We start from the raw sequence: 57,671 nt of genomic DNA, 5'->3' as shown, positions 1-57,671 counted from the left end.
GGCGACCGAGCGGGATTCACCACGGCTTTGGGCTCCCACAGGGAGAAGATGAGCCGCCACAGACCCCGGTCCTCCCAAATGTCCTGCTCCCAGCTGCCGACCGCGACCCCGTCCTGCAACCGGCGAAGCCGTGACACCAGGTCCCGGGGCAGCCGCCCTTCGAGCTCCTTCAGGACCGACGCGTCGCCGTCGGCCACCCGCTCCAAAAGGTCGTAGACATCACCGGTGGAGGGCAGTGGCTCGGCCCCGGCGAGGAACGCGTCCCGTCGCCGCTTCTCTGGCCAGTCCAAGGCTCTGGCCTGCTCGTCCGTCACCTGGTCGGGCACCAGACGGGCCATCAGGTACCTGCGTTCCGCTTCCTCCGTCCGGTACTGCCACGGCTGGTGCTCGGGGCCGACCGTCTCGGCGTCGATGAGGTCGTCGACGACACTCAGCGGCGCCCAGGGGAGAACACGCGGAAGTATTCGAGGGGGGGAAGGCGGCCGACTCCTGCGCCGTGCAGGCCGCGAGAAGTGCGAAGGCACCCGAGGGATCCTCGCTCGCGGAGATCGTCGGTCCGCCGGAGGGCACGTGCGCATCGCTGTCTGCCGACAGGACTGCGAGCCGCTGCCCCGCAACCTCGGACAGCCACAGGAAGCCACCCGCGTGCACCGCCGTCAGCGTCGTGGTGATCACCTGCGGATCGGCCTGTGCGAGGACAGCCCGCACAGCGGGCAGCAGCCGGTCGTCCGGCTCGTCGCGCAGTGCGCTACGCACGGCGTCGAGCGCCCAGTCCGGCGCGGCGGCCTGCGCCTGGGTCGTCAGTTCCTGGAGCGCCGCCCTAAGCGGATGACCTGAAGTTCTGCGCGGAATCTGGAGCGGCAGCGGCGGCCTGGCGCGATGGCCTCGATGACGAGAAGACCTCGCCGGGTGTTGTATCGAGGTTGACCAAACTACGACAAAACCGGCGAGGTCAAGGCCAGTATGCGTCCGGCATCCGTGTTCGCCAACCGCCCCGGTCCGGCGTACCAGCACCTGTATCACCTGCTGCATCACCGGTGGCGAGAGGCCTCCCGCGCGGTGATCGTGCTGCTGTCCGCGGCCGGCATGACCGCAGGAGAGATCGGCGAGCTGCTCGGCTACCACCCGGCCACGGTGCGCCGCTGGATCCATCGCTACAACACCGCCGGCCTGGCGGGCCTGGCCGATCGCCCCCGCGCGGGGCGGCCCCGGCTCGGCGGGCCGAGGCTGGGCGAGCGCATCCGCCGCCTGCTGACCCGCCCCGGGCCGTGGACCATCCGCCGGATCTGGCGCCGCCTGGGCCGGCCGAAGATGAGCCTGCGCACCGTGTACCGGCACACTCGCGAACAGGCGGCCTGGCGGCGGCCCCGCCTGGTGGCCAGGGGTGACCCCGAGCGCAGGCGCACCCTCGCCGCCCTGCGCCGCCAACTCGCCGCCCTGCCCCACGGGTCGGTGGTCTGGGCCGAGGACGAGACCCACCTGCACCTACTGCCGCACGTGCGGGCGAGCTGGATCCTGCGCGGGACGCGGCAGCAGGTGGCCACCCCAGGCAAGAACCGGCAGGCCACCGTCTTCGGGGCCCTGGAAGTGGCCACCGGCGCCTGGGTCTACACCCTGGGCCGCCGCAATGCCGCCGCCTTCGTCGCCTTCCTCCAGCTACTGCTGGCCGCCTACCCCGCCGCCCCGGTCGTCGCGGTGGTCTGCGACAACGACAGCATTCATCACGCGAAGGCGGTGACCGCCTACCTGGCCGACCAGCCCCGCCTGCGCCTGCTGTTCGGCGCCCGCTACAGCCCGCACGACAACCCGGTCGAGCGCATCTGGGCCGCGCTGAAGGCCCACATTGCCAACACCGCCGTCACCTGGCCGGGCCGCCTGCGCCAGGTCCACGCCTTCTTCCGGCAGCGCTCACCCACCCAGATGCTGACCACCGCCGCACCCTGGGCCTCGCCCTGGCTGCCGAAGAGTTACGCGCAGAACTTCAGGCAAGCCGCTTAGCCTGGACTACCGCCTGCGCCCCGAAGACGCCCACCTTCCGCCATTTACGCACCGTGAAACCATCGACGGCCCCGTCCGTACCCTGCTCCTCACGGCGCGCCCGCAGCGCCCGCAGCCGTTCCCGTTCTCGGGCGATAGCCTCGGCCCGCGATCCTGAAACCGGCTGCCTCGGACCAGCCGGTGGCGGACTCGTCGTCACCTGCGGTCTCCTGTTAGTGCGTAATTCTCTGCCTCAATACCGGACTGGTGCGTCAGCCCTTCCGGACGGCACCTCTGCACGTGCACGGCAACGCAAGTCCAGGCTACGGCGGCAACGCGCATTGCTGCGACACTGCCGGAGCCAAGGCTGGTTGACCGGAAGCCGCGTGCCGTCACTCTCTGATGCCTTCGTGACGGGGGCCGTGGCCCGGGGGCGGGGTGAGGGTAGAGGTGTAGTTCTCCCCATCCACCAATGGGTTGTCCAGGCTCACGCCGGCTGCCGCCATGCGGTCGTACTCGGTGAGGACCAGTTCTTTGGTGCGGTAGGTGCCGTACGCCTTCATGTCGTTGTCGCGCGTGACGTTGAAGGTGTCGAGCACATACGACGTGTCGTCGCGGGACACGCCGTATAGGTGGAAGAAGAAGGCGTCCAACTCTGCTCGGATCGTCGCTCGGCGGTCCGGGTCCCAACGGAAGGGTGCGCCGGTGTCGCTGATGTCGCGGGCGAACTGACGCAAACTCTCTGATGTGAAGACCAGTTCAAGCACTCGAGGAGCGATGAAGTGGGCATGGTTGCGGAGCTGAGCGGGTGAGGCGACGGGGAGTTGACTTATGGTGAAGAATTTGAGGTGTGTGCCGCCGACCTTCTGCCGAGCGGCAAAGTCCAGCACGAATGAAGACAGGCACGCCACCAGTCCTACGATGGGATCCGCTGACGGAAGCATGAGCAAGGTGCCATCCGGGGCTGCCACACGCGGAAACGTGAAGTTGATCATGGTGCGCTCGTTGCTCTTGTTGGTGATGTCCCGCCACCCCAAGAGCCAGCCCCGGTCCCAGCTCTTGGCGGCAAGGCGCGCGCGGACGCCCGCGAGCTTGATCTCCCGGCCGTTCTTATCGAATTCACCCGTGGGAACGTCCTGCTCAGGGACCCAATACCGCGGCATCGGGACGGCGGCAGCATCCTGATGCTGTTCCACAGTGAGTCGCGGCAACGTGCCCTTATTGAGCTGCTTCTCGGTGGCGCCCTCATATGTCGAGAAGCGGTGGTCGTAATGGTGGAGCATCTTGGCCTCGTACAGAGGCAGCAGGCGTTCGTCCCCTCGTACTAGTACGTTGCCCTTCAGGTTCCAGCCGTCCTTCAGGAGGTCTTCGAAGGTCTCGCCTCGCTGTGCGTCGGGACGGAACAGGTGGGAGTCGTTCGCCATGTGGAACATGGCCATGAAGGACACGCCCCACGGGTTGCCGTCCGTGCGTGACTCATCGATGAACACCGGAAGCCGACGGTAGATGCCCAGCGTAATCTCGGCGTCTCGGCGGGTGCTGAAGACCGGACACGTGCCTGTGTTGGGGTTCAACCGGAGGATGTCCTCCGCCGTCAGGTGATAGCGCCGCTCGGCGATCTGGTCCGCCTGACGCACCTTGAACACCATTTGGGCCGGCTCGCTCATGTTCCCAGTTCCCCGTAGGGTGAGCAGGCAAAAACGCATCTGATTGTGGACGCCAGGGAAAACTTTGTCCTCGTTCTCAAAGTCGTACAGCGCCGCCAACTGACCGTTGGTAACGAGGTCCTTGAAGAAGAACTGCGTCGTTGCGTCCGTGGCGATGCCCGTCGGCACGATGATGCCCATGCGGCCGCGGGGGCCCGTCATCATGCGATCGGTCTCGGCGAAGATGGCATACGTGTTGATGTCACCCCGCCCGGTGAGCGGGTAGCGCAGCGACAAGCGCAGGAATTGGCTCTCGCTCTCAGCCTGGCGCTTGGCTGCGGTGAACTCTGCGAAAAGGTCGGGGTTCGTGTTTGGCAGTTCCGTGATAAGGTGCTTACGGGCGGCCGCATTGGAGGCGTTGGCGATAGTCGCGTCTCGCTGGGCGAAGAACTCCTGTTCCTGGAGCTTGATGCGCTCCCACGGCGGATTCCCCAGCACGCAAGAGAAGCCGCCTGTCCAACCGCTAGAGGTATCGACGTCGCCGTCCACAGTCTCTGAGACGGTGAAAACCTCTGGAAACTCCAGATGCCAATGAAAGAACTTGTACTGCTGGGCGAGGCGGATGATCTCCTCGTTCGTGCTCACCGGAATGCCTGCACCCGCGCTCTGGAGGTCCCGAAAGACGCCTTCGGTGACTGGGGTCGGCGCACCCTGAACCTTGGGCCAGACGAAGGCGGCGCACCAGGCGTCGCTGATGTGCAGGGCCCGGAGGTAGTCCGCCGACTGTTCCAACTCGCGGAAGCGGCTGGACTGGAGCCGGACATCGCGCAAGGTGTTGGTCTGAGCCGCAGTAATGTCACGGAGGCTCGCCGCGAAGGCGGTGTTGGAGACCCAAATGCGTTCTTCGGTGTGGAAGCTGAGTTGGCCGCCGCGCTCGGCGGCGTTCCGCTTCTTTAGAGCCGCCGCAATCTTCTTGTCATCGCCCTCGATCGGCTTGAAGGCGTCGTCCGGGATGCACGGCCCCGGCGTAGTTGATCTTTGATGGGTTTTGGGTTGTTTGTCCGTGGGGTGAGGTGGCAAGTTGCAAGGCGAGCGCGGCCTCTGATGATCTTTCAGGTTCCTACGCCAGAAGATCGTCTCAGGAGCCGCGCTCGTGTCCGCATCCTCTCTGATCAGCCCTGCCCTTGGCCAGCTCACCGACCTCGCGCTGTGGGAGGCCGAGCTCGCCGCCGACCCTGCGGCAGCGGATTCTGCGCTGGTCAGCAGGCTGCGCCAGGTCCCTGACCGGCGCGCGGAGCGAGGGCGGCGGCATCCTCTGGTGGTGATCCTGGTGCTGGCTGCGTGCGCGACGCTGGTGGTCGGCGGCGACTCCATGACCGCGATCTGGCAGTGGGCCACCCGCGCCCCGCAGATCAAACTGGCACGCATCGGCGCCCGGTACGACCCGCTGGCCGGCCAGTACCTCGTACCCAGCGAACGCACCTTCCGCCGCGTGCTCGCCGACCTGGACGCCGACGCCCTGGACGCGGCGACCTGTGCTTACGTCACCGAAGTCGCGGCCGGAACCGCAACGGCGCCCGAGATCCCGTGCACCCCGGGGCCCATCGAGCGCGAACAGCGCCGCGCCGCCCAGCGGGCCGTGGAACACCCGGCGCCGGCCGGGCTCCTGCCCGCCGCGGCTTTCGACGGCAAGGCCCTGACCGGCGCCCGCACCGAATCGGGGCGGGTCTTCCTGGTCGGGGCGGTCGCCCACGCCAGCGGCGCGGTCCTCGGCCAGACCCAGGTTCCGGACAAGCGCGGCGAGGGCGAGGCGGCCCGCACCCTGCTGGCCCAACTCGCCTTGCCTGGATGGGTGTTCACCCTGGATGCCCTGCACACCACAAAGAAGACCGCCCGCCTGATCACGGACCGGCTCGACGCCCACTACGTCCTGATCCTGAAGGGGAACCAGCCGCTGGCCCGCGCCGCCGCCCAGGCGCTGCTGGCCGGCACCGACGCCGAGTGGACCGAGACCACCGAGGCCGAGGACGACCGTGGGCACGGGCGCACCGAGCGCCGCACGATCCGCACCGCCCAAGCCGACGACGCCCTCTTCCCCGGCGCGGGACAGGTCTTCCGCCTGCGCCGTGACACCGGCGGCCTCGACGGCACCTGGACCGGGAAGGAGATCGTCTTCGGCGTCACCAGTATGCCCGCCCACCTCGCCGGCCCCGCTCACCTCAACCACTACGAGAGGGCCCACTGGTCCATCGAAAACAAGATCCACTGGGTGCGGGACGTCACTTTCCACGAGGACAACTCCCAGGTCCGGACCGGCACCGCCCCCCGAGTCCTGGCCAGCTTCCGCAACCTGGGCATCAGCACGTTCCGCCTCGCCGGACGAGCCAACATCGCCCACGCCCGCCGCGATCTCCTCAACCACAACGACGCCTTCGCCGTCTACGGCATCTGATCAACTACTACGAAGTCGGGCGTAACGGAACAACGCCGGGGCCGTGGTCCGGGATGCCCTTGGACAACAGAGCCGGATTCGCTCCGATGAGTGCGTTGCCGTGCTTGATGTGGGCATCCAGGAAGCCGAGCGGCTTGTCCGGTTCCAGGGCCTCAAGCCAAAGCGAGACTTTGGCCAGCTCGACCGCCATCGGGTTGAGGTCCACGCCGTAGATGCATCGCGCGACGACCTCGTGCAGCGCGTGCCGCACCGCATCGATCGTCGGCTCGGGGTTCTGCTCCCGTACCGCCGCTACTCGCTTGGCGATACGACGAGCAGCAGCCACCAGGAAGTGCCCGGACCCGCACGCCGGGTCGCACACCGTCAGGTTCAGCAGCTCCTCGACAATTGCCGGGCCAGCGTCCGGCTGGCCCGAGCGCGTCGCGCGGATCTCGCCACGCTTCACCGCGTCGTCGATCACGGGATCCAGCGCCGAGTCAAGCAGGCACTCGATCAGCGAGGACGGCGTGTAGTAAGAACCCGTGGTCTTCCGCGCATTACCCGCCAGCTCCACCAACTCGAAAGTGCGCTCAGTCGGGTTGTGCTTCGGGACCAGCTCCAGCAAAGACTCGTAGATCGAGCCCAGCTCCTCGGCGTCCAGGTGGCGGTAGTCGACCACCCGGTTGCGTCGGGAGTCGGTGTCGCGCACGATCGACAGCGCCCGCACCGCCTCCAGCAACGGCTCGTTGGACAGCGACAGGCCGTGTAGGACCTTGTCCGCCTCCGTGTCGTCGAAGATGCCGCCGAGACCCGGTAGCCCCAGCTCCGGGAGGCCGTCGTCGTTGCCGAGGCCCGACAGTATAAAGCGCAGGGCCCGGTACAGGTCCCCATGGGCCGTACCCCGGCGCCGCTGGGCGTGCCGACGAAGCCGAGCCGACGAGAAGTACGCCGCGTACCGTTCCTTGGCCATCGCGTCCGCCAACGGGGACAGCAAGACCTCGCGGTCCTCCGCCACGAACAGGAACAGCAACCGGTACACCAGGCGCAGCAGCGCGTAGTGGAACGTCTTGACGTCCAGCTCCTCGCGAAGCTCCCGGTTGTCCGGGTGCTTCAGGAAACCCGTGCCCAGCGTCGTGATCGCCGTCTGCACGCCCTTGCGGAGCTGGTCCAGCGCCCGCGTCCCCGACGCGATCGCCTCCGTCCGCCACTTCTCCAGCCAGCACGCCGACGGCGCCGCGTCCTCCGCGACCTCGAACCGCGACACGTGCAGCAGCCGGTACAGCAGCACGAACTCACTGAACAGCTCGCCGTCGAAAATCGCCTCAAGGTCGAACTCAACGTACGACGCCGTGGCCAGCGCACTGGAGTCCCGCAGCAACCGCACCTGCCGCCCGTTCGTCAGGACGCCCCACAGGTGGGCTTCCGTCCGGTTCAGGCACTCCTGGAGCATCGACTGCGGCGGCACCGTGCCCGCGCCGCCGGGGCGCTTGTCCAGGTTGGCGGTCCACGCCGTCTGGTGGATGAGCACGTGCTGCCAGCGGTGCGAGACCTGGAACGTCTTCTCCGCGTCCGAGTCAGCCGTGACGCCCGTCGTTCCGAGCGTCGTCAGCCGGCCGAAGCCCAGCTCCCGCCAGACCGGCGCCAGCCAGTCAGTGCCCGCGAGGCCCGTCGGGTCGGTCGCCGGAAGACCTGTGTCCGGGTCCTCCGGCAGACGCTTGCGCAGGTCGCGCCAGAGCGGCTTGAGGTACTCCCAGCTGCGCTCGGCCTCGTCACGGACCGAACGGGACGACGGCAGACCGTAGTCGGCGGGCTTCGAGCCGGGCACGTCCTTGCCCTCGGAGATCCGGACCAGCATGTCGGCCGGGAGCAGCGCGCCGACCGTGTGGACGGCGGAGAACACCTGGTTGCGGGTGGTGGCGGACATCAGGCGGACACTCCAGCGGAAGCGGGGAAACCAGCAGCGGTATCAGCGGGGGTGGCGGGCAGGTAGACGTACGCGCCGAGGACGTCGGCGGGCTTCTGTGCGGTGACGGACAGGCCGCGGACGATCTCGCCGGATGCGGCGCGCACCCGGCGGTGCGAGGCGTCCAGCTCGGTGGCCAACTCCTCGCCGTACGCCTCCAAGTGAGCGGAGACCTCATCGAGCTGGCCGAGTATGCGGGTCATCGTGCGCTCGCCGAAGTGCGCGTCCGTGTTCTCCGATGCCGCCGCCTCCAGCAGCGCGACGGCCTGCTCCTGCGGCAGCCACACCGCGTTCTTCGGGGAGCCCTGGAAGGCCAGCAGGCGCGCGTCCTCCGCCACCAGCTGCTTCTCGCCGCTGCGGGACGGAAGCGTGAGGTGGAAGCGGTAACGGACGAGCAGCAGCGTCGTGCGCGTCGCCACCGCATCCGTCGTGATGACCCCGCAGCGGCGTGCCGGGCGTGCACCGTCGGCCTGCGTGTCCAAAGCAGCGTTCAGGACATGGGCCGCAAGCGCGCCGACCACGGGGTCGGTGCGGACCAGAGCCGTTTCGCCGCGTCCAATCGCCGGATCGGTGCGGAACGGGATCGGACGGTCCTTCTCGATTGTGTCCGCACCCACCACCGGGGCCAGGGCGTCCCGGAGTCCCGCCGACGTGCCGCCGACCTCGGCAGTGAAGTCCTCGCCGCTGTCGCGGATCACCGCGTTCAGGGCGGCTAGCGACTCCCGTACGAAGGTGTGGATCTCGCCCGCGTCGCCCAGGGCCTCGCGGATCGAGGCGACCTCGCGGGCCACGTCCTCGGGGTGGATGGAGCGCTGCGCGAACCGCGACCGGGAGGCCTTTTCGCGCTCGGCGGCCGAGTTCCAGTCCTTCTCCAGGTCAGCGAAGCTCTGCTGGAAGGCGTCGGACTCGAAGAGCGCTTCCTGTTCGCCCTGGCGGCCGCGCAGCAGCAGCCACTCGACGATCGCGTCCGTCACGCCCGTGGACATCTCGTCCGGGACGGAGACGGAGATGCCAAGGTCCTTCTTGATCTGCCGGTGCTTCTTGATGAGGACTTCGAGGACCTTGCCGTCGATGCCGTTGTCGTCGCCGTACAGGGTGATGACGCGGACCTGGTCCCGCTTCTGGCCGTAGCGGTCGACGCGGCCCTCGCGCTGGTCGTGGCGGGTCGGGTTCCAGGCCAGGTCGTAGTGGACGACGGCGTCGAAGTAATGCTGGAGGTTCACGCCCTCGGACAGGCAGTCGGTGGCGATCAGGACCCGGCGGGCGGCGGCGTCCTCGCCCGCCTCCGCCGCCAGCTGCTCGATGCGCTCCAGGCGCTGCTGCGGGGACAGCGTGCCCGTCACCGCCTTGACCACGGCTTTCGCGCCGAGCGGGCCGCGCTTCTTGTTGCTGTCCGCGTCCGTGTTGCCCAACTCCTCCGCCAGGTACTCGGCGGTCGGGATGTAGCGGCAGAACACGATCGGGTTGTGGCCGTCGGCCAGCAGTGCTTTGAGATGCTTGATGAGTGCCTTGAGCTTGAGGTCCTGATCCGGGCCCTCCAACCGCTTGGCTCGGTCGGCGAGTTCGGCCAGGCGGGAGCCGGCGTTCTCCTCTTCGGTCTCCGCGCCCGGTGCCACGTCCATGCCTTCCAGTGCGTCGCTGTCCGCCGCGTCGCTGGTCAGCGGGGCGCCGAGCCGGTCGGCCTCCTCCGCCGATGCCGCCACCGCGGCCGCGGAGCGTGTGCGCAGCGTCTGGGCGGCGGCCCGGGGCGAGGACACGAGCGAGCGCAGCAGGGCGATCGCCGACCACCAGGCGATCCGCGCCTCCCGTCGGCCCCGGTTGTCGGCCGCCTCCACGCGTTCGCTCGCGTAGGCGATCGCGTCGTCGAGTAGGGCGCGGTAGGCCGGGGACAGCTTGTACGTCTCGTCCTTGAAGTAGCGGTCGGAGGGGAACGCTGTGCGCTCGGCGAGCGAGTCGTCGCCCAGGCCGTCCTCCTTGGTGAGGTACTGGCGTACGTCCGCCCGCTTGCGCGCCACGAAGTGCTGGGCCAGGAGCCTCCTGCCCGTCTCCGTCTCCAGGTCCACGGAGGCCAGTTCGGGTTTGACGAGGCCCAGCAGATTGCGGAACGCCGACTCCTTGCCGCTATGCGGAGTCGCCGTCACCAGGATCAGGTGACGAGTGACATCCTCCGCGACCCGGCGCAACAGCTCGTAGCGGAGCTGGTTCTGTGCGCTCGCCGACGTGTCGTCGGCGGCCACACAGGTGTGGGCTTCGTCCACGATCACCAGGTCGGGGCAGTGGCGTACGAAGTCGTCGCGGTGGCGCGTGGACTTGATGAAGTCCGTGGAGACGACGACGTTCGGGTACTTGTCGAAGAGGGACTGGCCGAGGTCTAGGCCGCGTTCGAGGCGGGAGACCGTTGAGGCGAGGACGAGTTCCGCGTCGATGGCGAACTTGGTCCGCAGCTCCTGCTGCCACTGCTCGGCGAGCGCGGGGGAGCACAGCACCGCGAGGCCCGTCGCCTCGCCCTGCGCGAGGAGTTCGCTCGCTATCAGGCCCGCCTCGATCGTCTTGCCGATGCCGACGTCGTCGGAGATCAGCATGCGGACCGTCTTTTGCCGCAGGGCCATCAGGAGCGGCACCAGCTGGTACGCGCGGGGTTCCACCGCGATGCCGGCCAGGGAGCGGAACGGGCCCGCGCCGGAGCGGAAGCCGACCCGCAGCGCCGTGCGCAGCAGGCCCGCCGCGCACTGGTCGCCGAGGTCGCCCGGTTCCGGAGGCGCGAACTCGGCGCCCTTCACCTCTTCGAACGTCGGGAACACGGCGGCGATGTCGTCGTCCGAGCCGCCCAGCGGGCGCAGCACCAGCAGATCGGGCTCGCTCTCGGGGAGGACCACCCATTCGCGGCCGCGGGCCGTCACCAGAGAGCCGACGGAGTACGTGAGTGCCATGTACGTAGCCAAGTCCTTGCGTACGGAGATCAGTTGGTGGAGGGCGTGCCGAAGTAGCGGGCGTTGGCGGCTGCGATGGCGTCCCAGTCGCCCTGCGGGAAGCGGACGACCTCCCAGCTCGCGTCGAACAGGCGGTCCTCGGCGTCCTCGTCCCGCAGCGTGTTCTGCTCCTTGTCAGGGGTGTCGACGAAGACGGCGACCTTCACCCCCGGCAGGCGGTACACGAAGTCCGGGCCGGCGTTCGCCTCGAGCAGGAAGACGTCCTTCTCGTCCGGCAGGCGCAGACCGCGGGCCTTCGCCCAGCCTAGGAAGTCGCCCTGCGCGGCCAGTTCGGCGGCCGACGCCTCGGCGACCGACGCCTCGACGGCCGTGGGCTCGGCAGGGTCCTTCTCGAGCAGCCGCCGGTACTGCTCCGAACGCGACTCGCCGCGTGGGTCGCGTCGCGCCGTCGCCGAGGCGAGGCGCACCAGCAGGTCCCGCGCCGCATGGCGGTTGATCAGGGTGTGGTTGAGCTGGTTGCCGTACGTCAGCAGGCACTCGTAGCAGCCGAGCGCGCACGGCCGGTCGGGGTGCGGGCCGCCCAGGTCGGTGCCGTGCTCGTCGAAGTGGCAGATGGACAGGGCGTACTGGGCCGCCTTCGCCAGGGCGTCCTGTTCCGCCTGCAGGCGGCGCAGCACGCCCGCGCCGCCCTCGGCCGCCTCCGTGAACAGGATGCGGTTGCGCGGGCCGTCGTCTGGCGGCAATAGTTCGCCGGTCAGCTCGGCGTCCTCCAGCTCGAACGCGGCCTCGATGCCCCGCTCCAGCGCGTACATCAGCGACAGCGCGACCGGCTCGTGCAGCGGCTCGTCGAGGGTGACGACGAGGATGTTGCGGCGGTCCTCCACGTACGGGATGACCCGCTTCTTGCGGCGCCGCTCCTTGCCGTCCTCGTCGACCACCGGCAGCTCGCTGGAGTCGCCGGACGCCTCAGCTGCGTCCTTGTCGTTCATCCAGCGGCCGTCGGCCAGGTCGAGCCAGTAGCCCGGCGGCTCGTCGCTCTTGGCGCGCACCCTGCCGATGTTGGTGATCCGTACGGTCGCCGAATCGCCGTACGCGATCTCGGCGAGCGGCGCGCCCGCGGCGTCGGAGACCGACGCGTCGAGGCGGCCCCTGCGGGTGCCGTGGTCCTGGAAGCGGTACGACGTCTCCAGCCCGAAGCCGGCGCGGCGCCGCTCCTCCTCGTCGGAGGAGATCCGCTCCCGCCGCGTGGTGTACACGGTGTGCAGGTGCAGCAGGCCGTAGGTTGCCGCGCCCAGCGGCTCCCCGCACATCTGGCAGCGGTCCTGGCGCTCGGCCGGGTCGTGGTGGTAGCCGCAGTGCGCGCAGCGGCGCGCCTCGCTGGTCGCCAGGTCGCCGGAGGAGTCCGGCGGCAGCTGGATACGGGTCACCTGGTAGCGGGCGCCCTCGTGGTAGATGAGCGCGCCGGGTCCGAACTCGCGGATGGCGAGGAAGCGGGGCCGCTGAAGGTAGTCGCCCTCGCCGCGGCGGCGGCCGACCGTCGGGATGTAGGCGGCCAGCGGCAGGCGGGGGAAGCTGTAGCCGGGCAGGAAACCTTCGGAGGCGAGATAGCGGTACGGGTTGAAGTCGGAGAGGACCGACTTGCTGTCGACGCTCTCGTTCATCAGGAGGCTAAGCTGTGTCTCGGCCTCGCGGCGGCGGGTGTTGGCCCGGTTACGGTCGCCTTCGGTGAGGGTGTAGTCCAGGCGCCGCTTGTTCTGGATGTATTGGTCGTCGAGCGCGGCACGGTACAGGTCCCGCCAGCGCTCGAAGGCCAAGTTGAACCGCTCCGGCACCGTCTGCACCCGGTTCTGGATCCAGTCGTCGTGCCACCACGTGGTCTCGGCGAAGTCGGGCAGCAGCGGGCCGAGGACGCGCAGTGCCGCGTCCACCGTCCGGCGCTGGGCACTCTCGTCCAGAGACGCCGCGAGGATGTCGGGTTGAAGCTCCAGCGCGGGGTTCGGGCGGTCGCCGGTGTCCGGGTACGACACGTCGAGGACCTCGGGTATCGCGCGGCCGAGCTTCAAGCCGGCCTCCGCGATCCATATGCCCTGCAGGTGGGAGAGGACCAGGTCCTCGTTGGCGAGGTCCAGGCGCGGCGGCGCCACCGCACCCGCCACCATGCGCTCCGAGCGGCGGAAGTAGTACTGGTCGTGGCTGTTGCCCGTCGCGCAGTACGTTGTCACCAGCGCGGGCTGCCCGCTGCGGCCCGCGCGGCCCGAGCGCTGGGCGTAGTTCGCGGGGGTGGGTGGCACGTTGCGCATCATCACCGCGTTGAGGGAGGAGATGTCGACGCCCAGCTCCATCGTCGGGGAGCAGTACAGCAGCTTCAACTCCGCCTTGCGGAAGGCCTCCTCGCGCCGTTCCCGCTCCTCCGGAGCCACCTGGGCGGTGTGTTCGCGCGCGAACAGGCCGGACAGCGCGCCGGCCGCGTCCTTGTACAGGTCGCGGAAGAACGTGTTCACCCGTGGACCGTCGCCGCTCTGGTAGGTGCGCGTCAAGGGATCGTGTGTGCCTGTCTCGCCCTTGCCCGCACGCCAGATGAGCGACTGGGCGGCCACCCGGTAGCCGGTCGTGGTTGGGGAGGAGGCGCGGCGGTAGCGGCCGACGCGCTGCGGGGCATCCGCGACCTCCTTCACCAGGCCGGCCTCGTTCAGGACCTTCAGCAGCTCCGCGATGACCAGCTGGACATCGTCGTGGTCCAGTTCCCTGAAGGAACGGTCTGCACGTCGCAGGTATTTGCCGAACTTGCCGCGTGCCGACAGGAACAGCGCCGATCGGTCGATGCCGCGGCCGGACGGGTGCGGATAGGCGGTGCCGACGCGCGGCCGGTCGGAGGCCGACAGCACCCACGGGTCCACCAGCCGCTCCTCGCTCGCCCGCTGCAACGAGTCGAAGTCGTCGCGGAAGTAGGACACGTCGATCGCGAGTGAGCGGCGCATCTCGTTGAGCAGTGCCTTCATGATCTCGGCTCGCAGCGCCGGGTCTGCGTCTTGCAGCGCGGCGTGGGTGTGCTGCCAGCGGTCCTGCTTGTTCGCGACCCACTGCAGGTCCGCGTAGTCGATCTCCAGCAGGCCCGTCTGCTCCAGATTCGGCATGGTGATGCGCCAGCCGCGCTCCAGGTCGAGGTAGAGCCGGAAGGCGATCACGTCGCGCAGTGTTTTGGCCGCGACCTTGGCGAGGGTCGGCGGCTGGTCGCTCTCACCGGTGTAGTCGGCGGGCTCGATCGCGAGCGCGTTCGTCACCGCGGTGGCCAGCTCCTCGTGGGTGACGCCGTCCTCGCCCGCGTCCAGGGCGGCCCGGTACAAGGCTCCGCGCAGCTGGGTGATCTGCACGAAGTCGTTGAAGTGCCCGGCCTGGAGAGAGGCGTCCTGCCGGTTGTCGACGAACGTGAGGAGCTTGCGCGCCTCCTTGTCCAGCGCCTCCTCGGGCACCGACTTCAAAGACCGCACCACCGACGCCGAGATGAGAGAGGTCGCCGAGGACCGGCCCTCCTGGTCCAGCGTCGCCAGCTTCGCGAAGTCCCGGCCGCGCGTCTGCTCGTATGCCACCCCGCAGTGCAGGCAGAACAGGAACGGGGACGGGATGAACGCGGCTGGCAGCTCGCCACGGCCTTCGTAACCGAACGGGTCCACCGTGACGGCGCGCGGCACCCGGTCACGGTAGGCCTTCTTGACGACTTCCTGGCCCTTGTCGTCCAACTCCAGCCAGGACTCCGGCAGTCGGCGGTCGTCGACGGCGTACTGAATGCTGGACGGCCAGCTTCCGTCGCGATCGATGTACAGGTAGCCGTCGCCCTGGCGCCCGCCCGTGGCGGAGGTGTCCCGGCGCGCCTCGTACCGGACGTCGCCGTCCTTCTCGGTGCGCCACACCGTCAGGTACTCCTGGCCGCACTCCCGGCAAAACGCCAGCGGCATCAGCAGCTTGCCGCCACTGCGCGGCTGCTCCAGCTGGTAGGAGCGTGTGAGGTGGCGGACGGGCTTGTCTTCCAGGGTGACGTACACGGTGTCGCCCTTGGAGAGGAACTGGTGCAGCCGGAACGCGAACAGCGGGCGGTCGGTGACCGGGTGCCGGGCCTGCGAGCCGGCCTCCAGGGTCGCCTCAATGGCCTTCACACAGTCGTCCTTGGAAACCCCCGCCAGCTCGGCAAGCTCACGCGCCGCGACCTCGATCTTCGTGGGCTGCCGGCGCACGAGTCGTCCGGTGGCCTCGTCCGTGGCCAGGCCGAAATGTGTCTCGATCCAGCGGGCCAGCGGGTCGCGCACGAGATCGTCGTAGGCGCGCGGCGCGGCGGGTGAAGTCAGGCGCTCGGCGGGGACGGTGTCGGGCGCTTCCTTGGTCGCGCGGACCAGCGTCTCGCCAATCACGTGCTCGGGGCTGACCGCCGTACCGAACAGCGTGCTCGCCACACCGGCGACGACCTTCTTTTGGTCCTCGACGCTGCCCTCGGTCGACATGGTCGCCGAGGTGCCGATGCACTGCACGTCGGCTGCCTGGCAGGCCTCGCGGACCCGGCGGATCAGCAGGGCCACATCGGCGCCCTGCCGACCGCGGTAGGTGTGCAACTCGTCGAAGACCAGGAACTGAAGGCCCTTGGCCATCTTGATGAGACTGGCCCGGTCGGCGGGCCGGGTCAGCATCAACTCCAGCATCACGTAGTTGGTGAGCAGGATGTCCGGCGGGTTGTCGCGGATCTGTTTGCGTTTCTCGTCGTCTTCCTGGCCCGTGTAGCGGGCGAAGGTGACCGGCTCGCGGCCCGGGCCGTAGCCGTCGCGCAGGTACTTCTCCAGTTCCTTGAGCTGGCTGTTGGCGAGCGCGTTCATCGGGTACACGATGATGGCGCGTACCCGCTTTTGAGCCTTGGGTCCTTCGGCGTCCCGCTCGTGCAGCACCCGGTTGACGATCGGGACGATGTAGGAGAGCGACTTGCCGGAACCGGTGCCGGTCGTCAGCACGTACGAGGCGCCGTGGTCAGCGGCCTCAATCGCCTCGCGCTGGTGCCGGTGCAAAGTGAGCGGCCGGCCGTCTGCAACGGTGCCGCCCTCGGTCTTGCCCGCCTGGAAGATGCGGGCGCACTCCGGGTGCAGGACCTTGTGCCCGACCAGTTCCACGACCGTGCCGCCGCTCTGGAAGAACGGGTTGAGCGACAGCCACGGGTCCGGCCACTGGGACTTGTCGTCGAGGTCCTTCTCCACGAACGCGGCGACCCGGTCGTCGCGGATGACCGTGCCGCCCTCGGTGAAGGAGCGGTAGTCCTTGATCAGCGCCCGATGCACCCCGAACACGTCCATGGCCATACCCGAGGCGGTGACGGGGGCCGGCCGCGCGGCGGGCATGGTCGAGGGCGGGGCGGTGCGTGCTCCCAACGCGCGCAGCGGCTGCGTCGGGTCGAGGGCGCTCCAGTGGGGGAGTGGGGACGCATCCGCGTCCCGCAGGGCCAGCGGGAGGAGCGCGTCGCGGACTTCGGCAGCGTCCGCGGGACGGTCCGCGGGGTCTTTCGCCAGCAGCCGCTCGACCAGCCGGATCAGCTCGGCGGGTATCTCGCTGCGGATGACGGCGAGGGGTGTGGGTATTTCGTCGAGGTGCTTGGCGGCGAGTTCGAAGGGCGACTCACTGGTGAAGGGCGGTACGGCGACGAGCATCTCGTACAGCACACAACCCAGTGCGTACAGATCGGCGGCCTGGGTCACCTGCCTGGCCTTGAACTGTTCGGGAGCCATGTAGCGGGCGGTGCCGACGCTGACGCCCGTGCTGGTGAGTCGGGCCTCGTCCGGATCGTCGACGATGCGGCCCATGCCGAAGTCGAGGACCTTGACGGTCCCGCCCCGGGTCAGCATGACGTTCGCCGGTTTCAGGTCGCGGTGCACCACGTCGGCGGCGTGCGCCGTGGCGAGGCCGTTGGCGATCTGGGCGCCGATAGCGGCCACCCAGGAGATGGGCAGCTGGCGTTCCTCCGCGATGAGGTCACGCAACGTCTCGCCGTCGAGAAACTCCATCGCCAGGTAGGGGAGTCCACCGTCCTGGGTGACGCCGCCCGCGATGAGCCGTGTCAGGTTCGGGTGGTCGAGGCGACGCATGATGCGGACCTCGCGGGCGAAGCGCTCCACCGCCTTGGTGTCCGCGCCGGTGTCGATCAGCGCGCCCGTGCGGCGGCGCAGGATCGTCTTCACCGCGACCGTGCGTTCGGCGCCGCCCTCCGGGGCCTGGAGATCCTCGGCCCGGTGTACCTCCCCCATGTTGCCCTTGCCGATGACCTGTCCGATGCGGAATCTGCCATCGATCAGCTCGTGGCCCACGGCCGCCCCCTGCCCCTTTTTGTCACTGTCCCGCTGCGGGACTGGCCCCCTGCGCATGCCGCAACTCCGCTTGTCAGAGCGGAAAGCGCGGTCCCGAACACCGTACACGAAAAGCGTCAACATTCATAGTTCAACGACCCGTTGACACTGTTAACGCACGACCTCTACGCTCTGGCCGTCTAGTTGGGCCGGGGGGCGACGTGATGGGGCTTGATGCAGCCGGGGGGCAGGGTGCGCGCGTGACGAGGGCTGCGCTGACGGAGCTACTGATTCAGCTCCGCCGGGCCGCGGTAGGCGGCGTCGTGCCACAGGACGTGTTTGAGGCACAGGTGCGCAAGCTCGGGCTCGGCGACAGTGAACGCGAGCGGCTGAGGGGGGAGCTGGCCAGGCTGCGCGTGCCTGTCCAGAAATCGGTGGTGCATGCAAACATCGACACTCCGGATGTGGAAAAGGTTGCATCGAACCGTGAAGGAAATGTGTTTCCCCGACTCGACCGGGTGCTGACCCTGCTCGGCCGCTATGCGGACACCGACGGATACGTGACATCCCGGGCATGTGAAGGCGTGATCCGGCTCGCCGGTCTCGACGCGCGCGAGGCCGCAGCCCTGCGGACGGCGGCCCACGTGCGGGCCGAGGAGGCGGCGGAGACGGCTCAGGAGGGCGCAGGCGCAGTCGAAGACGAGGACCGGCTGACGGACGAGGGCGCTGCGCAGGCCGGGGAGCACGTCGAGGAGGAGTGGGCGGACGGTCCGGAGGGCGAGGCGTTGTCCGAGCCGTCACAAGCGCTGGTTCGGACGGAAAGTGACGTCGCCGCTGCCGTCGCCACCGCCCGGTCCGTACTGGAAGAGGACCGTTTCCGCCGTCGGCCCGAGAAGTACCTGCTGGCGGCCGAGGAGGAGGTCGGCCTCAGCGTGCTCCTCAGGGGCGGCGCTGACACCATGGCAGAGGAGCCCGACAAGGACACGCTGAGCGGTCTGCCGCCGGACGACACCAGGGTCCGCGCGCGGGACTGCCTGGTCCTGCACAATCAGCGACTCGTGCACAAGATGGTGCCGCGCTACCTCGATCAGGGGCTGGACTACGAGGACCTGTTTCAGCACGGAGTGCTGGGTCTGATGACGGCGGCGCGGAAGTTCGACTCGACCAAGGGCTTCAAGTTCTCCACCTACGCGACCTGGTGGATCCGGCAATCGATCAGCCGGGGCATCGCGGACGAAGGATCCCTCATCCGCATCCCCGTCCACATGCACGAGCAGATCCGCAAGGTCGCGCTCGCCGAGCGCACCCTGTATGGCCAGGGCAAGCCGGCGGGAGTCGTCGACATCGCGATCTTCTGTGACATGACGGTGGAAAAGGTGGAGGCCGCCAGACGACTGAGCCGCCGCACCGACTCCCTGGACCGGGTCATCAGCGACGGCGCGACCCTCGGCGACTTCGTGGGGGAGAAGCGCCCCCTGCCTTCGGTGGAGCACGAGGTGCTCAACGCAGACCTGACCGAACAGGTCATGGACGTTGTGGACACGTTTGCCGAGCGCGAGGCCCGCATTCTCATACGACGGCTAGGACTGGACGGAGACGAACCCGCGACGCTGGAAGAGCTCGGGCAGGAGTTCGGCGTGACCCGGGAGCGAATCCGGCAGCTGTACGTCAAGGCGCTGCCCACGCTGAAACACCGCTTGGGCGCGGCAGGCCTCCTGGGAACGGACGCCTCCGAAGAGGACACGGAGCCCGAGGCGGCGCAACCTGAACGGACCATGGCGCGCCCGCAGCATCGAGTGCGGGCCCCTGGCGCCGTGCCGCGTGAAAAGGCGCATGCGGCTGCGTCGGAACGCCAGCCGGAGGCTGCTGCCGCCCCGGCGGAGAAGCAGCATGTGGTGACCGACGAGGGGACGGCGGCGGCCCCGCTTGCGTTGCCCACGGTGCAACCTGAGTTCCCGCACGGCGGCGAGCCGGCCAGCGTGCCTGGCGAGTCGGCTGCCGACGTAGCCGAGCCAGACGTTGACCTGCCCGACGACACGTCCGCCCGGCGGATTCCCGACCTGTCCGCGGAAGCAGACGCTGCCCTGCCGCCTGAGCCAGCGCACGACACACCCGCAAAGCGGGATGTCGGCAGACCCGCCGCGCCAGAGGCTGCCCCGGAGCCGGAGCCGGAGCCGGAGCCGGAGCCGGAGCCGGAGCCGGAGCCGGAGCCGGAGCCGGAGCCGGAGCCGGAGCCGGAGCCGGAGCCGGAGCCGGAGGGTGAGTCGGCGCTGGATGGCGAGGAGGGGACTGTCGCCGGGGTGACCGGCGCCGCCGACTCCCGGCACGACACCGCCGACTGGGACAAGGCGCTCGAGATGTCGCCACGGCCGTTCGGTGCGGGAATGGCCTGGCTCGCCGAGTACGCGCTGTTGGCCGTGGGGCATCCCCAACTGACGGTGCTCCTGGGACCCTCTGCTGCTGACGCCGTGGTTCGAGCCGCGCGGGAGCGAGGCATGCTCGACCGTCCCGTGGTCTCCGCTCTTGAAGTGCTGCAGCGAGTCTTCGATGCACTCAAGGACGCTGGGTGCAGACCCGAGGAGTTTTTCGAGCGGCCTTTTGATGCCTTGGTCGGGGTGCCCCCCAGGGCGTATCTGGCCGCACGGCCCCTGGTGAGCGGTGAGTCGCGTCTGGCGGTACGCGACGCGCTGCGTGAGTTCATGCATGCGCAGGCGGCACTGCACGAGGGCGCATTGCGGCCCGACGGCGCGACCACGTCCGTCGATCCCCGCACGGAAGGCGAGTCTGTGTCGGTGGCTTCGCTTGCGCTGCACATCGAAGCCCGACCCGCACTCCTTGAGGCGGATGCGGTACCGCTGGCTGACGAGTCTGCCGTGGATATAGAAGCGCCGTCAGTGCACGCTGCCACGGAGGCCGCCCCGCAGCCGCCCTCACCGCATTCGCGGCGGGGCACCGACCTGACCCTCGCCGAGGTGCGGGCCGAACATGAGGCCGTCATCGCCCGGCTGAAGCAGGAGCATGAGCGTCGGCTCACCGAGGAGCGGGGTACGGCCGAGGAACGGGTCGAGGCTGCCCGGGTGGATGCCGAGCGTCAGCTCGATGCTCTGGAGCAGGCTCTGCTGCGACGCGTGGACAAGGCATTGGCGCGGCAGGAGCAGCATCTGCGCCGCCAGGCCGAGGAGCGCATCGCCCGACTCCGGGAGGAGCACCGCGAGGCGATCCTCGGGGCGACGCGGCGCGCGGAGCAGGCCACAGAGGAGACCTCCACGGCTGCCGCCCAGAGCATCTCCTGGTGGCAGGCGCGCGCGAACGAGGCACACCAGCAGCGGCGCCGGTACCGCGAGGAGGCAGAGGAGCGCATCGTGGCCCTTGAGACTGCGCTACGGCAGGCCGAGTCACAGCTCGCCGCCCGCGACCGGGCCGTCTACGAGGCTGGGCAGCGCGAAGCGGCCAGCGTGGCGCAGGCCCAGCAACGGGCTGAGGCGGCGGAGCAGTGGGCCCAGGCTCTGGTGGCGGCCGCGCAGCAAGCCGAGGCCGAAGCCGTGGGCGCCGAGAAGCGAGCCGCTGCACGTCTCGCGCAGGCCGAACACGACGCCTGGGTGCGCATCGCCGAGTTGCAGGCACAGCTGGCCACGCTGCAGAGCCCGGCCGCTGGCCGGGCATCCTTGCGGGATCGCTGGCGCCGGTCCTAAAGGGCGAGCCATGCCCCTGTCCTACGTACTTTCCCGATCAGCCCCAGGAGCACCATGGACGCCCGACAGGAACTCGTCGCCTACCTGCACCGGCAACTCGTCGGACCCGCCGTCGGGGAGCGGGAAATTCTCGACGCCCCGCCCGACCGCCAATACCTCATGGGCACGCTGTATCCCCAAGAGGCCGATTTCCAACGCCAGTTGAACCTCGCGGCGGAGGAGCTGGACGGAGACGGTACGGAAGCCGCGGCGGACGACACTGCGCCGTCCACGGACCCGGTTCCCGAGGCCAACTCCTGGCTGCCATCGTCCCTGGGGTTCAGCTTCTACACCGACACGAGCACCGTCATCGTCCGCTGCAGCGGGGCCCACTACGAGACCAAGGCGGCGACCGGTGAACGAGGCCGTCGCTGGGAACGGATCCCGCTTCCCGAGGAAACCCACACACTCGGACCGGACCGTGACCGAGTGCCGGTACTCGACGGCCGGGCCGAGATCCGCGTACGCCGCCGGACGTTCGGCAGGGGACAGCTCATCACCGTCGCCCTGGTGAACATCGCGCATCACGAACAGGCCCTCGGCAAGGCGGCGCAGTGGGACCGGATGCTCTTCCAGGTGGGCCTTCAGGCCCGTCCCGTGGACGGAACCGTTCTGCCGTATCCGAGCATCCGCCTGGCCAGCCGCGACCCGGAGGAGCAGGAACTGCGGCTCCAGTACCGGCACGTACAGACCCACGCCGTCGGACACGGGTGCGCGGTCGAGGAGCAGCGCGACGAGGACTCCGGGCGGGTGAGCGGAGTCAAGGCCGCCGTCATGCCGCAGGCCGAGGTCGCCGGCACCCGGGCCGCGGGCCTCACCGATTCCCCCGTGCTCAACGTGCTGCACCTTGCGGACGCCGCGGTTTCCGTCGACCAGCTCCGTGAAGAACTCGGCGAGTTCGCGGCCCACTACCGCGCCTGGTACGTAGGTCAGCTCAACACGGACATCCCCGAGTGGGGGCGCGAGGCCGCCGACCGGATCCTCCACCGGATCGGCACGGCGGTCGCCCGCATCGAGTCCGGCGTGCGCACGCTCTGCGATCCGCGCCGCCCCGAACTACTCCGCGCGTTCCGTGCCGCGAACCATGCCATGGCCCTGCAGATGCGGCACTCCGCCCGCGACCAGGCCGGCGAGCGGCGCGCCCGCCGTGACCCCGTGCTGCTCGACCCGGAGCCGAGCCCCGATGCGACCTGGCGGCCATTCCAGCTGGCGTTCTTCCTCCTGGCCCTGGACGGTGTGGCCGACCCCCGGCACCCGGACCGCGCCACCACCGACCTGATCTGGTTCCCGACGGGTGGCGGCAAGACGGAGGCATACCTGCTGTTGGCCGCCTTCGTCATGGTCCTGCGCCGCTATGAGCCCGACGGCGGGGGAACCGCCGTCCTCAGCCGCTACACCCTCAGCCTGCTGACCACACAGCAGTTCCAGCGCGCGGCCACCACCGTCTGCGCCCTGGAGACCCTGCGCCGCACGGACCCGGACGCCTATGGCGAGGAACCCTTCTCCATCGGCCTGTGGGTGGGTGAGGCCACCTCCCCGAACACCTACGAGACCGCCCGCGCCACGTTCGACGAGGTACGCGCCGCTGCCCGGCCCGAGGACGTCTTCATCCTGGACCGGTGCCCCTGGTGCGGCACGCGCATACTGCCCGCCCACAAGTCCCCTGACATCACCGACTACGGAGTGCGGGCCACAGCCGACTCCTTCGCCTTCTACTGCCCGCGCGAGGACTGCGCCTTCCATGACGAGCTGCCTGTCGCCGTCGTGGACCAGCAGCTCTACGACCGGCCTCCCACCTTCGTCCTCGGCACCGTGGACAAGTTCGCCCGACTCGCCTGGGAGCCGTGCGCGGGACGGCTGTTCGGCGCCGACACCCGGAACCTGCCGCCCTCGCTCGTCATCCAGGACGAGCTGCACCTGCTCACGGGACCGCTCGGCACCACCGTCGGCCTGTACGAGTCGGCCGTCCTTGGGCTGTGCACCACAGGCGACGGAGTCGGTCCGAAGGTGGTGGCCTCCACGGCGACCATCCGCCGCTCCGGTGAGCAGATCCGCGCCCTGTACGGCAGCGGAGTGCAACTCTTCCCACCCGCCGGACTCGACGCCCGCCACTCCTACTTCGCCGAACCCGACACCTCCAGGCCCGGACGGCTCTACCTCGGCGTGATGGCCCAAGGCCACACGGCGGGCCGTGCCGCCGTGGCCACCACCGCGGCCATGCTCCAGGGCGCCTGGGAACTACCGCTGGAACACCGCGACGCCTACTGGACCCTGGTCGCCTACCACCACAGCCTGCGCGAACTCGGACGCACCGTCACCGCCGCCGCCGACGACATCCCCGCACAGCTAAAAGGCCTCGACTCGGGCTCAGGAATCCGCGAACTGACCGACCAGCAAGTACAGGAGCTGACCAGCAACCTGCCGCGCGCGGAGCAGCCCGTACTCCTCGACCGGCTCGAAAAGCCCTGGGACGATGCGCAGTCGGTGTCCTTCCTGCCCTGCACGAACATGCTGTCCGTCGGCGTCGACGTGAAGAGGCTGGCGCTCATGCTCATGCAGGGCCAGCCCAAGACGACCGCCGAATACATCCAGGCCACCAGCCGCGTCGGCCGGCACACCGTGCCCGGACTCGTCCTCACGTTCTTCAACGCCACCCGCCCACGCGACCGTTCGCACTACGAGACGTTCGACGTGTACCACCGCTCCCTCTACCGGCACGTCGAACCGACCAGTGTGACCCCCTGGTCCGTGCCCTCCCGGCGCCGCGCACTCCACGCCGCGCTCGTCATCCTCGTACGGCATCGCCTCGGCCTGGCCGCGGAGAACCAGGCAGGACACATCCTTGACCGCATTCCTGAAGTGGAAGGACTCATCGAGGAGTTGACGGCACGCGTAGCGACCGCCGGCGAAGCCGTCGCGGCCGACGCCGTACGCAAGGAACTCGGCGAACTCCTCGCCGACTGGGAGGAGGCCGCCCGCGAGGCGCGCAAGGACGGCCGCGAGCTGTACTACCGCAGCCAGGGCAAAGGCCAGTCCAACCTCATCAAGAGCTTCGAGCAGCGCTACGGCCTGTGGGAGACACCCAACTCCATGCGCAACGTCGACCGGGAATGCCAAGTGATGGTGAAGGGAGCGGACCTGTGAGCCGCACACTACGGGTACGTCAGTCGCAGACCGTCCTGCCCTTCGGCGTCGGAGCCGTCTTCGACATCCAGGGCGAGTCCTTCGTAGCCACCGGCATCGGTGACTGGCCACAGCGGGCCAAGCAGCGCGTGGATTCCCCCAGGCTCGCCTCGCGCCTCGGGGTGACCGGCTTCTACGCCGCTCCACCCACCGCCAACGACCGCTACGACATCCCAGATGCCCCCGGCGCGCCCTACATCCGCTTCCCGTCCTGGCTGTTTTGCGGGGCGTGCCGGCGCATGAAGCGCTGGCGCATCGCCGACGAGAAGCCGGGACAGCCACCGCGCTGCCCGTCCTGCTCGCCCGGACGGACGCTGGCACCCATGAGGTTCGTGCAGATCTGCTCCGCCGGTCACCTCGGCGACGTCGACTGGTGGTTTTGGGCCCACTCACGGCGCGAGGCTGCCGAGCGTAGGGAGTGCGGCGAACGGGAAAAGCTACGCTTCCTCGTCTCCGAGCGGGCCTCCGGCCTCGAAGCCCTGTCGGTCTCCTGCGCGGCCAAGGACTGCGGCGCCTCCCGGGATCTGCTCGACATCCTCGGCACACACGGCATGCGCTGCTCCGGACGCAACCCCTGGCAGCGGGCGAACGAAGCGGTGGAGTGCACCAAGCCCGTTCAGATCGTGCAGCGCACCGCGGGCAACCTGTACTACCCCGTGGTGCACTCGGCCCTCGACATCCCGGAGACGGAAAACCCCACGCACCTCGCCGACGAAGAACTCGCAGCCCGTGTGCGCGAGCACGACCTGTGGGTATCCCTGTGCAAGGTGGCCGCAACCCCGCGCGCCGACGTGTTCCGATCGATGATCCAGGACGACACCGGCGCCGACGACGCCCTCCTGGACCTTCTGATCGCCGAGGAGACCGGCCAGACACCAACGATCGCCCCCGGCGCGGCTGCCACGCCCGTGCGTCCCGACCTCAGCCGCGAGGAATGGGCTGCCTTCATGGCGCCCGCCCCACCCGCCACACGTGACTTCGCCCTGCGCGAGACCACGCTCGGTCTCGCCCAGGAGACCACGCAGCCCTGGGCGGGGCTGCACCGCCGCATCGGACGGATCCTGCTCGCCGACCGGCTGCGCGAGGTCCGCGCCCTGTCCGGCTTCACCCGCGTGTCCCCCGACGCCACCGTCGTACCCGCCGACACCACCAGGCGCCTGAAATGGCTCCCTGCCGTCGAGGTCTTCGGCGAAGGCATCTTCCTCACCCTCGACAAGGACGCCCTGAGCAACTGGGAAGCCGACGGGCGGGTACGCCAGCGCGTCGCCGGGATGCGTGCCGACCTCGACCGCGCTTTCCAGAAGGACCGCCTGGAGGCCCTGACCGGGGCGGAGGTGTCCCCCCGGTTCGTCCTGCTGCACACGCTTGCGCACCTCCTCATCCGCCAGCTCTCCTTCGAATCCGGCTACACGACGGCGAGCCTGCGCGAACGGATCTACGCCCGCCCCGAACAGGATCAGTACGGCATCCTCGTCTACACCGCGGCCGGCGACGCCGAGGGCACCCTCGGAGGTCTGGTGCGGCAGGGCGAACCGCCCCGCCTGGCCGAGACGTTGCTGCGCATGACCGAGGCAGCCGCCTGGTGCTCCGCCGACCCGCTGTGCGCCGAACACTCCGGGCAGGGCTTCGGCAACCTCAACCGCGCCGCCTGCCATGCCTGCGCTCTGCTGCCCGAAACCAGCTGCGAGGCTGGCAACACGCTGCTCGACCGCGCCCTCGTCGTGGGCGGCGAGCACGTGCCCGGCTACTTCGAGTCCATCGTCACCGCCGCCCGAGCAGCGGCGGCCGCAGCTGTGGAGCGGCCCACCCCATGACACTCACGTACCTCGACCTCACCCCGCAGCAGCGGGCCGCGCTCGACGACCTCCCGTTCGACGGCAACCACCTGATCAGCGGACCGCCCGGCAGCGGCAAGAGCCTCCTCGCAACTCAGCGTGCCATCATGCTCGCTCTCACCGGCGCCCCGGTCGTCCTGCTCACCCGCTCCAACCTCCTACGCCAGTCACTGGCCGCCGTCATCCACGCACTAGGCCCCGGGGACCGCAGCGTACGCGTCGCCACCGCGCACTCCTGGCTCGCCGAGTGGTACGGACCCAAGGCACCTCGCAGCGAAGACGGCTGGTACGACTGGCCGGCCTTCTACGAACGGGCCGCGGAAACCGAGCCCGATCCGTGCCTGACGCTCGTCGTCGACGAAGGTCAGGACCTGCCACCCGAGTTCTACCGCCTGTGCCGACTGCTGGCGGCCCGCACGACGGTGTACGCCGACGAGTGTCAGCGCCTGACCGACACCAACTCCACCCTCGCGGAGATCGCCCAGCGCCTTGGTGAGTGCACGCGACGCGAGGTCGACGGTAACCACCGCAACACCCGCCAGATCGCCACGTTCGCCGCCCACTTTCACACCGGGGCCGGCCTGCCCCCGCTGCCCGACCGAGACGGCCCCCCGCCGCGCGTGCACCGCCTGCCCGACCGGGGCACCGCCGACCTCCTGATCCTGCTGGCCCAGCAGCACCCAGACCACAGCATCGGTGTGATCGTGAACTCCCAGCACACCCAGTTCTCCCTCCTGGGCACTCTGGGAAGGAAGGCACCCCGCCTCAAGCCACAGCTGTACACCTCCCAGGCGATCAAGGGCCGCTACCGCACACTTGACCTCGGCCGTCCGGGAATCGTCCTGGTCCACCGCGCGAGTGCCAAGGGGCTGGGTTTCGACACGGTCGTCGTACCCGACACGCACACCGACGCGGCCGTCGACCTCACCTCGGCGGCCCTGCGGATGACCTACTACGTCCTGGCGACCCGTGCACGACACGAGCTGCATCTCGCCTACGAGGGACAGACGGAACCTTCGCTGCTGGCCCGGGTAGGACGGCGCGAGTTGCTACGCGGCTGACAGGAGAAGGCCGAGCCGCCCGCCCGATACGCCCGTCACGTTGAGAGGCGGCGGCCGGACAGGGCCGAATTCCGGCGTAGTCGGTTTGTTCACCTTGCTCGGGACCTACGGTCCTTCACGCGGTGGCAACTGGGAGACCCGACGCTGAGTGCGCGGCAACTTCATGCTGCGCAGCGACTCGCTGCGTACGTGCGTGAGCATGACATTGTGCTCGGCCTGATCTGGAGCGCCAGTCGCCGTGCGTGCGGTGGGCTGAGGGTCGCTAACTGCCCGAGGGCCCGCACCTCTGCACGGAGGTTCCTTTTCAAAAATCTTGTGACATCTGTCGTTCTGCCGTCATCGGCCCCGCCAGGCCGTACGTGGAGGGAAGGGGTTGGAAACATGTCGTTGGCGATAGGCCATCTCGTCACCCAGTACCAGGCCTGTGTCACAGCGGCCACCGAGCCGTTCAGTGAGGCAGTGGCGTCCTTGCTGGAGGAGCTGTGTACACAGCTTGGCGAGGCGGCCGACAGCAGTGAGCAGCTGGTCTTCGACGACCCGGCCATCGTCCTCGGTGAACTCGGGCGCGTCCTTGTCTGCATTGCCGACGCGTTCGCCGAGGCTGAGCAATACGACGACGAATTGCTTGCCCGCCGTGTCGCTGTCGACCTTCATGCCGATGCAGGCACCCTGCAGCACACCCGGTACCTGAGCGCCCTGGCTGGCCCGCTGGTCGCTCTCGGTCGCATCGAGGAGGCCCTCGAGGTCCGCAGGGAGGCCTTCGGTGTGCTGTGCGAGCTGGCCATGGAGGATGCCGGCTGCTGGCTGGACGCCGTGGCCGAAGCGGAGGCCTACGCAGATTTGCTGGCTGAGGCCGGAGATCTGGCTGCCGCCGTCACGGTATGCCGGCAGGCCGTCGACGGGCTCGCTCCGCATGCCGCATCGGGGCACGCATGGGCAGCAGTGCCGTATGCCCAGGCGGTGCGGTGGCTGGCCCAGCGCAGCGCCGACGCCGGCGACCCGGTGGCAGCCCTGGCACTGGCCAAGGAGTTGGTTGCCCTGCTCAAGCAGCAGGGTGGTGGACTGGTTGAGGTGGCGGATGCCGTACGCATGGTGGGCCTGCGGCACCAGGAACTGGAACACTGGGATGAGGCGTGTGCGCACCTAGCGGAGGCCATTGAATTCCTCGCTGACGTCGCCGAGAACACCGAATTCTGCCTGCGGCGCGCCGAGCTGCTCGCCGACCTCTCCCGCGTCCAAGCCCACCTGGATGGCGACAGCGCGGTCCAGACCGCCCAGCAGTGCGTCGACCTCTACCGGAGCCTGGTCCGCGAGGACCCCGACCACCTCCCGCGCCTTGCCCTCGCTCTGGTTCAGTTGCACCACCGACTCGCCGAGATGGGACGCCACATCAAAGCGGTGTACGCGGCGCAGGAGGCAGCCGCGCTGTATCGACGACTGAATGCCATAGACGCGGAGTGGACCAGCGAACTCGCCCACGCTCACCTCCACGCTGGCCGGCAACTGGCCCACATCGGCCGCCACGAGCCCGCGCTGGAAGAGACCCAGATGGCGGTCGAGCTGCTGCGCGACCACCCCGGTGACCCGTTCGACCTGGGCCTGGCCCTCAAGGACCTCGGTACGCGACTGCACGACGTGCGGCGCTTGGAGGAGTCCCTGGCCGCGACCGGGGAGGCAGTCGAGACCTTCCGCGTGGCCAGCGAACTCCCCGCCCTCGGTGCCACGCTCTGCAACCTGGCCATAACCCACAATGTCGCCGACCAGGTCGAGGAGACCGTGCGAGCGGCTACCGAGGCTGTCGAGACCTATCAGCGCCTGTACGACGAGGACAGCAACTGGGCCTTCGGCCTCGCCCACGCCCTCGGACTGCTCGGCAGAGCCTTCGAGCGTACCGACCGCTTCGACCAGGCGATCACCGCCACGGAACGTGCAGTCAGCCTCTTGGAACGCCTGGACACCCCGGGCAACGACGACTTCGCCCTGAACCTGGCTGGGATCCTGCACGATCTGAGCCGATACCACGAGGAACAAGGCCGCCTGGAGCGTGCACTGGAACATATGCGCCGCTCCGTCTCCCTGTACGGGGAGCTGACGCAGCGCGACCCCGAACGCTTCCACGGCCAGCTCGCCAGCGCCTGGCTCTCGCTCGGCATCTACCTGGGCCGACTGGGCCAGGCAGAGGAAGCACAGTCCGCCACCGGTTTCGCCGTCGACCTCTACCGGCAAGCCGACGACCGCGAGAGCCTCGCCCTCGCCCTGTCCCAACTCGCCTCCCGCGAGCACGTCCTGGACCACGACGAGGAAAGCACCACTGCCCGTAGTGAGGCCATCGAGCTGTACGAGGAATTCGCCCTGGAGCAACCGGAGCGCCACGGCGCCAACCTCGCCAAGGCATTGGAAGACCTCGCCGCTTACCACTCGGGCAAGCAGGACTACAGCGCGGCACTACCCCTACTGGAACGCGCCGCAGACCTCTGGGAACGCCTCGGCGACCAGGACTACCTCGCCGGAAACCTGCGCAGACGCCTCCTGGTCGAATGCTGCCTCGACCAGGATACCGAGGACACCCTCGAGCGACTCATCGACGCCCAGCAGGACCTGGACCGAACCATCCGTACCCTGGACGCCGCCGTTCAAGAGCTGATCCGCCTGGGCCATCTACCGCCGGCCGAGCAGCTTCTCACCCGGGCATTCGGCTTGTGGGAAATCCACCTGCTCGAACACCCCGACAGCGCCCCGGTGGTGAGGCTGATCCTTCTGGATTCCCGTGCCCTGGTGCTCGCCCGCAACGAGCAGTACACCGAGGCGGTCACTATCCAGGACCAGACCGTGCAGTTGCTCGAGCCGCTCGCCCTCGACAGCCCCGCCGGCTACCTCGGCATCCTGGCCGCCGCCCGGTCCCGGCTTGCCGACTACTTGCGCGCCGCCGACCGGCCGACTGAGGCCCTCGACCATCAGCACCAGGTTGTCTCCGCCTACGAACAACTCGCTGCCAGGGACCCCGGCCATTACCGCCCCGCTCTGGTCTCGTCCCTCCACGACCTCGGTCGCCTGCTGAGCGACCTCGGGCACACCGACGCCGACGCCGTCCTCGCGCGGGCCGCAACGCTCCGCTTGACCCTCGAGCGCGAGGAGGACTGAGATACGGCCTCCGCTGTCGCGAGAACGGTCCCTGAGGCGTACTCGAGGCTCATGCGGTCCGGATTCCATGCGACCCACACCATGCGGATCGACGGCGCTGGCCAGTCGACGATCGTGAGGATCGCCCGGGTTCCGTCCGGCAGGTTGCGGTACTGGATGACTTGCGTCCTTTGCCGTCGGCTTGCTCGGCTGAGCGTGAGGTAGAGGCCGGTGCGGTTGAACTCCACCTCCCCCCTTGCCGGCACCTGGGCCGGAATCGGGAGCGGGACCTCTTCCGCATCACACCAATCGCTCATGCATTCGAAAATAGCGCCGCGTAGTGCTCCTGACGACCCGGCCGCCCCAGGGTTCACCCGAAGGTGGCGTCGGTGGGGTGGGACCTGGAACAGGAACCGGCTTTCTGCGCGCGGCGTACGGTCGATTCCCTCGGGAGGCGCACGATCTGCTGCGCCTGCTGGTGGCAGTCGCCCAGGCCGGCGGGCTGATGTCCCGCGAGGCGGCGCGGCTGGCGCGGGGGATCGCCGCCTGCATCCCCTCGGAGAACTGCCGCATTGCCCGGATGAACCTAGACAGGGGGCCGCACCCGAGGTTCGGGTGCGGCCCTGACGCGTTCCGATGTCTCAACCTTTCCCCGCCCCTTTCAGGAAGGAATAAAGCCGTCGCGATGCGCAGGGATGCCCATAGTAGGACTTTGTTAGCTCGGAAATATTGTGTGCCGGATTTGTGTTGATCTGTTCTGTGACGCCAGAAGAGATCAACGAACTGCGCCCCCGCCTGGAAGCCTTCATCGCCCCGATGCTGGCCGAGCTCCCCCGCGCCGACCAGCGGGAGAAGGGAGAGCTCTACGTCCGGGGCCTGATGATGGATGGGCAACGCAAGTCCATGCAGCCCATGGCCGAACGCCTGGGCGTGGACCACCAGCGCTTGCAGCAGTTCATCTCCTCCTCCACCTGGGACTACACCCGGGTCAGAGCCAACATCGCCACCTGGGCGAGCGGGGCGTTCCCCGTGCGGGCCTGGGTCGTCGACGACACCGGCTTCCTCAAGGACGCCGCCTCCGTCAGCAGTCCCGGAGTGGCCCGGCAGTACACCGGCACCGCGGGCAAGATCACCAACTGCCAGATCGGCGTCAGCGTCAACCTCATCGGCGACACCGCCTCGGCGGCGGCCAACTGGCGCCTGTTCCTGCCCGAGAGCTGGGACCCCGCCCTGATCGACGACCCCGAGCAGGCCGCCCTGGTCCGCACCCGGCGCCGACGCTGCGGCATCGGAGAGGACTTCGGCCACCGGGCCAAGTGGCACCTGGCACTGGACATGCTCGACGAGATGGCCGGGGACTGGGGCCTGCAGCCCCCACCGGTGGTCTGCGACGCCGGCTACGGCGACATCACCTCCTTCCGCCTGGCCCTGGAAGAGCGCGGCCTGGCCTACGTCGCCGCGGTCAAGGCCACCACCAGCGCCCACCCCGGGCAGGCCGTCCCGCAACAGCCCCCCTACGCCGGACGCGGCCCGCGCCCGCGCCCGCGCTACCCACAGGATCCGTCCTCCCTCAAGGAGTTGGCCATGGCTGCCGGGCGAACGGCAGGACACTATGTGACCTGGCGGCACGGCACCCGCACCAGCAGGAGCAACCCTTCCGCCGCGATGCGCTCGCGGTTCCTGGCCCTGCGCGTGCGCCCGGCCAACCGGGACATCCCCCGTGCCGACGACGGCTGTCTGCCCGAGTGCTGGCTGCTGGCCGAATGGCCCCCGGGAGCGGCGGAGCCGACCGACTACTGGCTCTCGAACCTGCCCGTCGGCACTTTGCTGCGCGACCTGGTCCGCCTCGCCAAGATCCGTTGGCGGGTGGAACACGACTACCGGGAACTGAAGTACGGCCTCGGAGTGGACCATTTCGAAGGACGCAACTTCACCGGCTGGCACCGTCACGTGACCATGGCCGCGCTGGCCCAGGCGTTCTGCACAGAGCTGCGGCTGGACCCAAAAGTCCCTGCTCGGGCCTGACGCTGTACGCCGTCCTGAAGGCACTCCAGACCCTTCTGGCGCTGTGGACCGGGATATGCCGAGCTTGCCGCCAACCACTTCTGCGGAACCAGCAACAAGCCCGAGCTCCCACCTAACAAAGCCCTAATAGGGGCGAAGGTGGAGACGGCTACCAACGGGGGCATCGCCCCCCGGGGGGGCGGCGAGGTCAGCCCTGTGACCCTTCGGGATGTAACGATTCTCTGTGGCCGGGGCCGGGTTGTGCGGCCGCGAGTGCCGTTGCGGGGCGCGAGAATCTTGTGTGTGAGCGCTCCAATAAGACTGAGTAAATAACCGCGACGTGGTGGTGCGGGCTTTGGCTGAGGGCTTGGGCCCGCAGCAGACGACGGTGGCCGAGGTGTGCAGCGACGATGTGGTCGTCGTCAGCCCGGTTCAGCGGCCGTCTTGTGAGTGGGTCGTGCAGGCTGTCGGTGGGGGCTGCGACGCTGTTCGCCATGGATGAGCTGGAGTTCCTGCGTGGCCGTGTCTACGGGGCCGACCATGACGATGCCGGACCGCGGCAGGGGCGTACCTACGTGGAGTTGGTGGCGGGCCCGCTGGATGGTCTGCTCCTGGACGTCACGGACTGGCCCGACCACGCTCGAGCCGAAGACGTCGCCCTGCATACGGAGATAGGTCGGTACGGGCCGGGCTGATCATCCAGATCGGGTGCGCCGGTATCCGTCGGACATGACGGACGCAGAGTGGGCGGCCATCCGGCCGTTGCTGCCGGTGCCTGCCTGGCTCCAGGGGCGGGGCGGGCAGCCCGAGGGCTATTGCCACCGCCAGATGCTGGGCGCGATCCGCTACCTGGTCGCGGGCGGGATCTCGTGGCGGGCGATGCCCGCGGACTTCCCCGATTGGGGCCGGGTGTATGCCTTCTTCCGCCGCTGGCGCGAGCACGGGCTGATCGGCGAGTTCCACGACCGACTGCGCGGAAAGGTCCGTGAACGCGAAGGCCGTGAGGCTGAGCCCACGGCAGGGGTCATCGACGCGCAGTCGGTGCGGGCCGCCGCGACGGTGCCGGCCGCCTCACGCGGCTACGACGGCGGGAAGAAGGTGCCGGGCCGCAAGCGGCACATCGTGACCGACACGCTCGGTCTGCTGCTCGTCGTCGCGGTCACCGCCGCGAACATCGGTGACCGGGACGCAGCGGCGGGCCTGCTGAGGCGGCTGCGCCGCCTGCACCGCGACATCACCCTGGTCTGGGCCGACGGCGGCTACACCGGCGACCTGGTCGACTGGTGCCGGCAGAAACTCGCCCTCACCCTTCAGATCGTCAAGCGCACCGACGACATGAAAGGGTTCGTGGTGCTGCCCAGACGCTGGGTAGCAGAGCGCACATTCGCATGGCTGATGAACTCCCGCCGTCTGGCCCGGGATTACGAGACTCTGCCCGCTACCAGCGAGGCGATGATCCGGTGGTCGATGATCACGCGGATGGGCCGGCGTCTGACACGGCCACGGGCCGCTGGCCGGCGCTGAACATCCCAGACGTGTCCTGCACGAGCCACCCGCGCTCCGCCAGGCGCCTGGCCTTCGAGCGCACCCCCTCGACCTTCGCCGGCGTCGTCTGAAGGCCCAACTGAACTGCGATCTCCCTGGCCTTCAGCGGTCCTTGACCCGCCGGGGCCCGCTCCTGCACCACCTCCAGGATCCGCTGGTAGTCCGGCGCCAGCACCGTCACCGGCAGCCCGTCCCGCCACGGCGGCACCGTCGAGCCGGGCACCGGCACCGGTGAGGGCGCCGTTACCTGCTCCGCCCCGGCCTCGGTTACGGCAGTCGTCTCGGCGGCGGAGGCGGCCAACGCCTCGATCAGTTCCTCCCGCGCGATCACCCGCCGGTCCAGCTCGATCTCCGCGACCTCCAACACCTCAGCCAGCCGCGCGGCTTCCTCCCGCAGCCCCTCCACCCGCACCCGGGCAGCCGTCTCCCGCTCCTCCAGCATTCCCAGCACCGACGCCACCGTGCACCCCTCGGCCATCAAGCAGACACAAGACGCCGCATCCCTCCCTCACCCCGAGCGAAAGCATGCCTGAGCAGCAGAAATCAAACGATCACGTTCGGTTGAGATACGGCTTCTAAATGCGCCAGGTGCTGAGCCTCCTGCTGGACTGAGCCCGTCTGGGGCTGCCTGACCACCCGTAGCAAGATTGCTCATGGGCGCCGCCGAGCCATGAAGGCTGCTCATTAATCGACCGAAGCCAATCGGTGCAAGCCGTCTGTGGCAGAGCTTTTTGGACCACACCAGATGGCCCTGGGGCGGGGCAACCAAACAAAGGGCTCGCCAGGTTCCGCAGACCAACGCAGAGTGGCGGCCGGGGTATGACTTTACTGCGTGTTTGGCGTTGACCGGTCACCACCGGCGCTTTGTGCCGGGTCGGATGGCGGGTGTCAGTTCCTGCGGCGGGTACGCCCGGGGGAGCGGACGGGGGGCAGGTCGTCGCGTGTGTTGTCTGCGGTCAGCGCGTCGGCCGGCAGGCGACGGTAGGCGTGAAGGAGTTCGGCTATGAGGTCGGGGCGGGCTTCGACCGCGGTGACGAGGGCGGCCAGGACTTGGGAGCGGGATGTCTGTTCTCCCGCCGCGGCTGCTGCCCGGACGAGGATGCTCAGGCGCGTGTCCACGTCCTCTGGCCACTCGACCAGCGTCTTACGTCGTGGACGTTGCCACAGCAATTCCACGCATCCCCCTCGATGACAACTACCCTATATCGAATATATATTGAGCGCATGGTGATGCTGGTGCAAGAGCGTTCGGCACGTTCTGTCTTAGACGTCCACTCTTCGGGCGTGGTCCGGGTGGCGGGCCGGGCTTTGTCTGTGTCGCCGGTGTTCGGCACCTACTGGCGTTTTGCTGCGGCACGTCAGCAGGTCTACGAGGCGCGTCTGGGTGGGGGGCCGGGGCCTTTCACGGACGATCCGATCCTGCAGCGGCACCGCTTCACCAACTGCTTCCGGGCGGCCGACCGGGTCAGCCAGGACCTGATCGGCGATGTGATCTACCAGGGGGATCAGGCGTGGGAGGAAGTCTTCTTCCGGACCCTGCTGTTCAAGATCTTCAACAAGACCTCGACCTGGCAGCTTCTGACGGGGAAGCTCGGCGAGGTGCGCTGGGACTCCTACGACTACCGGGCGTACGACCGGGTGCTCTCACGCGCGTTCACGGCCGGGCAGCGGCTGTACTCGGCCGCCTACATCGTGCCGCCGCCGCAGCTCGGTGAGCACCGCAAGCATCAGAACCATCTGCGGCTGCTGGAGATGATGATGCGGGCCGGGGCGCCACGGCGGGTGCTGTCCGCGCCGGCGATGCAGGACGCGTACCGGGTGCTGCTGGACTTTCCGGCGATCGGACCGTTCCTGGCCTACCAGTTCGTGACCGACCTCAACTACGCTGCTGAGATGCCGTTTTCGGAGATGGATTTCGTGGTCCCCGGCCCGGGAGCGCGCGACGGGATCCGCAAATGCTTCGGGCCCGCGGCCGACGGCATCGAGGCAGAGATCATCCGCTACATGGCTGATACCCAGGAGGAGCACTTCGCCCGCCTGGGCCTGGCGTTCGCCGGCCTGCGGGGGCGCCGGCTGCAGCTGATCGACTGCCAGAACCTGTTCTGCGAGGTCGACAAGTACGCACGGGTTGCTCATCCGCAGATCGCCGGGATCAGCGGCCGCAGCCGCATCAAACAGACCTACCGGCAGCACGCCGCTCCGATGAGGGCCTGGTTCCCGCCCAAGTGGCAGCTGAACGGGCCTGCCTGACGGGGCAGCGTACTGCTTGCCGGCAGCCACGTGTGGCCTGCGGCGACCATCAGGCCGCGAGTCGGCCGGTGCCGGTCAGCAGCGGCCGCAGCTGCAAGATGGGCCCATCCAGCCTGGCATGTCCGGCCATGACGGTCAGCGTTCCGCAGCCCAGCCCTGCTTGCTGGGAGATGTAGGCCAGCAAGCGGCCCAGGCCGAGATAGTTGCCGTAGGCGCGCTCGAACATGTAGTGGCTGCGGTACAAGGCGGCGGCGTGGACCTGCCCGTCGCGGCCCAGCTGGAACGAGAGATGACTCAGGCACGGAAATCCGCGGTAGCTGTTGTCCTTGCCCGCGGCGTGGACCAAGATCTCCGCCTGGGGCTCGTCCGCTCCGTCCCCGGGGTGAGCTATGTCGATCTCGTAGGCGGCGGCCATCTTCGTCCCGGTCGCCTGGGTCCGCAGCCGGTTGATGACGGTGCCGAGCTGGTCGATCCTGGCTTTTGACGCTCCCGGGTAGTCCACCACGCGGCCGAAGTAGGTGCCGCGCCGGTTGCCCGGGTACCGGGTCAGCACCCGATACATTCCGCGGTAGCGCTCGGCGAGCTCGCCGTGATCAGAGCAGCGTGCCGCCAGGACCGCGGGAAAGAGAGTGCTGGCGACGGTCTCCAGGGGCTCAAGACCGTGTGCTGCCCGCAGCCGGTCCAGCTCCGTGCGGAAGACGGCGTCGTCCTGCAACGGATCGGTAATCCTCACCACGGTGTGCAGGCCCGTGCGCTCGGGGTTGTCCCGGCGGTCCAGCTTGTTACAGGCAGCGATCCAGGCACTGGTGACGTCGCGTTCGGTCACGGCGAAGGTGTGCATCAGTCCTCCCGACCCATACGGTGTGATCACAGAGCCCGACCTTCAGTCGGGCCAGACATCGTTCACCCCGACGCGCGGGGCCTCACGCTTTACCGTCAGCCGCAGCGGGCGGCTCTGCGCATGCACACCGACCTCCACCAGGTGGCGGACGGCCGGTTCCAGTTCGGCGGTGACCACAGCAGCCGTCAGGGGCGATGTGCCGCCGCTGTCCCACACCTCCAGCCCTTTGGGCAGGACTTCGAAGACCGCCTCGTCCAGGTGCAGCACCAGCACATCACCCGCGTCGGCGTGCACGGTCTGCCCGTCCGACGCCCCGGTGACCACGTGTACCTGCGTCTGAGCAGGCAGGGCGGCCCCGCCCGCCAGAGCGGAACGGAGACCGGCAGGCGGGATCTTGGCCCACTGGCTCGCCCGGCTGGAATCCAGCAGCCGGAGATTTTCCAGGTGCCGCACCGTCCCGGCGTAGGACGTGCCCAGCTCGCGGGCCAGCCGGTAGACATGCTCAGGGCTGGAGGGACGGCCGCCGCAGATCCGTCCCAGCGCCGACCGCACTGCGGGCAGAGGCATCAAAAACCATGCGGCGAACGCCTCCGCGGTCTTCTCCTCATCCGGCCAGCTGCCGTTGCCCCAGCGCAGCGCCGGATCGAGCTCCTTATCGGCCGCCGAACGGTGGCCCAGCCGGTGATGCCCCAGTTCGTGCGCCGCGGTGTGCCGCTGCGTGATCACATTCAGCGTGGCGTTCAGCAGCACCGCCGGACCCTTGTCGGCAGGGGAGAAGTACACGCCGAACAGCCGGGGCATCGGCTGCGTCATTCCGATCACACCCGCCTCCTTGATCGCCCGGTGCACGTGCACGTATTGCGTGCGGTCGACGCCGAGATCACGATGTGCCTGGATGGCTGCCATGGAGGCGATCCGGTGAGCCAGCTTCCAGTTCACCGCGTCGTGTCCCCGTCGTCGGTGTCCTGCTCCTCACGCTCCGCCGCCCGCCGCAGGGTCAGATACTCGGCGAACTCCAGAACCGTCTTGGCGTCCCCGTCAGTTAGTTGCGCCAGTGCCCGCGGCAGACCCGCCAACGCGTACTCGCCGGCGTCGGCGTTCTGCTCCTCGGCCAGGAAGTAGGCGACCGGCTGCCGGTACAGGCGTGCCAGCTTCTTCAGCTCCAGGCTGTCCACCCGCCGCTCGCCACGCTCGATGTCACTGATCGCGGAGCGGGGGATGCCGGTCGAGTCCGAGACGAACTGCTGCGACATGTTCAGGTAGTCGCGTGTCTTCTTCAGCCGGTCGCCGAGCCGAACCAGTTCGGGATCACGCACACGGCCGTCGGAGGGAGGGGTCATGACTGCTGCCTTTCAACGATGGCGTCCAGCACCGCCGCGGAGAACGCCCGCACCGAGCGGGTGGCCTGGGCTGCTTCCCGGTCGGCGGGGATGGCGATGCTGTAACGCTCCTCAATACGGGTGAGGATCTCTACGATCAAGAGTGAGTCCACCGGCAACTCGAGTCCGCCCTGCTCCAGTTCCGCCCGGACCTCCTCGGGGGAGGAACCGTCGTACTCTGCCAGTAAGTCGATGATGACCGAGACGATGTCTTCCGTGCTCGGTGCGGGGTCGTTCGGCAACTCTCCCCAATCGTCTGCATTTCCAACGATGTTGTCGTAGCATACGACAAGTGGTCGGGGAAGCCAACAGGGCTGTCCTGAGATCAGGCAGGGGATGAGTATGGACCTCAAGCGCTACCAGCAAGCAGCCGTCAAGACCCTCCAGCCCGCCGCAGACGGCACCGACCCCGTCCTCGTTCCCCTCCTCGGCCTCGCCGGCGAAGTGGGATCCCTCACCACCGCCTACAAGAAGCACCTGCGTGACGGGCCCGCGTTCGAGCAGAGCACGCACCAGTTAAGAGAAGAACTCGGCGACGTCCTGTGGTACATCGCCGCCCTCGCTCACCGCTTCGGCCTCGACCTCGACGACGTCGCCGCCGCCAACCTCGAGAAGACCAAAGACCGCTGGCGCGCCACCCCCAACGACGAACACGCCCCCTTCGACAGCCACTTCCCCGCCCACGAACGCCTGCCCCGCCAGGCCACCCTCACCTTCACCCCCACCAAAGACGACGACGGACGCACCGTCATCGTTCTCACCCAGGAAGACGCAACCCCCGCCGGCGACCCTCTCACCAGCGCCTCCCACATCGAAGACGACTACCGCTTCCACGACGCCTTCCACCTCGCCCACGCCGCAGTCCTCGGCTGGTCGCCCGTCACCCGTTTCCTCCTGGGCCGCAAACGCAAGAGCGACCCCCGCACCGACGAAGCCGAAGACGGCGGCCGCGCCATCGCCATCGAGGAAGGCATCTCAGCCCTCGTCTTCTCCTACGCCGCCCGCCACCGCTACTTCGCCGACATCAAGCACATCGACCACGAACTCCTCACCACCATCGGCCACATGACCGCCCACCTCGAAGTCGGCATCTGCCGCGCCGCCGACTGGGAACAGGCCATACTCACCGGCTACACCGCCTGGCGCCACCTGCGTGACCACAACGGCGGCACAGTCCACCTCGACCTCGACCAGCGCACCCTCACCGTCACCAACGACTGACCGTGCTACCGCACAGTGCCCGGACGACCCGGCGTCCCGCCCGGAACCCGTCCGGCGATCCTCCCTTCACGACCTCGTCGTCGTCCCGTCCGAAAGCAGTGGCACGTGAAAGTCCTCGGCATCGCCGTCAGCTCCGGCGCCCTCCAATACGGCGCACTCCAGCGGGAGACGGGAATCTCCCTGATTCCCGAGGCACCGGAGCGCCTCGGGCAGGCAGACGGCCTCACCGGAAGCGAGCGCACGGCGGACACCTACCGCCGCATCCTCCAGGACATCCGAGTCCTCGCCCCGGACCTCGTCATCCTGGTCGCCACCCGCCGTCACGGCAACTGGCCCTACCGGCAAGCCGCCGAACGGGCAGCCCTGGTCACTCTCGTCCAGCTCGCCTGCCACCAGGACGGTGTCCGCTGCGAGGAATGGAAGACGGAGAAGATCAGCAAACTGATCAGTGTCCCCGCCACGTCCCTGAGCGACGTCGCCCTGGAACACATTGGCGCCACCACCCGCCCCAAATACTGGAACCAGGGCCGCGGTGACGCCTTCGCCGCGGCCCTGGCCGCCCTTCACGAACCCGCCACCGACAGCCAGTGACCTCGAGCGCCGACCGACGGAGAACACGCCAGTGAAAGAGCACGAGAGACAGCTCGTCCTCAACTACGAGTGCCTCCACAGCATGCCGACCAAGATCCACGAAGTGCGCGTGTGGTGGGACTCGGTCCTCCAGAACTGGCTGGTCGGCAAGCGCCTCGACCTGTCCGAGCTCCAGGACGCCGCCGATCTGATCGAACCCCGCGTCATGGAGATGATCAAACACCCCAACATCGTTGACGTCCGTGCCGTAGCCACCGTCCCCGGGTTCCCCCCGCCGATGCGCGTGGTTGAGATCCTCATGCCCTACTTCGAGAAAGGCAGCATCACCGACGCCCTGGAAGCAGGGGAGACGTTCACCCCCACCCAGGCACTGCGGATCACTCAGGCCGCCCTGCAAGGGCTGAGCGAAATGCACGAGCGGCACCACATCCTGCACCGCGACATCAAGAGCCCCAACCTCTTCCTTACCGGCGACGCCGACCTCATCAAAATCGGCGACCTCGGTGTCGCCGGCGCCATGGACGAGACCGGAACGGCTCCATGCGTCCAGGTCGCCCACCCCTGGGCCCCGCCGGAGCTCATGGTGGGCCCCGGCGTCACCCGCTCCTCCGACCTCTACTCACTCGGCGCCGTCCTCCTGGAACTCCTTGCAGGAAAGTTCGACTACGCCTCCTACACGACGACCGAAGTCGTCGATGCTCTCCAGCAAGGACGGCCTCCGCTGCGCGCGAGTGACCGCCGGCTTCCGGTGTGGGTCTGCCGCCGTCTGCGGCAGCTGGTCTTCAAGGCCCTCCACCCCGATCCCGCCCAGCGCTTTGCCACTGCCCGCGAGATGAGCGCAGCTCTTGCAGCCGTCAAGATCGCTGACTGGCGAGAAACCGAGCCCGGCGTCTGGCAGACCCCGCATCTGCGCAAGGACGAGCACTGGAAAGTCACTGCGACTCTCAGCCGGACGGGAGGCATCGATCTGGCCACCTTCCGCCGCAAGTCGGCCTCCTGGCGGCGAAGAGGCGCGACAGAGAATGTCCCGAGCGTGCAGCACGCCAGTGCGCTCAGTTACTTCGAAGAGGTGAACAAGCGCGCGGTCAGCTGATCGACCGCCCTGTCGAGCACATCCTGATCGGTACAGGCCAACGGCACCATGGCCTTGGACTTCTGAACGGTCCCGGAGCGCACCGTGAACCGTGACTCCTGCCCGGTCTCCACTGGCTCGAGAGCACCGATCCGGGCCAGCTCCCACACCTCGCTGCGGACGCGCCGGGCGTTGACTCCACCATCGGTGATCAGCGGTGCGAGAAGCGTCCGCCACTCCTCGCGCCCTGCGCCGACAGAGGATACCCACAACTGCTCGACCAAGACTTCTGCCGCCCATGCGTGCCGAGGCAGGGACCGGCCCGGCAGACGGGCGATGCACAGAGCCAGCAGGGCCCCCTGCGGGGTCACCGTTTCCATGCCACCTCCCGAGTGCCAGCGATGGACAGCCCTCAAGCGTCTGGACGTCGCCAGGGTGCCGGAGCACGCACCGGGGCGCAAGAACCAGAACCGTCCACCAGGGCGCGAGCGTGCGGACGCGACATCGGCCGACAGCGGGCTCGTGGCCTGCGGGATGCCATGGGGGCATGGCCAGCCAAGAACCATTCCCGCTTTACGCTGTAAACACTGGCGCTTCCGTCGGCGGTCGACTTGTGAATCCACGGCAGGGCGGCAGTCCTGCGACCCGGCCGGGACAGAGAAAACCCGCCTGAACGCCCACTCGTCGGCCGCAGCCCTCCGTGGCCAGCGCAGTGGCAGGATCACCCAGGTGGCGAAAGACGAAGCGGTGAGCGGCCACCCTAGAAGCGCCACCAGAGAAGCCCGTCACAGCACCCGGGCGAGCTGTCCAGCCCCCGCTGCACACCCTGGCCACTGCGGTAGCCAGTGCCACGTGAAACGCGCCGCGAGTCTGGGAAAGCTCACCTACGCTGACAGCGGCCCTCGGCTCAACGCCGACAGGACTGCCCGGCCCGCCACAAGCAATCCAGACCGGCTATGCATACTTGGGACATCCGTATGGCCGAGGACGGGGTGCTGGATATGGGGGAGACATGGGAGGCTCTGGCGGCAGCGGTGGTCGGTGTGGCTGGCACTCTCGGCGCAGCGCAGCTGACGCAGAGCCGGGCCGACCGCACCAAACGCCTGGAGCTTCAGACCCTGGCAGAGCAGCAGCGTGAGGAACGCGCCCACACCGAGCAGGTTAGGCAAGCGCAAAGCGCCGAAACGCAGCGCCGCGAGCTGATCACCCTGCGCCGCGCCTGCTGCATCTCCCTCAACACCGCCTCCCGCCAATACCAGACGGCCCAGATAACCCTGATGCATGCCCTGCGCACCGGCACCGGAGTGGAGGACAGCCTGGAACAGCTCGAGGCGCGCCGCACCGCCCACCGCGACAGCTACGCCGAGGCGCAGATGATCCTGCCCCTACCGGTGTTCAACGCAGCCGGCACCGCCAGCCGCCAACTCAACCGCGGCTACGGCATCCTCAAACGGATGCTTACTTCCCCACCCGCAGGCCAGGAGGAACTGGAGGCGTTCGAAGCAGAGACGGAGAGGACATGGACCCTGTTGTCGGACATGCGTTCCTCCATGCGCCGTGACCTCGGCGTCGACGACACGGCCCCCTGAACGCACCCCGCCCCGCGCGATCTGTGCCTGCAAGCCGCCCGGGCGACCTTCCCTGCCCGCTGATCCCTTAACGTTTCCTCCATGGGGGGAGACGTCTGGTTGATGCAGGACGAGCAGGGCTGGTCCTGCAGCGACGGCCTGGTGTGTGCAGGATGCGTCGATGACGAGGTGCTGGCCGAAGCGATCCGCTCTGCCGCCCGGGACGATGAGATCTGCGACTTCTGCGAGGCTTCGCCCGCAGCCGACATCGACGTGCTCCTGGAGGCCTTCTTCGACGGCCTGCGTACCGAATACGCCACTGCCACGGACGAGAGCGCCTATTTCGAGGGTGAGCTCGTCGCCACCCCCTCGTGGGACGGCCCCGAGCTGGTCGACGAGTACGCCGATGCCCTGCGTGGTGACGAGTTGCACACGGCCGTGCGTAACGCGGCAATAGCCGATCAGGTCTGGGTGGAACGCGACTTCATCGCCCCCCGCCGTGATCAGGCGCTACATGACGGTTGGGAGCGGTTCAGCTACCAGGTCATGTACCGCACGCGGCACATGTTCTGGATGACCCGGCAGGTGGAAGACGAGAGGTTCCTCGGCGCCGGTGAGATTCCCGCCGAGATGATCCTCGACGCGCTCGGGGAACTGATTCCTGCGGTGGAGCTCCTCCATGAACTCCCGGCCGGGCACCGGCTGTGGCGTGCCCGTACCCATGCTCTGGTCGACGAGCCGTGGAATGCCCGGCTGCTGGGTACCGCTCTGCCCGAACAGGCCGTGCAGCCCAACCGTATGAGTCCGGCCGGCATCCCGCTGTTCTACGGCGCTGATAACCCCCACACAGCCGTGCACGAAGTTACACGGCACGCCGGCGACAAAACGCCGCTGGTCACCTATGCCGCCTTTGAAACGACCCGCCCCTGCACGGTTGTCGACTTCACCCGCCTGCAGCCGGTGCCCTCGATCTTCGACACGAAGCGCGCAGGCGCCCGGCGCACACTGATGTTCCTCCACGACTTTGTGGACCGGCTCAGCGCCGACGCCGACGGCCGTGAGCATCTGGAGTACGTCCCCACGCAGATCGTCACGGAGTACCTGCTGCGGGTCTTCAGCCAGGACCGTCCCGTCGCCGGGCTCATCTTCGCCTCGGCCACGGACCCCTCCGCCGAAGGCGGCGTGTGCACTGTGCTCGATGTCTCCCAGCAGCGCTGCCTCGACCCCAGCCAGCCAGAACCAGACGACGGCTTGTGTCTGCGTCTGCTGCCCGACACCCTGCATGCGGACCAGCCACTGCCGCAGCGCCCGTAACACCCCGATCGGCCTTCGCCTGGGGCTGCAACGTCGCCAGTTTTGCCTGGGGCTGACAAAACGCCCCGGAGACTTCGGCCGGTTTGCACCACGCCTGCCCGTGCGGCGAGTGGTCCAGGCCTGGCCGGTGCCTGACTGCTGTGGAACGGATTGTTCGGCGGGGAACCTTTGAGACGACTCCTCGGCCATGTGTGCTGGCGCGTCATCATGGGCGGCAGCATTGTCGCGGAACGGTCCGGTTCCAGGGGGGAGCGCATGATGTCTGCAATTCGTGTCCTGAACGCCGGAACTCGTCCAGGCGGCTTCTGGGCCTTCCGTAGGGACCGGGGCATCTACGTGAGCAGGTTGCTGACGTGGCTCGAGGATGCCGAGATACGGGGGCAGATCGGCCCGTCGTACGGCAGGCGCGCGCAGAGCGTTCGCGATCTGATGCTGGAAGACGATTACGCGCAAAGGGCGTTGGGCGATAGTCGGGTTGCCTTCGAGGAGTTGCGCGCGAGGGCCGCGGTGCTGCACACCGCCATCGACAGCATGGAGTCGGAGGCGCGCGGCATTGCACTGGACTGGCGCTGGATGTTCTTGTGGGGCTCAACTGGACTGCTGTTGAGATGCCTTGTCGTCGGTGTGTCATGGGTGTCCTTTGCCGCAGTGAGTCTGCTGGCCGCGACGGCCTGGGTGGTCACATGGCGCAGGCCGGAGTCCGTCGCGTCCGTGCGCCAGATCTGGCGGGTCGTGCGCGCGACGGTGCGGGCGGCTAACGCCTGGCCCGAGTACAACAAGGCACGGCGCGCGTGGCGCACGGCCATGGCCTCCGCTCCGGTACCCGATGTTCTGAGGCAGGTGGCCCGGGCCGCGTTCGTGACCGAGTCGGATCTCGTGCTGCGCGCCGAGGACACGGCGGGGTTGCGCGCGGCGACCGACCGCAGCTATGTGGTGCCCAGCCGTGCCGAGGCCGAATTGAACCGCAAGATGGAGCAGATGGACGGGGGAACCATCGCCTTGTGCGGCCCGCGTGGCTCCGGTAAGACTACGCTGCTCGACGGAACCCTGGAACGGGCCACGCTGGGGGTGCGGACACACACGCCCACTGGGTACGCCCCGCATGACTTCTTGCTGTCGCTGTTCGTCGACGTCTGCGAGCGATACATCGTGCTGCGCGGCTACCAAGCGCCCTCGTTCCGCCGCCTGAGCCGGATGCGTCCGCGTTTGTCGCGACTGCGATTGCGACCGCGGCAGCGGCGAGCCGCGCGGCCGGTGCTGTTCGCTTTGCTTGCCGGTGCGTTCTTTGCACTGAGCATGACCCTGGGCGCCCAGGATCTGGTGCACGAGTACGGCGACCGGGTCGACTCCGAACTGGCAACCACGCAGGACACGGCGACACATCTTGCTTGGTGGCTATGGGGCGAAGAGCGTGTCGTCACTGCCGTGGCGGCGGCCCTCATTGGACTGGTCTCCTGGCGCCTGCGCAGCACGAAGTGGGTGAAGCCCACCGTGCGTCTGCTGTGGCGTGGGGGGTGGCAGGGGGCCGGTGCGTTGCTGATCGTCGTGGCGGCCGGCACCGTCTTCACCGACCCGGACATCACTCGGCTCCTCGACTCACTGTCCTCGTCGCCGGAGGGCGGGCTGCGTCATGCTCTCGTGTTCTGGTTCCTGGCCTGGGTGTTCCGCGGCGCCGAGTTCAAGGCGTCCACAGCCGTGACGGTCGACCGCTACACCCAGGCGTGGCGCGTGCTGATGAAGTTCGGATATCAGGCTTGCCACTTCGGCGCGCTGATGTCGCTGTTGGCTGATGACGTCTGGCGCGCCATGCTCCTGGACGATGGCAATCCGGGACGGCTGGCCATGGCACTGTGCGGCTGGCTTGTGATGGGTGTGCCCGATCTTCATATGAGGCCCACGGCACCATCGTTGGTAGCGGACTGCCGTGACCACCTGCTCAGTCTGCGCACGGTTCAGACATCCTCAGCCGGCTGGAATGCCGGCGTTCCCCTCGCCGGCGCGAGCCTGAGCGGGCAGTACGGCACCTCGGTATCGACGATCCCGTCGAACTTCGCGGAACTCGCCCACGACTTTCGCGCGCTGCTGGCCCGTATCGCCCGTGAACTCCGCGATCAAGAAGGCAGCTTCGTCATCGCCGTGGACGAGTTGGACCGGCTGGGCAGCGACGCCTCCGCCCTCGCCTTCCTCAACGAAATCAAGGCGATCTTCGGCGTTCCGTACGTGCACTACATCATCTCTGTAGCCGACGATGTGGGAGCTACCTTCGTCCGGCGAGGCCTGCCGCACCGCGATGCCACCGACTCCACCCTGGACGACGTCGTCAATGTACAGCCGTTCCTCCTCGAGGAATCGCAGGCTTTGCTGACCCGTCGGGTGCCAGGGCTCACCGAAACGCACGTCCTCCTCGTGCACGCGCTCGCCGGGGGCATCCCCCGCGATCTCATCCGCTACGGCAGGCGCGTGGTCGACCTGCACCTTGCCACCGGCGATAACGGCCTTGCCACTGTGGCACGTCGACTCATCTTCGAGGAACTCGCCGAGGTCATTATCGGCTTCCGAGTACTGCTCGCCAAGCAACCGGGAACCGATGAAAGTGGCGTTGTACTCAGCGCATTCCGTGACTTGGCAGTGGGCCTGCGCAACGCGCCTGCACCCGACTTGGATGACGCACTGAAGGTCTTCGCGTTCGAAGGGCGGGTCACTCCACAGCACCCCGGAGCACCCGTCCCGGAACCTGCGGGGCAATTGATCATGGAAGCGTCCGCCTTCGCCTACCTTTCGCTCACCCTTCTCGACGTGTTCGCGAATCCCGACTTCCCTCGCCGCAGATCCCTCGCCGCCGCGCGTGGCTACGCGGGCGACCCGGCGCTCCTCGCCGAGGCGAAACAGGAACTGGGCGTCTCGGCCTTCAGTGCGCGTGTCCTGATCACGGCGATTCGCATTGCCTGGGGACTCCCGGTACCCGACCCTGATACGAACCGCTGACAGGCCGTCAACGGCCTTTGAGATCCCCATCGAGGTTGCGATAGTTGTGTGCCGCTGGCCTGCAGTCCCGGCAGCTTCGAGAGAACTGCCGAAGCGGTCTTGTTGCCTCGCCACCACAGCGTACGAGAGTCTGGCCCATTTGGACTTGGGCGGCGGTGTCGGTGCACGAGACTAGTCTGGCTGGGCTGTAGACCGTCCTGGGGGGAGCCTGAGCATGGCGTATGTACAGCATCTGTCGGTCCGGGTGCCCTGGCACGACAGCGGGTGGGGTGGCAGGGTGTGCGAGGATCCGCTGGGCAACAGTTCCTGCATCCTGCTCAAGAAGGTCGGCGAGGACCGGGACGATGAACTCGAAGCAGCGCATGCGGGCGAGCGATTCGAGGCGCTGGGCGCGGAGCCGGCCTGCCTCGCCGAGCGCGGCGGTTTTCTCAGTCCACGCAGGCATGTCCTGACGCGGAAGCATCCGTACGGCCATACGGACGCTCTCAGAGCGGTGTCGGACACGCTGGTGGACGTTCCTCCGTTCTCCGTACACGGCATTCCGTTCTACTGGCTCAACCAGGAGAACGCGGTCGAGGTGGCGGAGGAGCAGCGCATCCTCGGCTTTTCCGTGGGAGCGGAGGACTTTGCCGTAGACAAGCTCGGTTTCCGACCGAACTGGCTGCTGCACGGGGACAACCAGCGGGGGTCATCGAGGCCTTCTTCGAAAACGTGCTGTCCGAGCAGTCGTTGGTGTTCTTCTACCTGAAACACTCGCCCTTCGAGGCCCAGCCGCGCCGGATGCTGGTGGGTGCCGCCTGCATCGAGTCACTGACCCTGCCAGGGCAGTGGAACGGGTCGGACGAGACCGCCTTTCCCAACCACATGTGGGAGACGATCATCCGGCACACGCTGAGACCGGACGGCACAGGCGGGATTCTGCTGCCCGTCCAGGAGCTCGAGAGGCTCGCTGCACAGGGCCGGGATGTGAGCGTGGCACTGGCCGTGGCGCCCGAGAGAAACCGGGAGTTTTCCTACGCCACCGAGCACGTGTCGCCCGATGTGGCGGTGGCCGCCCTGCTGGAGCTGAAACGTGCTGCCCAGGCCGCCAGTGAGCTTGGCTGCTCGGTGGCGGAACGGTCACGGCAGTGGCTGGACCGGCAGTTGGGCATGGCATGGCGACGCCGTGGACCGGCGCCCGGGCTGCCGGCGGTGCTCGGACGCCTCGGCTTCGAACATCCCGTGTTCACCGCTCGCACCCTCGCATCCGTGGTGCCGGAAGGAGAAGATCCCTGGCCAGTGCTGCAACAGGCACTCGAAGACACAGGCGGGCCTGCGGAGTTCCGCCGGGTGGTGTCCGGCACCAGCAGGAGCGGTAAGGATCTTGTGGGAGGAAGGCACGGTCGACGTAGGGCAGGGCGTTGATGTCGGGCCCCAGCAGCGTCGCGCTCGTCTGGGGGTCTCCGACGCCGGCCGCACGCGTGCCGAGCAGCCGATCATGCCACAGGACGCCGGGCAGTTCCCGCCGTCGCTGCTCGTCTTCCAAGAGCGCGGCGACGCGTAGTTCGCCTTCACCCAGGACGAGGGCTTGCAGGTTGGCCATGCGGGGATCTGCCAGGATGCGGTCGGGCATCGCCTTGGCGTGATGCCCACCGACCATCAAAGCGATGTGCGGATCGAGCTTGGCGGCGATCCGCGCGGACATCTCGTAGGTGGGCGCCAGGAGGTTCATCGCCGCCCACCGAGGCGCGGCCGCGTTGCAGACCTGCGCTGCTTCCGCCACGCCCAGCCCGTGCGCTTCAGCGTCGAGCAGACCGACGTTGAAACCGGCCTGCTTCGCGTAGGTGGCGATGTAGGCCATGCCGAGCACGGGGAGCGTGTAGTCGTTGGTGCGCGGCCGCAGGGTGTAGTCGCGTAGCGGCGCATTCACGAACAAGGCGTCGAGCGTGCGCCTGGCGTCGGCGCCGTTGATCAGCGGTAACTGTGGCATGGGTCCTCCAGGTCATCGGGCATGTGAGCCCCAGGTGAGGGTGGAGAGGGTCAGGGTGTGCAGGGCGGTACGGTCGGTGCCGGCCCAGCCGGTCCACATCGGGCCGAACGCCTTGTCTTTCTTGCCGGGCCAGGGGTGGTCGGGCGCGATCTGGGCGGCCCAGGTCCGCACGGCGAGATCGTCGTGCGGGTAGATGCTGAAGTCGTCGGTGAAGTCGGCGGCGGCCGCCGCGGCAGTCCATGGCCCGATGCGGGGGATCCGCGTCAGCGCGGTGACGAGGCCGGCAGCATCCAAGCGCTGCCACTCGCCGTGGTGTTGCCCGTAGTGGGTGGCCGCTGCTTGCAGCGCCGAGCGGTGGAACTTCGCGCCGACGCCGGCGAATTCGTCGTCGGGCAGGGCGAGGACCTCCTCGTGTGTGGGCGCGAGGGCGAGCGTGCCGAATGGGCCGTCGACGGTGGTGCCGAAGGTGCGGCACCAGGCGTGGTAGAGCTTGCGGGCTTGGTCGGCTCGCACGACTTGGCGCAGGATGGCGGTGGTGATCGCGTCCCACAGACAGGGGTTCGCCGGACGCTGTGAGACGCCGAGTGCGTGCAGAGCGGTGCGGAGCGTGGAGGGGGCTGCGGCGGGAAGGCGGGCGGGATCCGTGGTGACGATCGTGGGCTTCACGTCCTCGGTGCCGTGCACGCAGGCCACATGCAGGCCGCCTTCGTCGTGGGACAGGGACCAGATGCCGGAGGCCGTACGAACGGCACGCGCGCGTGCCCCGTTGTCGTATGTGTGCCAGGCAGGGTGATCGGTCGTCAGGACGCTGGTCATCGGATGCTCCTCACGTTGCGCGGTCGGTTCGCCGTAGCCTCTCGCTTCACGGGAGTTCGACGCGCCGCGGGCGCGGGAATCCCGGGGGCCGTCAGTTGATGAGGCGACGCTGGATGAGGTAGTCGCGCATCCGCATGTACTCGTCGACGGTCACCGGCCGGGACTCCACCGCCTGCTCACCGGGCTGGGCAGGGGCCGGCCAGGTCTCTCTCGACGGCATCAGCTCCTGGGCCGCGTGGGAGAGCTTCTTGCGACGAGGGCCGCGCACGAACAGGGTGACGGTGTCCGGCTCCATCACCGCCTGGTGCACCATCGTCTCGCCGAGCGTGTACGCGCTGCCGGGCCGCTCGATGGTCATGATTCCCGGCTCGAGGTCGGCCCCGGTGAACGGGCCGTCCCAGCCGTTAGTGCGGCGACGCACCACATGCACGTAGCCGCCGGTGAAGATCCGGGTGGCGAATGCGTAGCAGTGGTCGTGCGCCACGCGCTGGTTGCCGGGCCGCGGGTTCATATTCAGACGGATCTCGAAGCCTCGGTCCGCAGCCTGGTAGAGCGACATCCGGTTCAGCAGCAGCGTGACGCGGCTGGCGGCCAAACGCTCCGGATCGTGCAGCACGTCACTGACCAGCCGCGTCAGCAGGTCCCGGTCCCCGGCGAGCCGGTCCAGGAGGGCGCAGCTGACACGTTGCACCTCGCGCAGGTCACGCGAATCCAGCGACGGCACGCCGTCGAGCCAGGTGGTCGCCAGCCTCATCAGAGGCCACCCGTCGGGGCACAGGCCAGCTCTTCGAGGACCCAGCGAGCACGCCAGGCAGCGGCCGCGTACTCATCGCCGGACAGCCGTTCACCGGTATCGAGCAAGGGACGGACGGCGGCGAGCACCTGCAGGCCGTCGTCGCTGCCCTGCGTCGCACACAGCGTGCCAGGGTGCACAGCGAACACCTGCTCGGGCCCGAAACTGCGCGCATACTGCGGGCGTCCAGCCTGCATGTCGCTGAGCTCCTGGTACATCTCCAGCGCCACGGTGCCCGCAACAGTGCAGACAACCGCAGGAGTGTCCACCAGCCACGGCGTCATAGCGGACTGGGCGGTGACCCGCAGATAGACCGCATGACGGTCCGCCACCAACACCGGCAGGTAGGCATAACCGTGGGCCAGGAACGCGTCGGCCGACCCTGGCGTCCCGCTGCTGAGGGCGCTGAGAAGTCTGCATGCGAGGGCCGCGAGCCATCCCGCGGTGGCTACCGCGGAAATCTCGGGGATCTGGCCCGGGTCTCGCCCGTGTGCGAGTAGCTGGTCGACGAAGGAGGGGAGTAAGGCGTCCACGAGGTGCCCCCAATTGGGTGAGTCGGAGTGTGACGGGTGTCCCGGTGCCGGGCCACCGGGGGAGTGGAGGCGGTCCGGCACCGGGGGTTGAGGCCCGTCCCTTCCTCAAGCCTCATGCGCGTCGAGGGAGGGGCGGGAGCTTGGTGTTGGCCGTCAGGGGCCAGGGAGATCACCCAAGGCGATGACGGTGTAGGCACGGAGTCTGCGGACCATTTGGCACGCTAGGTACCAGCGCAGCCCCGGATGCCCGTAGGGCAGCGCCCCGTCGGTGGCGGGCAGGGCCTGCAACCCTCCACCGCTGTACTGGTAGGGGGTGCCGATCACTCCGTACAGCGGTGCGCTCTGCACCAGGAACACGGTCGGCCGACCGGCGAGATGAGGGCACTGCTCCGCCGCCGCTCGCGCGTGCTTCAGACACACCGGTGGCTGCGCGGTGCGCACCACCGCATCCTCGGACCGCACCTCATGCGGTCCGGCGAGGAAGACGATGCCGTGGCGGGTGCGGGCGCCCTGGGCGCAGACCTGGCAGCGCAGCTGCTCCATGCATTCGCGCTGGCGCGAGGGGTGGACCATCCGCCACCGTGGCCGGCCAGCGGGCAGGCCGTCGACGCCGATCGTTTGGGAGCAGCGGCCCCACAGGACACCTCGCAGGTCGCGGTCTTCTTGCAGTTCGTTCCAGTAGCTGAGCTGCAGGCGTCCGTCAGGACCGTACGCGCCGCGTAGTGACGAAAGGTAGTCGGGGTGCTCGGCCTCGCGGCTGGTGATGTACGGCACGAGTCGGCGGACGGTCGGGCTAGCGCTCATTGGGCAGTCCTCATCGACGTACTGATCAGCCCTACGGGCTTGCTCGGCCGTCACCATCGAGTCGTGCATACGCGTCGGGAGCGGCACTGCGGACGCAGTCATCGGGAAAACCCCGAGGCGGGTGCTTGATGGGCAGGCAATGGAGCAGGCATCTGCTCCTTCGGAGCGAGTGGCAGGTCGCACCAAGCGAGGGTTCCGTCCTCGCTGAAGCCCCAGGTGCCGCTGAGCTCAGCGATGAGGAGGTCGACGAGGAGCAGGCCGCGCCCGCTCTCCGACTCGGGACCGACGTGCTGCGGCTCGGGGATGGCCGAGGGCGACCCGTCGTGCACCTCAAGGCGCAGTTCGTCACACGCTGGCATCCAGCCCCGCACACTGACCGACTCGGATGGACTGTGCTGCACTGCGTTGGTGCACAGCTCCGAGACCACGATGAGGACGGCATCGACGCGGTCTTCCGACATCCGGCAGTGGCAGCGGGTCCACGCCCTCGTGACGCGTCGGGCCACGTCCACGTTCCACGGCTCGGAGCGGATGGTGAGGCCGAAGGCCGGCAGCACAGCCGTCGGCACCTCCCCGATGGGGCGTGGCATCGCCTCTAACAGGCTGGTCGATCCGGCATCTTTGGGGGGCATGGGGGACTCCCTGGTCCACGGGTGAGCTCGGGCTGCACCCTCAGCGAGGGTTGGCGATCAGCGTTCACCCAGCCCCCGTGGCTCCGCCATGACGTGAAGGGTGTCCTCTGCGCCTCTTGTGAGCGACGGATGTGGCCTCGGGGTAGCTTTGAAGTGGTTTGTATTCAAGGTGAGTTGCCATGGTCGGGCGCAGCGGTATCCCCTTCCCGACAGAAGGGATCGATCCGCAGACTCGCCACGGAACCGTGGCGCCGGGGACTGGGGGCGACATGAGAAGTGCACCGAAAACACTGCTCGCATGGCTGTGTGATCGGGACAGGCTTCCCTACGGCCGGTTCGAGAACAGGTTCACCGAGACAGGAGAACGCCTCTTCGGCCGGGCCCCCAACAACCCCACCTGTGGCGAGACACAGTTCCGGCGCTGGACGGGCGGCAAGCTCGTGGGCTTACCCGGCCCCGATACCTGCCAGGTTCTTGAGGCTATGTGGCCTGGCCACACTGCAGAGCAGCTGTTTGGCCCGCCGCCGCAAACCGATCCCCAGGCACCCGCGTTCGACCTGGAAGAGCGAGTTCGAATGACTGCACGTGAAGCCCATGACGGCGCCGACGCGACCGCCGCGGCGTCCATCTCCGACAACACCATCGACGAACTACGCGACCAGGTGGTGACCCTTGCCCGGACCTATCACACAAGGCCGCCCGCGCAGGCCTACGACGACGCCGACAAGCTCCGCCAGGACATCGAGAGCCACCGGGATAGGACGCAAGTCCCCGTCCAGCAGCAGGACCTGATGATCCTCAACGGGCAGACGGCCGCCCTGTTGGCGGTTGCCGCCTTCGATCTCGGCTACTTCCCCAGCGCCCGGTCCCTGGCGCGTACGGCCTCCCTCTACGGTGAGACCTCCCGGTTCGCACCTCTGCAGGCCTTTGCCGACGGCACCTTGGCCTACATCGCCTATCACACCGGCGACGCGACCGAAGCCGTGGCAAAAGCCAACCGCGCCCTGTCCCATGGAGGACTCGGCGACGTCGCCCACCAGCGCCTCCACTCCATCCAGGCCCGCGCGTACGCGCACCTCGGCGACGTCGCCGCTTCACAGCGCGCCATCCAGCTCTCTGGGGAAGCCGAGCACAACCTCCGCGACGAGCTCCACGATGTGGTCGGCGGAGAGTTCGGGTTCTCCGCGGAGCGCTTGGCCATGTCCACCAGCACCACAGCGCTGCTCATCGGGGACGCCTGGCAGGCTGAAACTGCAGCCCGTCGCGCCCTGGCGCTCCTTGCACATAAGCCGCACGGGCAGCAGTCGGCGCACGTGCGGGCGGGCGCGGCCGCCGACCTTGCGCACGCCCGCCTCCTGGCAGACGACGTCGACGGCGCAGCCGAAGCGCTTGCGCCGGTCTGGGAAGTGCCCGTCGACCAGCGCAAGACCGGCATTGTCGTGCGGGCCGCCCGCATCAGGCGACATCTGTCACAGCCCCCGTACCACGGGGCGCAGCTTCCCCGTGAGCTGCGCGAGCGGATCGAGGACTTCACCCGCGTCTCCCCGCCGTACCGGATCGGCCCGCACGTCGGCCTTCTGGCGATCGAGGCCTGATCACAGCGAGGCAAGGACGCTCGCCTCCTTCTCCGCAGCGATCCCGTGTGCCGCCCGCCTCGGGTGGTCCACGGGACGCCCGTCAGCAGCCCACCACTGCCACGTGTCCCGGATGGTTTCAGCGATCGGCCGACACCGCAGGCCTGCCTCCACGGCGCGCTGAGAGTCGACGGCCCACACCCCGGCATGCGTGCGCCACAGCGGCAGCTCGGTCCACTGCTTCACCCCGTGCTGGGACAGCGCGCTTGGGTCCGCCCAGATGGGGGTGCCGTCGCCGCCCGTCGCGGCCAGGCACTCGTCCAAAAACCCGCTGAACGAGATGCCGTCGGGGTGCGCCACATTGAAGCCCCCGCTACTTGAGCCAGCGGCCTGAAGGAGAGCGAACTCCGCGACGTCACGGACGTCGACAGGCTGGATCCGCTGCTCGGCCGGAGCTGGCGCGAGGATGCCCCCGCCCCGCTTGGCCCGCTCCAGCCACCAGGGCAGACGGCCGACGTACTCGCCGGGACCCAGGATCACGCCGGGCCGGAGGAACACCGCGGCGTCTCCGAAGGCCTCCGCCACGGCACGCTCCCCCCCGGCCTTCTGGAAGCCGTACTTGGTGGGGCTGCCGTCCTCGCCCGTGTATCCGAACGACTCGTCGGCATTGGCAGGGCAGTCCAGCAAAGGCGACTCCTCGGTCACCGGCTCGTGCGGCCACCCTGCGTAGACAGAGACAGTGGAGATGTGAACCCAGCGAGCGGCCCGGTCCTGCAGGGACGTCGCGGACAAGAGCACGTCCCGCGGGGCGAGTTCCGAACTGGACGTATCGATTACGGCGTCCCACGGGCCAAACTGGGCCAGCTTCACCAGGTCTTCGTGCACCGTACGGTCACCGTGCACGGCCTCTACGCCCGGCACATCAGCCCCTGACCGGCCGCGGTTGAAGGTGGTGACCACCCACCGTCTCGACAGCGCGCTCTCCGCGATGGCCTTGCCTAGGAACCACGTTCCGCCGATGACGAGAATCCTCATGCGCCGATCCTGCCCTTCGGAGCGTAGCGAAGGACAGAGAGACCCGTAAGAACGGCTCGTTAAAGATCACCGATGGGGGACATGCGACGGCTCAGGGGCGGGGAGCCGTCAGACGCGGAGACGCCCGGGCTGCGCACTCTGGATGGACGCGCTGCGCAACGCTGTGACCTTGCGGGTGCCGATAAATCATCCGCCCTGGTCTCGGCCTTGTTCCGTAGGTCCGTATTTCTTCACGGGGGCAGGCTCTGTACGGTCGGAGATGTGAAGATCTCGGAGATGGACCAGGCCCGGCTGAAGAAGTGGGCCGAGCAACGCATTCCTGCATACGCGAAGGCGGAAGTCTCGGTGGGGTGCACTGTGCGGGGCAGTGCCGCTGTGATTACCGAGGAGCGCGCGCCGTGGGATGGGGTTGGGGAGTGGACCTCGCGCAGGGTCGCTCGGCTGCGGCATACCGGTGAGGGATGGCAGGTGGAGGGGGCGGACCGCAATGGCCGCTGGTACCCGTGCGATCACCTGCCGACGGTCCCGTCGCTGGACGAGGCCCTGGCTGTGCTGGACGACCCTCGGAATGCGTTCTGGGGCTGATTCTTGTCCGTGTCAGAACGGGTGCGGCTCGGCGGGCGCCGTGTTCGGGGACGACTGCGTGGAATCGGGCATCGGCCTGGCTGCCGGTGGGGGCTCGCCCTGGGAGGGTGTGCCTTGCCGGTAGGTCTTGGTGACCTCGGCGGTCGCATACGTCAGGGAAACCGCGACCTCCTCGGCGTCGATCTCGAGGGTGGTGCGGCGCTGGCCCTCTTTGTCGTCGAAGGTGCGCTGCTTGAGGCGGCCCGTGACGATGATCCTCATGCCGCGGGTGAGCGACTGTGCAGCATTTTCGCCGGCTTGTCGCCACAGTGAGCAGCGCAGGAACAGCGGTTCGCCGTCCACGAATTCGTTGCGGTCGCGGTCGAACACACGCGGGGTGGAGGCGATGGTGAACCCAGCGACGGGCAGGCCGGAGGCGGTGTGCCGCAGTTCCGGGTCGGCGGTCAGGTTGCCCACCACGGTCACCAGCGTCTCGTCCGCCATCGTTGCCACCCCTTGCCCGATACTGGAACGCTCCCACCGTACCCGCCCTGCGGACCCACTGACACGATGACCGGTATGACGAGCGAGGAGAACACGCTGGAGACGGCGGCCGCAGCATTGCGCGACGCACAAGAAGCAGTGCACACGGCTCGCCGGAACCTGACCGCGGCCATCGTCGCTGCGTACCGGGCCGGCGAGCCTGCCACTCGCATCGCCGAGCGCACCGGCACGAGCGTGGTGGACATCCGCAACCTGCTGGCCGCCACCCAGAGCTCACGCCGCGCATAACCACAATCGTCCGAGCGGCCTGCCACGCAACGTAGCGCCGCAGCGGGCACCGGGGCTCCGGAGCCGTCAGGATGCGTAGGTGCGGAGTCTTCGGATTTCACTATGGGCCGCCTCAGGCGGCGGGGCAACTCGGCGTTGGCCGCGCGGAGTTCCTTCCCGCGCAGGAGGGCTGTTTCCAGGCGGCGCTGGAGCGAGGCGACGCTCGCTGGCTGCTGGCTGCGGGCGGAACACAGCGGGACAAGGCCACGGCGCCATCGTCACAATGCCACGCCGGCAGTCTCCTCACCCTGCGCGCGCTGGAGGGAGAACTGACGTCGGTGTAGTCGGCGTTCGCCTCCAGCGCCAGGCGGCGCGGGCCGCGGCAGGCAGCTCGGTCCAGTGCCGAAGTCGGTGACGATGGCCCAGCTGCGGTGGCCTCCGCTGCGGTGGAGGAGGTGGGTGATCGGCGTGGCCTTGCCGGCCCGCCGCTGGTCGACCCGCCAGGCTGGTGGCGCACGTCGCTGCGGCTGCCCCGCGATCACTACGTCCGCCTGGACACCAACGACTACTCCATCCACCCGCTCGCGATCGGCCGCCGCATCGAGGTGAAGGCCGACCTGGACCAGGTCCTGGCCTTCTGCGAGGGCACCGAGGTCGCCCGGCATGCCCGCTGCTGGGCCCGCCACCAGTCCCTGACTGACCCCTCCCACGCAGCCGCCGCGAAGGCCGGCCGCGAACGGGCCCGGCAGCAGCCGGCCGCTGCCCGCCAGCTCGACGTCGAACAGCGGCCCCTGGACACCTACGACCGGATCTTCGGTGTCATCGACGGCGTGGTGTCCCCTCCCCACCATGATCCAGATCTCAGCAATCCGAATCATCGCAGGTCGAGGTACCCTCCTCCGTTCACCTCACTCTCCGTCACCAGCATCCGCCCGCATGGTGAATTCATGAGGCGGGGGCTGAGCCCTGAAGTTTTCGGGCTGTAAACGACAACAGGCCTGCACCGAGGGGAGTGAGAAGGTGCCCAGGAGGCTCAGGCTGCTCTACCTTCCTGATCGGGTTGACCGAGCCATTCGTAGGGTTGGGTCGCCCAGGGGTGCTGGGTGTGGCTATCAGGCTGCTGCCGTCTCGTGGCATACGACGCTTCGCCGCTCGGCACCCCACGACGACTCGGCCGCCGATTAGGAAGTGCGAACAAGTCGCTGTGTAGAGCAATGCCGGC

At 68.5% G+C, this 57,671-nt stretch carries 42 protein-coding genes and 2 pseudogenes (1 of these 44 cut by a window edge); 24 read left to right on the top strand and 20 right to left on the bottom strand.

Going from position 1 to position 57,671, the window contains the following annotated elements:
• Positions 1-524, bottom strand: partial view of a hypothetical protein gene (locus ACQEXA_RS59770; RefSeq protein WP_433135109.1) — the start only. It extends 667 nt beyond the left edge of the window; the window shows 524 of its 1,191 coding nt (coding positions 1-524); the start codon lies at positions 522-524; the stop codon falls past the left edge of the window.
• Between the two features lie 46 nt (positions 525-570).
• Between ACQEXA_RS59770 and ACQEXA_RS59765 the strand changes: the two genes are divergently transcribed.
• Positions 571-837 (top strand): hypothetical protein, encoded by a 267-nt coding sequence (locus tag ACQEXA_RS59765; protein ID WP_433135108.1) that lies wholly within the window; start codon positions 571-573, stop codon positions 835-837.
• Positions 838-963: 126 nt separating this feature from the next.
• Positions 964-1,998 carry an IS630 family transposase gene (locus ACQEXA_RS59760; protein WP_432923211.1) on the top strand — a complete coding sequence of 345 codons (1,035 nt, stop codon included), beginning with the start codon at positions 964-966 and terminating at the stop codon, positions 1,996-1,998.
• A 371-nt stretch (positions 1,999-2,369) separates the two neighbouring features.
• On the opposite strand, the gene ACQEXA_RS59755 is transcribed toward ACQEXA_RS59760, so the two are convergent.
• Positions 2,370-4,703, bottom strand: coding sequence for an Eco57I restriction-modification methylase domain-containing protein (locus tag ACQEXA_RS59755; RefSeq protein ID WP_433135107.1), 2,334 nt, complete (start codon positions 4,701-4,703; stop codon positions 2,370-2,372).
• A 73-nt stretch (positions 4,704-4,776) separates the two neighbouring features.
• Between ACQEXA_RS59755 and ACQEXA_RS59750 the strand changes: the two genes are divergently transcribed.
• Positions 4,777-6,075: an ISAs1 family transposase gene (locus ACQEXA_RS59750; RefSeq protein WP_433133666.1), complete on the top strand. Its 1,299-nt coding sequence runs from the start codon at positions 4,777-4,779 to the stop codon at positions 6,073-6,075.
• 46 nt (positions 6,076-6,121) lie between these two features.
• Here the strand turns inward: ACQEXA_RS59750 and ACQEXA_RS59745 are convergent.
• From ACQEXA_RS59745 to ACQEXA_RS59735, 3 genes and pseudogenes are all read right to left on the bottom strand, one after another.
• A pseudogene (locus tag ACQEXA_RS59745) lies at positions 6,122-7,978 on the bottom strand (DNA methyltransferase); the annotation flags it as partial.
• A complete protein-coding gene (locus ACQEXA_RS59740) occupies positions 7,978-10,947 on the bottom strand; it encodes a helicase-related protein (RefSeq protein ID WP_433135106.1) in 2,970 nt (989 codons plus the stop codon). The gene ACQEXA_RS59740 and the pseudogene ACQEXA_RS59745, both read right to left, overlap by 1 nt.
• Before the next feature lie 29 nt (positions 10,948-10,976).
• Complete coding sequence (locus ACQEXA_RS59735) at positions 10,977-17,279, bottom strand: protein kinase domain-containing protein (protein ID WP_433135104.1); 6,303 nt, start codon at positions 17,277-17,279, stop codon at positions 10,977-10,979.
• A 239-nt stretch (positions 17,280-17,518) separates the two neighbouring features.
• On the opposite strand from ACQEXA_RS59735, the gene ACQEXA_RS59730 reads away from it, so the two are divergent.
• The 9 genes and pseudogenes from ACQEXA_RS59730 (at position 17,519) to ACQEXA_RS59690 (ending at position 33,716) form a co-directional block, all read left to right on the top strand.
• The gene (locus ACQEXA_RS59730; protein WP_433135102.1) at positions 17,519-20,950 is read left to right on the top strand and encodes a sigma-70 family RNA polymerase sigma factor; all 3,432 of its coding nucleotides are present in this window, start codon (positions 17,519-17,521) and stop codon (positions 20,948-20,950) included.
• A 54-nt stretch (positions 20,951-21,004) separates the two neighbouring features.
• Positions 21,005-24,133 (top strand): helicase-related protein, encoded by a 3,129-nt coding sequence (locus ACQEXA_RS59725; protein ID WP_433135101.1) that lies wholly within the window; start codon positions 21,005-21,007, stop codon positions 24,131-24,133.
• Positions 24,130-25,986: a DrmB family protein gene (gene drmB, locus ACQEXA_RS59720; RefSeq protein WP_433135100.1), complete on the top strand. Its 1,857-nt coding sequence runs from the start codon at positions 24,130-24,132 to the stop codon at positions 25,984-25,986. The genes ACQEXA_RS59725 and drmB overlap by 4 nt, the downstream gene beginning before the upstream one ends.
• Positions 25,983-27,068 (top strand): DNA helicase, encoded by a 1,086-nt coding sequence (locus tag ACQEXA_RS59715; protein WP_433135099.1) that lies wholly within the window; start codon positions 25,983-25,985, stop codon positions 27,066-27,068. Before drmB ends, ACQEXA_RS59715 begins: the two co-directional genes overlap by 4 nt.
• Before the next feature lie 381 nt (positions 27,069-27,449).
• Positions 27,450-30,209: a tetratricopeptide repeat protein gene (locus tag ACQEXA_RS59710; protein ID WP_433135098.1), complete on the top strand. Its 2,760-nt coding sequence runs from the start codon at positions 27,450-27,452 to the stop codon at positions 30,207-30,209.
• A 319-nt stretch (positions 30,210-30,528) separates the two neighbouring features.
• Positions 30,529-30,939 carry a DUF6417 family protein gene (locus tag ACQEXA_RS59705; protein ID WP_433135097.1) on the top strand — a complete coding sequence of 137 codons (411 nt, stop codon included), beginning with the start codon at positions 30,529-30,531 and terminating at the stop codon, positions 30,937-30,939.
• Positions 30,940-30,947: 8 nt separating this feature from the next.
• Positions 30,948-32,213, top strand: a complete 1,266-nt coding sequence (locus ACQEXA_RS59700; protein ID WP_433128028.1) for an IS701 family transposase — start codon at positions 30,948-30,950, stop codon at positions 32,211-32,213.
• A 473-nt stretch (positions 32,214-32,686) separates the two neighbouring features.
• Positions 32,687-32,884: pseudogene (locus ACQEXA_RS59695) on the top strand (hypothetical protein); the annotation flags it as partial.
• Positions 32,885-32,921: 37 nt separating this feature from the next.
• Positions 32,922-33,716, top strand: a complete 795-nt coding sequence (locus tag ACQEXA_RS59690; RefSeq protein WP_433135096.1) for an IS5 family transposase — start codon at positions 32,922-32,924, stop codon at positions 33,714-33,716.
• Here ACQEXA_RS59690 and ACQEXA_RS59685 read toward each other — a convergent pair.
• Complete coding sequence (locus tag ACQEXA_RS59685) at positions 33,664-34,179, bottom strand: hypothetical protein (RefSeq protein ID WP_433135520.1); 516 nt, start codon at positions 34,177-34,179, stop codon at positions 33,664-33,666. The genes ACQEXA_RS59690 and ACQEXA_RS59685 overlap by 53 nt on opposite strands.
• A gap of 446 nt (positions 34,180-34,625) precedes the next feature.
• Positions 34,626-34,913 carry a hypothetical protein gene (locus ACQEXA_RS59680; protein ID WP_433135095.1) on the bottom strand — a complete coding sequence of 96 codons (288 nt, stop codon included), beginning with the start codon at positions 34,911-34,913 and terminating at the stop codon, positions 34,626-34,628.
• A gap of 48 nt (positions 34,914-34,961) precedes the next feature.
• Here ACQEXA_RS59680 and ACQEXA_RS59675 point away from each other — a divergent pair, with 48 nt between their 5' ends.
• On the top strand, positions 34,962-35,987 hold the full coding sequence (locus ACQEXA_RS59675) for a nucleotide kinase domain-containing protein (RefSeq protein ID WP_433135093.1): 1,026 nt from the start codon (positions 34,962-34,964) through the stop codon (positions 35,985-35,987).
• A gap of 49 nt (positions 35,988-36,036) precedes the next feature.
• On the opposite strand, the gene ACQEXA_RS59670 is transcribed toward ACQEXA_RS59675, so the two are convergent.
• The 4 genes from ACQEXA_RS59670 to ACQEXA_RS59655 are packed head-to-tail and all read right to left on the bottom strand — an operon-like array spanning position 36,037 to position 38,449.
• Positions 36,037-36,828: a hypothetical protein gene (locus tag ACQEXA_RS59670; RefSeq protein WP_433135091.1), complete on the bottom strand. Its 792-nt coding sequence runs from the start codon at positions 36,826-36,828 to the stop codon at positions 36,037-36,039.
• Between the two features lie 42 nt (positions 36,829-36,870).
• Positions 36,871-37,767: an ImmA/IrrE family metallo-endopeptidase gene (locus tag ACQEXA_RS59665; RefSeq protein ID WP_433135090.1), complete on the bottom strand. Its 897-nt coding sequence runs from the start codon at positions 37,765-37,767 to the stop codon at positions 36,871-36,873.
• Complete coding sequence (locus ACQEXA_RS59660; protein WP_433135089.1) at positions 37,764-38,168, bottom strand: helix-turn-helix domain-containing protein; 405 nt, start codon at positions 38,166-38,168, stop codon at positions 37,764-37,766. The genes ACQEXA_RS59665 and ACQEXA_RS59660 overlap by 4 nt, the downstream gene beginning before the upstream one ends.
• Positions 38,165-38,449: an acyl carrier protein gene (locus ACQEXA_RS59655; RefSeq protein ID WP_433135088.1), complete on the bottom strand. Its 285-nt coding sequence runs from the start codon at positions 38,447-38,449 to the stop codon at positions 38,165-38,167. The genes ACQEXA_RS59660 and ACQEXA_RS59655 overlap by 4 nt, the downstream gene beginning before the upstream one ends.
• 100 nt (positions 38,450-38,549) lie before the next feature.
• On the opposite strand from ACQEXA_RS59655, the gene ACQEXA_RS59650 reads away from it, so the two are divergent.
• From ACQEXA_RS59650 to ACQEXA_RS59640, 3 genes are all read left to right on the top strand, one after another.
• Positions 38,550-39,428, top strand: coding sequence for a nucleoside triphosphate pyrophosphohydrolase family protein (locus ACQEXA_RS59650; RefSeq protein WP_433135087.1), 879 nt, complete (start codon positions 38,550-38,552; stop codon positions 39,426-39,428).
• 105 nt (positions 39,429-39,533) lie between these two features.
• Positions 39,534-40,019: a hypothetical protein gene (locus tag ACQEXA_RS59645; RefSeq protein WP_433135086.1), complete on the top strand. Its 486-nt coding sequence runs from the start codon at positions 39,534-39,536 to the stop codon at positions 40,017-40,019.
• Positions 40,020-40,050: 31 nt separating this feature from the next.
• Positions 40,051-41,112, top strand: coding sequence for a serine/threonine-protein kinase (locus ACQEXA_RS59640; protein ID WP_433135085.1), 1,062 nt, complete (start codon positions 40,051-40,053; stop codon positions 41,110-41,112).
• Here the strand turns inward: ACQEXA_RS59640 and ACQEXA_RS59635 are convergent.
• The gene (locus tag ACQEXA_RS59635) at positions 41,076-41,471 is read right to left on the bottom strand and encodes a hypothetical protein (RefSeq protein ID WP_433135084.1); all 396 of its coding nucleotides are present in this window, start codon (positions 41,469-41,471) and stop codon (positions 41,076-41,078) included. The two genes, ACQEXA_RS59640 and ACQEXA_RS59635, sit on opposite strands and share 37 nt — an antisense overlap.
• Positions 41,472-42,068: 597 nt before the next feature.
• On the opposite strand from ACQEXA_RS59635, the gene ACQEXA_RS59630 reads away from it, so the two are divergent.
• From ACQEXA_RS59630 to ACQEXA_RS59615, 4 genes are all read left to right on the top strand, one after another.
• The gene (locus ACQEXA_RS59630; protein ID WP_433135082.1) at positions 42,069-42,680 is read left to right on the top strand and encodes a hypothetical protein; all 612 of its coding nucleotides are present in this window, start codon (positions 42,069-42,071) and stop codon (positions 42,678-42,680) included.
• Positions 42,681-42,761: 81 nt separating this feature from the next.
• Positions 42,762-43,973 (top strand): HEPN-associated N-terminal domain-containing protein, encoded by a 1,212-nt coding sequence (locus ACQEXA_RS59625; protein WP_433135081.1) that lies wholly within the window; start codon positions 42,762-42,764, stop codon positions 43,971-43,973.
• Positions 43,974-44,309: 336 nt separating this feature from the next.
• Positions 44,310-46,958, top strand: a complete 2,649-nt coding sequence (locus tag ACQEXA_RS59620) for a P-loop NTPase fold protein (RefSeq protein WP_433135080.1) — start codon at positions 44,310-44,312, stop codon at positions 46,956-46,958.
• A gap of 277 nt (positions 46,959-47,235) precedes the next feature.
• Positions 47,236-47,706 (top strand): hypothetical protein, encoded by a 471-nt coding sequence (locus ACQEXA_RS59615; RefSeq protein WP_433135079.1) that lies wholly within the window; start codon positions 47,236-47,238, stop codon positions 47,704-47,706.
• Positions 47,707-48,183: 477 nt separating this feature from the next.
• Here ACQEXA_RS59615 and ACQEXA_RS59610 read toward each other — a convergent pair whose 3' ends face one another.
• The 6 genes from ACQEXA_RS59610 to ACQEXA_RS59585 all read right to left on the bottom strand — a co-directional run bounded on the left by ACQEXA_RS59610 (position 48,184) and on the right by ACQEXA_RS59585 (position 52,442).
• On the bottom strand, positions 48,184-48,927 hold the full coding sequence (locus ACQEXA_RS59610) for a cobalamin-dependent protein (RefSeq protein ID WP_433135078.1): 744 nt from the start codon (positions 48,925-48,927) through the stop codon (positions 48,184-48,186).
• A gap of 12 nt (positions 48,928-48,939) precedes the next feature.
• A complete protein-coding gene (locus tag ACQEXA_RS59605) occupies positions 48,940-49,743 on the bottom strand; it encodes a hypothetical protein (RefSeq protein ID WP_433135076.1) in 804 nt (267 codons plus the stop codon).
• Between the two features lie 91 nt (positions 49,744-49,834).
• Positions 49,835-50,497 (bottom strand): hypothetical protein, encoded by a 663-nt coding sequence (locus tag ACQEXA_RS59600; protein ID WP_433135075.1) that lies wholly within the window; start codon positions 50,495-50,497, stop codon positions 49,835-49,837.
• Positions 50,497-51,069 (bottom strand): hypothetical protein, encoded by a 573-nt coding sequence (locus ACQEXA_RS59595; RefSeq protein ID WP_433135073.1) that lies wholly within the window; start codon positions 51,067-51,069, stop codon positions 50,497-50,499. Before ACQEXA_RS59595 ends, ACQEXA_RS59600 begins: the two co-directional genes overlap by 1 nt.
• 153 nt (positions 51,070-51,222) lie before the next feature.
• Complete coding sequence (locus tag ACQEXA_RS59590) at positions 51,223-51,873, bottom strand: hypothetical protein (protein ID WP_433135071.1); 651 nt, start codon at positions 51,871-51,873, stop codon at positions 51,223-51,225.
• Positions 51,874-51,971: 98 nt separating this feature from the next.
• Positions 51,972-52,442 (bottom strand): ATP-binding protein, encoded by a 471-nt coding sequence (locus tag ACQEXA_RS59585; RefSeq protein ID WP_433135070.1) that lies wholly within the window; start codon positions 52,440-52,442, stop codon positions 51,972-51,974.
• A gap of 242 nt (positions 52,443-52,684) precedes the next feature.
• Between ACQEXA_RS59585 and ACQEXA_RS59580 the strand changes: the two genes are divergently transcribed.
• Complete coding sequence (locus ACQEXA_RS59580; RefSeq protein WP_433135069.1) at positions 52,685-54,100, top strand: DNA-binding protein; 1,416 nt, start codon at positions 52,685-52,687, stop codon at positions 54,098-54,100.
• On the opposite strand, the gene ACQEXA_RS59575 is transcribed toward ACQEXA_RS59580, so the two are convergent.
• A complete protein-coding gene (locus tag ACQEXA_RS59575; protein WP_433135067.1) occupies positions 54,101-55,114 on the bottom strand; it encodes an NAD-dependent epimerase/dehydratase family protein in 1,014 nt (337 codons plus the stop codon).
• A 261-nt stretch (positions 55,115-55,375) separates the two neighbouring features.
• On the opposite strand from ACQEXA_RS59575, the gene ACQEXA_RS59570 reads away from it, so the two are divergent.
• The gene (locus ACQEXA_RS59570; RefSeq protein ID WP_433135019.1) at positions 55,376-55,699 is read left to right on the top strand and encodes a DUF3024 domain-containing protein; all 324 of its coding nucleotides are present in this window, start codon (positions 55,376-55,378) and stop codon (positions 55,697-55,699) included.
• A gap of 12 nt (positions 55,700-55,711) precedes the next feature.
• Here ACQEXA_RS59570 and ACQEXA_RS59565 read toward each other — a convergent pair whose 3' ends face one another.
• The gene (locus ACQEXA_RS59565; protein WP_433135066.1) at positions 55,712-56,182 is read right to left on the bottom strand and encodes a single-stranded DNA-binding protein; all 471 of its coding nucleotides are present in this window, start codon (positions 56,180-56,182) and stop codon (positions 55,712-55,714) included.
• Between the two features lie 75 nt (positions 56,183-56,257).
• Here ACQEXA_RS59565 and ACQEXA_RS59560 point away from each other — a divergent pair, with 75 nt between their 5' ends.
• Both ACQEXA_RS59560 and ACQEXA_RS59555 read left to right on the top strand, forming a co-directional pair.
• Positions 56,258-56,470, top strand: a complete 213-nt coding sequence (locus ACQEXA_RS59560) for a hypothetical protein (protein WP_432941050.1) — start codon at positions 56,258-56,260, stop codon at positions 56,468-56,470.
• Between the two features lie 434 nt (positions 56,471-56,904).
• Complete coding sequence (locus ACQEXA_RS59555; protein ID WP_433135065.1) at positions 56,905-57,435, top strand: Mu transposase domain-containing protein; 531 nt, start codon at positions 56,905-56,907, stop codon at positions 57,433-57,435.
• Positions 57,436-57,671: the final 236 nt, after the last annotated feature.

Origin of the sequence: Streptomyces sp. CA-106110 (assembly GCF_050936285.1) — a bacterium.
In the GTDB taxonomy this organism is placed as follows: domain Bacteria; phylum Actinomycetota; class Actinomycetes; order Streptomycetales; family Streptomycetaceae; genus Streptomyces.
Note: the sequence above shows the minus strand (reverse complement) of the source record. Positions and strands in the feature narration are given on the sequence as shown.

Coding starts and splice junctions, on each gene's coding strand:
- ACQEXA_RS59635 (WP_433135084.1), bottom strand. CDS start 41,471: ATGGAAACGGTGACCCCGCAGGGGGCCCTGCTGGCTCTGTGCATCGCC.
- ACQEXA_RS59670 (WP_433135091.1), bottom strand. CDS start 36,828: ATGCACACCTTCGCCGTGACCGAACGCGACGTCACCAGTGCCTGGATC.
- ACQEXA_RS59740 (WP_433135106.1), bottom strand. CDS start 10,947: ATGGCACTCACGTACTCCGTCGGCTCTCTGGTGACGGCCCGCGGCCGC.
- ACQEXA_RS59690 (WP_433135096.1), top strand. CDS start 32,922: ATGACGGACGCAGAGTGGGCGGCCATCCGGCCGTTGCTGCCGGTGCCT.
- ACQEXA_RS59590 (WP_433135071.1), bottom strand. CDS start 51,873: ATGAGCGCTAGCCCGACCGTCCGCCGACTCGTGCCGTACATCACCAGC.
- ACQEXA_RS59650 (WP_433135087.1), top strand. CDS start 38,550: ATGGACCTCAAGCGCTACCAGCAAGCAGCCGTCAAGACCCTCCAGCCC.
- ACQEXA_RS59710 (WP_433135098.1), top strand. CDS start 27,450: ATGTCGTTGGCGATAGGCCATCTCGTCACCCAGTACCAGGCCTGTGTC.
- ACQEXA_RS59600 (WP_433135075.1), bottom strand. CDS start 50,497: ATGAGGCTGGCGACCACCTGGCTCGACGGCGTGCCGTCGCTGGATTCG.
- ACQEXA_RS59630 (WP_433135082.1), top strand. CDS start 42,069: ATGGCCGAGGACGGGGTGCTGGATATGGGGGAGACATGGGAGGCTCTG.
- ACQEXA_RS59610 (WP_433135078.1), bottom strand. CDS start 48,927: ATGCCACAGTTACCGCTGATCAACGGCGCCGACGCCAGGCGCACGCTC.
- ACQEXA_RS59605 (WP_433135076.1), bottom strand. CDS start 49,743: ATGACCAGCGTCCTGACGACCGATCACCCTGCCTGGCACACATACGAC.
- ACQEXA_RS59660 (WP_433135089.1), bottom strand. CDS start 38,168: ATGACCCCTCCCTCCGACGGCCGTGTGCGTGATCCCGAACTGGTTCGG.
- ACQEXA_RS59565 (WP_433135066.1), bottom strand. CDS start 56,182: ATGGCGGACGAGACGCTGGTGACCGTGGTGGGCAACCTGACCGCCGAC.
- ACQEXA_RS59675 (WP_433135093.1), top strand. CDS start 34,962: ATGGTGATGCTGGTGCAAGAGCGTTCGGCACGTTCTGTCTTAGACGTC.
- ACQEXA_RS59560 (WP_432941050.1), top strand. CDS start 56,258: ATGACGAGCGAGGAGAACACGCTGGAGACGGCGGCCGCAGCATTGCGC.
- ACQEXA_RS59725 (WP_433135101.1), top strand. CDS start 21,005: ATGGACGCCCGACAGGAACTCGTCGCCTACCTGCACCGGCAACTCGTC.
- ACQEXA_RS59580 (WP_433135069.1), top strand. CDS start 52,685: ATGGTCGGGCGCAGCGGTATCCCCTTCCCGACAGAAGGGATCGATCCG.
- ACQEXA_RS59575 (WP_433135067.1), bottom strand. CDS start 55,114: ATGAGGATTCTCGTCATCGGCGGAACGTGGTTCCTAGGCAAGGCCATC.
- ACQEXA_RS59685 (WP_433135520.1), bottom strand. CDS start 34,179: ATGCTGGAGGAGCGGGAGACGGCTGCCCGGGTGCGGGTGGAGGGGCTG.
- ACQEXA_RS59760 (WP_432923211.1), top strand. CDS start 964: ATGCGTCCGGCATCCGTGTTCGCCAACCGCCCCGGTCCGGCGTACCAG.
- ACQEXA_RS59625 (WP_433135081.1), top strand. CDS start 42,762: ATGGGGGGAGACGTCTGGTTGATGCAGGACGAGCAGGGCTGGTCCTGC.
- ACQEXA_RS59715 (WP_433135099.1), top strand. CDS start 25,983: ATGACACTCACGTACCTCGACCTCACCCCGCAGCAGCGGGCCGCGCTC.